The 54,665-nt window shown below is 64.5% G+C and carries 59 protein-coding genes, 1 pseudogene and 1 riboswitch (1 of these 61 running past the window's edge); of the genes and pseudogenes, 38 read left to right on the top strand and 22 right to left on the bottom strand.

What is annotated here, in order from left to right:
* Together QBK88_RS13130 and argF are read right to left on the bottom strand one after the other, a co-directional pair.
* Window positions 1-246: the 5' portion of an ABC transporter ATP-binding protein gene (locus tag QBK88_RS13130; RefSeq protein ID WP_277962337.1), read on the bottom strand. The gene continues 798 nt to the left of window position 1, outside the view; 246 of the gene's 1,044 nt are visible here — the first part of the coding sequence; it begins with the start codon at window positions 244-246; the stop codon falls past the left edge of the window.
* A complete protein-coding gene (gene argF / locus QBK88_RS13125; protein ID WP_277962336.1) occupies window positions 243-1,163 on the bottom strand; it encodes an ornithine carbamoyltransferase in 921 nt (306 codons plus the stop codon). Before argF ends, QBK88_RS13130 begins: the two co-directional genes overlap by 4 nt.
* Before the next feature lie 377 nt (window positions 1,164-1,540).
* Between argF and QBK88_RS13120 the strand changes: the two genes are divergently transcribed.
* The 3 genes from QBK88_RS13120 to grxD all read left to right on the top strand — a co-directional run bounded on the left by QBK88_RS13120 (window position 1,541) and on the right by grxD (window position 4,503).
* Window positions 1,541-1,834 (top strand): hypothetical protein, encoded by a 294-nt coding sequence (locus QBK88_RS13120; RefSeq protein ID WP_277962335.1) that lies wholly within the window; start codon window positions 1,541-1,543, stop codon window positions 1,832-1,834.
* Window positions 1,835-1,941: 107 nt separating this feature from the next.
* The gene (locus QBK88_RS13115) at window positions 1,942-4,050 is read left to right on the top strand and encodes a molybdopterin oxidoreductase family protein (RefSeq protein WP_277962334.1); all 2,109 of its coding nucleotides are present in this window, start codon (window positions 1,942-1,944) and stop codon (window positions 4,048-4,050) included.
* 114 nt (window positions 4,051-4,164) lie between these two features.
* A complete protein-coding gene (gene grxD / locus QBK88_RS13110) occupies window positions 4,165-4,503 on the top strand; it encodes a Grx4 family monothiol glutaredoxin (protein WP_268144700.1) in 339 nt (112 codons plus the stop codon).
* A 95-nt stretch (window positions 4,504-4,598) separates the two neighbouring features.
* On the opposite strand, the gene QBK88_RS13105 is transcribed toward grxD, so the two are convergent.
* Genes QBK88_RS13105 through purM form a run of 3 tightly spaced genes read right to left on the bottom strand, consistent with a single transcriptional unit; the run spans window position 4,599 to window position 7,044 of the window.
* Window positions 4,599-5,309: a DUF3108 domain-containing protein gene (locus QBK88_RS13105; protein ID WP_268144698.1), complete on the bottom strand. Its 711-nt coding sequence runs from the start codon at window positions 5,307-5,309 to the stop codon at window positions 4,599-4,601.
* 8 nt (window positions 5,310-5,317) lie between these two features.
* Window positions 5,318-5,986: a phosphoribosylglycinamide formyltransferase gene (gene purN, locus QBK88_RS13100; protein WP_268144697.1), complete on the bottom strand. Its 669-nt coding sequence runs from the start codon at window positions 5,984-5,986 to the stop codon at window positions 5,318-5,320.
* A complete protein-coding gene (purM, locus tag QBK88_RS13095; RefSeq protein ID WP_277962333.1) occupies window positions 5,986-7,044 on the bottom strand; it encodes a phosphoribosylformylglycinamidine cyclo-ligase in 1,059 nt (352 codons plus the stop codon). Before purM ends, purN begins: the two co-directional genes overlap by 1 nt.
* Before the next feature lie 311 nt (window positions 7,045-7,355).
* On the opposite strand from purM, the gene QBK88_RS13090 reads away from it, so the two are divergent.
* From QBK88_RS13090 to QBK88_RS13065, 6 genes are all read left to right on the top strand, one after another.
* Window positions 7,356-8,408, top strand: coding sequence for a DUF2066 domain-containing protein (locus tag QBK88_RS13090; RefSeq protein WP_277962332.1), 1,053 nt, complete (start codon window positions 7,356-7,358; stop codon window positions 8,406-8,408).
* Window positions 8,409-8,513: 105 nt separating this feature from the next.
* Entirely contained in the window at window positions 8,514-9,587 is a 1,074-nt protein-coding gene (locus QBK88_RS13085; RefSeq protein WP_277962331.1) for an AI-2E family transporter, read from the top strand.
* 148 nt (window positions 9,588-9,735) lie between these two features.
* A complete protein-coding gene (gene hda / locus QBK88_RS13080) occupies window positions 9,736-10,440 on the top strand; it encodes a DnaA regulatory inactivator Hda (protein ID WP_008374391.1) in 705 nt (234 codons plus the stop codon).
* Window positions 10,434-11,207 carry an NAD-dependent deacylase gene (locus QBK88_RS13075; protein WP_277962330.1) on the top strand — a complete coding sequence of 258 codons (774 nt, stop codon included), beginning with the start codon at window positions 10,434-10,436 and terminating at the stop codon, window positions 11,205-11,207. Before hda ends, QBK88_RS13075 begins: the two co-directional genes overlap by 7 nt.
* A 67-nt stretch (window positions 11,208-11,274) precedes the next feature.
* Window positions 11,275-11,910, top strand: coding sequence for a C40 family peptidase (locus QBK88_RS13070; RefSeq protein WP_268144687.1), 636 nt, complete (start codon window positions 11,275-11,277; stop codon window positions 11,908-11,910).
* Window positions 11,911-12,022: 112 nt separating this feature from the next.
* The gene (locus QBK88_RS13065; RefSeq protein WP_268144685.1) at window positions 12,023-12,562 is read left to right on the top strand and encodes a C40 family peptidase; all 540 of its coding nucleotides are present in this window, start codon (window positions 12,023-12,025) and stop codon (window positions 12,560-12,562) included.
* Between the two features lie 75 nt (window positions 12,563-12,637).
* Here the strand turns inward: QBK88_RS13065 and QBK88_RS13060 are convergent, their stop codons facing one another.
* Window positions 12,638-13,954, bottom strand: coding sequence for a PQQ-dependent sugar dehydrogenase (locus tag QBK88_RS13060; protein WP_277962329.1), 1,317 nt, complete (start codon window positions 13,952-13,954; stop codon window positions 12,638-12,640).
* 143 nt (window positions 13,955-14,097) lie between these two features.
* Window positions 14,098-14,326, top strand: a riboswitch (cobalamin riboswitch).
* Window positions 14,327-14,457: 131 nt separating this feature from the next.
* Between QBK88_RS13060 and cobO the strand changes: the two genes are divergently transcribed.
* The 10 genes from cobO to QBK88_RS13010 are packed head-to-tail and all read left to right on the top strand — an operon-like array spanning window position 14,458 to window position 23,259.
* Window positions 14,458-15,069, top strand: a complete 612-nt coding sequence (gene cobO / locus QBK88_RS13055; protein ID WP_277962328.1) for a cob(I)yrinic acid a,c-diamide adenosyltransferase — start codon at window positions 14,458-14,460, stop codon at window positions 15,067-15,069.
* Complete coding sequence (locus tag QBK88_RS13050; protein ID WP_277962327.1) at window positions 15,066-16,379, top strand: cobyrinate a,c-diamide synthase; 1,314 nt, start codon at window positions 15,066-15,068, stop codon at window positions 16,377-16,379. Before cobO ends, QBK88_RS13050 begins: the two co-directional genes overlap by 4 nt.
* A complete protein-coding gene (bluB, locus tag QBK88_RS13045; protein WP_277962326.1) occupies window positions 16,379-17,029 on the top strand; it encodes a 5,6-dimethylbenzimidazole synthase in 651 nt (216 codons plus the stop codon). Before QBK88_RS13050 ends, bluB begins: the two co-directional genes overlap by 1 nt.
* Complete coding sequence (gene cbiB, locus QBK88_RS13040) at window positions 17,026-17,934, top strand: adenosylcobinamide-phosphate synthase CbiB (protein WP_277962325.1); 909 nt, start codon at window positions 17,026-17,028, stop codon at window positions 17,932-17,934. The genes bluB and cbiB overlap by 4 nt, the downstream gene beginning before the upstream one ends.
* Entirely contained in the window at window positions 17,927-18,919 is a 993-nt protein-coding gene (cobD, locus tag QBK88_RS13035) for a threonine-phosphate decarboxylase CobD (RefSeq protein ID WP_277962324.1), read from the top strand. The genes cbiB and cobD overlap by 8 nt, the downstream gene beginning before the upstream one ends.
* Window positions 18,916-20,394, top strand: a complete 1,479-nt coding sequence (locus QBK88_RS13030) for a cobyric acid synthase (RefSeq protein ID WP_277962323.1) — start codon at window positions 18,916-18,918, stop codon at window positions 20,392-20,394. Before cobD ends, QBK88_RS13030 begins: the two co-directional genes overlap by 4 nt.
* Entirely contained in the window at window positions 20,382-20,903 is a 522-nt protein-coding gene (cobU, locus tag QBK88_RS13025; RefSeq protein WP_277962322.1) for a bifunctional adenosylcobinamide kinase/adenosylcobinamide-phosphate guanylyltransferase, read from the top strand. Before QBK88_RS13030 ends, cobU begins: the two co-directional genes overlap by 13 nt.
* Window positions 20,900-21,955, top strand: a complete 1,056-nt coding sequence (gene cobT, locus QBK88_RS13020) for a nicotinate-nucleotide--dimethylbenzimidazole phosphoribosyltransferase (RefSeq protein WP_277962321.1) — start codon at window positions 20,900-20,902, stop codon at window positions 21,953-21,955. The genes cobU and cobT overlap by 4 nt, the downstream gene beginning before the upstream one ends.
* Window positions 21,952-22,527: an alpha-ribazole phosphatase family protein gene (gene cobC, locus QBK88_RS13015; protein ID WP_277962320.1), complete on the top strand. Its 576-nt coding sequence runs from the start codon at window positions 21,952-21,954 to the stop codon at window positions 22,525-22,527. The genes cobT and cobC overlap by 4 nt, the downstream gene beginning before the upstream one ends.
* 3 nt (window positions 22,528-22,530) lie before the next feature.
* Window positions 22,531-23,259, top strand: coding sequence for an adenosylcobinamide-GDP ribazoletransferase (locus QBK88_RS13010; RefSeq protein ID WP_277962319.1), 729 nt, complete (start codon window positions 22,531-22,533; stop codon window positions 23,257-23,259).
* Here QBK88_RS13010 and QBK88_RS13005 read toward each other — a convergent pair.
* Entirely contained in the window at window positions 23,243-24,106 is an 864-nt protein-coding gene (locus QBK88_RS13005; protein ID WP_277962318.1) for a DMT family transporter, read from the bottom strand. The genes QBK88_RS13010 and QBK88_RS13005 overlap by 17 nt on opposite strands.
* 153 nt (window positions 24,107-24,259) lie before the next feature.
* On the opposite strand from QBK88_RS13005, the gene QBK88_RS13000 reads away from it, so the two are divergent.
* Window positions 24,260-25,066 carry a UDP-2,3-diacylglucosamine diphosphatase gene (locus QBK88_RS13000; RefSeq protein WP_268144664.1) on the top strand — a complete coding sequence of 269 codons (807 nt, stop codon included), beginning with the start codon at window positions 24,260-24,262 and terminating at the stop codon, window positions 25,064-25,066.
* 67 nt (window positions 25,067-25,133) lie between these two features.
* Here the strand turns inward: QBK88_RS13000 and QBK88_RS12995 are convergent, their stop codons facing one another.
* A complete protein-coding gene (locus QBK88_RS12995; protein WP_268144663.1) occupies window positions 25,134-25,445 on the bottom strand; it encodes a DUF962 domain-containing protein in 312 nt (103 codons plus the stop codon).
* 145 nt (window positions 25,446-25,590) lie between these two features.
* Between QBK88_RS12995 and QBK88_RS12990 the strand changes: the two genes are divergently transcribed.
* Entirely contained in the window at window positions 25,591-26,655 is a 1,065-nt protein-coding gene (locus QBK88_RS12990; RefSeq protein WP_277962317.1) for an AraC family transcriptional regulator, read from the top strand.
* On the opposite strand, the gene QBK88_RS12985 is transcribed toward QBK88_RS12990, so the two are convergent.
* Window positions 26,612-28,066 carry a TrkH family potassium uptake protein gene (locus QBK88_RS12985; protein WP_268151693.1) on the bottom strand — a complete coding sequence of 485 codons (1,455 nt, stop codon included), beginning with the start codon at window positions 28,064-28,066 and terminating at the stop codon, window positions 26,612-26,614. The two genes, QBK88_RS12990 and QBK88_RS12985, sit on opposite strands and share 44 nt — an antisense overlap.
* Window positions 28,067-28,191: 125 nt before the next feature.
* Between QBK88_RS12985 and QBK88_RS12980 the strand changes: the two genes are divergently transcribed.
* Complete coding sequence (locus QBK88_RS12980) at window positions 28,192-28,749, top strand: nitroreductase family protein (protein ID WP_277962316.1); 558 nt, start codon at window positions 28,192-28,194, stop codon at window positions 28,747-28,749.
* A gap of 85 nt (window positions 28,750-28,834) precedes the next feature.
* Here the strand turns inward: QBK88_RS12980 and QBK88_RS12975 are convergent, their stop codons facing one another.
* From QBK88_RS12975 to QBK88_RS12950, 6 genes are all read right to left on the bottom strand, one after another.
* Window positions 28,835-30,175 carry a sensor histidine kinase gene (locus QBK88_RS12975; RefSeq protein WP_268144658.1) on the bottom strand — a complete coding sequence of 447 codons (1,341 nt, stop codon included), beginning with the start codon at window positions 30,173-30,175 and terminating at the stop codon, window positions 28,835-28,837.
* A gap of 68 nt (window positions 30,176-30,243) precedes the next feature.
* Complete coding sequence (locus QBK88_RS12970; RefSeq protein ID WP_268144656.1) at window positions 30,244-30,699, bottom strand: Spy/CpxP family protein refolding chaperone; 456 nt, start codon at window positions 30,697-30,699, stop codon at window positions 30,244-30,246.
* 194 nt (window positions 30,700-30,893) lie between these two features.
* Window positions 30,894-31,571: a response regulator transcription factor gene (locus QBK88_RS12965; RefSeq protein ID WP_158156418.1), complete on the bottom strand. Its 678-nt coding sequence runs from the start codon at window positions 31,569-31,571 to the stop codon at window positions 30,894-30,896.
* Between the two features lie 7 nt (window positions 31,572-31,578).
* On the bottom strand, window positions 31,579-31,926 hold the full coding sequence (locus QBK88_RS12960; protein ID WP_268144654.1) for a translation initiation factor 2: 348 nt from the start codon (window positions 31,924-31,926) through the stop codon (window positions 31,579-31,581).
* Window positions 31,927-32,096: 170 nt separating this feature from the next.
* Window positions 32,097-32,396, bottom strand: coding sequence for a YciI family protein (locus QBK88_RS12955; RefSeq protein ID WP_158156422.1), 300 nt, complete (start codon window positions 32,394-32,396; stop codon window positions 32,097-32,099).
* 1 nt (window position 32,397) lies between these two features.
* Entirely contained in the window at window positions 32,398-32,994 is a 597-nt protein-coding gene (locus tag QBK88_RS12950; protein ID WP_268144652.1) for a septation protein A, read from the bottom strand.
* Between the two features lie 67 nt (window positions 32,995-33,061).
* Here QBK88_RS12950 and QBK88_RS12945 point away from each other — a divergent pair, with 67 nt between their 5' ends.
* From QBK88_RS12945 to arfB, 8 genes and pseudogenes are all read left to right on the top strand, one after another.
* On the top strand, window positions 33,062-33,922 hold the full coding sequence (locus QBK88_RS12945; protein WP_268144650.1) for a PHP domain-containing protein: 861 nt from the start codon (window positions 33,062-33,064) through the stop codon (window positions 33,920-33,922).
* Between the two features lie 16 nt (window positions 33,923-33,938).
* Window positions 33,939-34,568 carry an L-threonylcarbamoyladenylate synthase gene (locus QBK88_RS12940; RefSeq protein WP_268144648.1) on the top strand — a complete coding sequence of 210 codons (630 nt, stop codon included), beginning with the start codon at window positions 33,939-33,941 and terminating at the stop codon, window positions 34,566-34,568.
* Window positions 34,569-34,693: 125 nt separating this feature from the next.
* Entirely contained in the window at window positions 34,694-35,392 is a 699-nt protein-coding gene (locus QBK88_RS12935) for a segregation and condensation protein A (RefSeq protein ID WP_277962408.1), read from the top strand.
* A 32-nt stretch (window positions 35,393-35,424) separates the two neighbouring features.
* Window positions 35,425-36,183, top strand: a pseudogene (gene scpB, locus QBK88_RS12930) (SMC-Scp complex subunit ScpB); the annotation flags it as partial.
* A gap of 27 nt (window positions 36,184-36,210) precedes the next feature.
* Complete coding sequence (locus QBK88_RS12925) at window positions 36,211-36,399, top strand: DUF1289 domain-containing protein (RefSeq protein ID WP_268144647.1); 189 nt, start codon at window positions 36,211-36,213, stop codon at window positions 36,397-36,399.
* A 111-nt stretch (window positions 36,400-36,510) separates the two neighbouring features.
* Entirely contained in the window at window positions 36,511-37,701 is a 1,191-nt protein-coding gene (gene rluB / locus QBK88_RS12920) for a 23S rRNA pseudouridine(2605) synthase RluB (protein WP_277962315.1), read from the top strand.
* A 403-nt stretch (window positions 37,702-38,104) separates the two neighbouring features.
* Window positions 38,105-39,505, top strand: a complete 1,401-nt coding sequence (locus tag QBK88_RS12915; protein ID WP_277962314.1) for an amino acid permease — start codon at window positions 38,105-38,107, stop codon at window positions 39,503-39,505.
* A 138-nt stretch (window positions 39,506-39,643) separates the two neighbouring features.
* Window positions 39,644-40,057 carry an alternative ribosome rescue aminoacyl-tRNA hydrolase ArfB gene (gene arfB / locus QBK88_RS12910; RefSeq protein ID WP_268144644.1) on the top strand — a complete coding sequence of 138 codons (414 nt, stop codon included), beginning with the start codon at window positions 39,644-39,646 and terminating at the stop codon, window positions 40,055-40,057.
* On the opposite strand, the gene QBK88_RS12905 is transcribed toward arfB, so the two are convergent.
* The 6 genes from QBK88_RS12905 to phhA all read right to left on the bottom strand — a co-directional run bounded on the left by QBK88_RS12905 (window position 40,054) and on the right by phhA (window position 44,274).
* Entirely contained in the window at window positions 40,054-41,256 is a 1,203-nt protein-coding gene (locus QBK88_RS12905; protein ID WP_268144643.1) for an MFS transporter, read from the bottom strand. The two genes, arfB and QBK88_RS12905, sit on opposite strands and share 4 nt — an antisense overlap.
* A gap of 90 nt (window positions 41,257-41,346) precedes the next feature.
* Complete coding sequence (locus QBK88_RS12900; protein WP_268144641.1) at window positions 41,347-41,523, bottom strand: hypothetical protein; 177 nt, start codon at window positions 41,521-41,523, stop codon at window positions 41,347-41,349.
* A gap of 78 nt (window positions 41,524-41,601) precedes the next feature.
* Entirely contained in the window at window positions 41,602-41,730 is a 129-nt protein-coding gene (locus QBK88_RS12895; protein ID WP_267903682.1) for a hypothetical protein, read from the bottom strand.
* A gap of 184 nt (window positions 41,731-41,914) precedes the next feature.
* Window positions 41,915-43,105: an amino acid aminotransferase gene (locus QBK88_RS12890; RefSeq protein WP_277962313.1), complete on the bottom strand. Its 1,191-nt coding sequence runs from the start codon at window positions 43,103-43,105 to the stop codon at window positions 41,915-41,917.
* Window positions 43,105-43,461 carry a 4a-hydroxytetrahydrobiopterin dehydratase gene (locus tag QBK88_RS12885; protein WP_277962312.1) on the bottom strand — a complete coding sequence of 119 codons (357 nt, stop codon included), beginning with the start codon at window positions 43,459-43,461 and terminating at the stop codon, window positions 43,105-43,107. The genes QBK88_RS12890 and QBK88_RS12885 overlap by 1 nt, the downstream gene beginning before the upstream one ends.
* 27 nt (window positions 43,462-43,488) lie before the next feature.
* Entirely contained in the window at window positions 43,489-44,274 is a 786-nt protein-coding gene (gene phhA, locus QBK88_RS12880; protein WP_277962311.1) for a phenylalanine 4-monooxygenase, read from the bottom strand.
* A 235-nt stretch (window positions 44,275-44,509) separates the two neighbouring features.
* Between phhA and QBK88_RS12875 the strand changes: the two genes are divergently transcribed.
* Window positions 44,510-46,072, top strand: coding sequence for a sigma-54-dependent transcriptional regulator (locus tag QBK88_RS12875; protein ID WP_277962310.1), 1,563 nt, complete (start codon window positions 44,510-44,512; stop codon window positions 46,070-46,072).
* A 96-nt stretch (window positions 46,073-46,168) separates the two neighbouring features.
* Here the strand turns inward: QBK88_RS12875 and QBK88_RS12870 are convergent, their stop codons facing one another.
* Window positions 46,169-46,429: a DUF2790 domain-containing protein gene (locus QBK88_RS12870; RefSeq protein ID WP_277962309.1), complete on the bottom strand. Its 261-nt coding sequence runs from the start codon at window positions 46,427-46,429 to the stop codon at window positions 46,169-46,171.
* Window positions 46,430-46,814: 385 nt separating this feature from the next.
* On the opposite strand from QBK88_RS12870, the gene acs reads away from it, so the two are divergent.
* The 7 genes from acs to argR all read left to right on the top strand — a co-directional run bounded on the left by acs (window position 46,815) and on the right by argR (window position 54,535).
* Window positions 46,815-48,770, top strand: coding sequence for an acetate--CoA ligase (acs, locus tag QBK88_RS12865; RefSeq protein WP_176570106.1), 1,956 nt, complete (start codon window positions 46,815-46,817; stop codon window positions 48,768-48,770).
* 488 nt (window positions 48,771-49,258) lie between these two features.
* Window positions 49,259-50,035 (top strand): ABC transporter substrate-binding protein, encoded by a 777-nt coding sequence (locus tag QBK88_RS12860; protein WP_268144626.1) that lies wholly within the window; start codon window positions 49,259-49,261, stop codon window positions 50,033-50,035.
* An 89-nt stretch (window positions 50,036-50,124) separates the two neighbouring features.
* Complete coding sequence (locus QBK88_RS12855) at window positions 50,125-50,814, top strand: ABC transporter permease (protein WP_158156456.1); 690 nt, start codon at window positions 50,125-50,127, stop codon at window positions 50,812-50,814.
* Window positions 50,811-51,509, top strand: a complete 699-nt coding sequence (locus tag QBK88_RS12850; protein ID WP_277962308.1) for an ABC transporter permease — start codon at window positions 50,811-50,813, stop codon at window positions 51,507-51,509. Before QBK88_RS12855 ends, QBK88_RS12850 begins: the two co-directional genes overlap by 4 nt.
* A 4-nt stretch (window positions 51,510-51,513) precedes the next feature.
* Window positions 51,514-52,626 carry a M14 family metallopeptidase gene (locus tag QBK88_RS12845; protein WP_277962307.1) on the top strand — a complete coding sequence of 371 codons (1,113 nt, stop codon included), beginning with the start codon at window positions 51,514-51,516 and terminating at the stop codon, window positions 52,624-52,626.
* A gap of 19 nt (window positions 52,627-52,645) precedes the next feature.
* Complete coding sequence (locus QBK88_RS12840; RefSeq protein ID WP_277962306.1) at window positions 52,646-53,410, top strand: ATP-binding cassette domain-containing protein; 765 nt, start codon at window positions 52,646-52,648, stop codon at window positions 53,408-53,410.
* 141 nt (window positions 53,411-53,551) lie between these two features.
* Complete coding sequence (argR, locus tag QBK88_RS12835; protein ID WP_277962305.1) at window positions 53,552-54,535, top strand: transcriptional regulator ArgR; 984 nt, start codon at window positions 53,552-53,554, stop codon at window positions 54,533-54,535.
* Window positions 54,536-54,665: the final 130 nt, after the last annotated feature.

Here is a 54,665-nt window from a genome sequence, read left to right as displayed (position 1 = left end):
ACGTTTTTCCGGTGCCAAGGTATAGCCAGCGCGGGAAATGACTTCTGCACCCAGTACCACCTGCCCGTCGTGCACGGGTTCGAAGCCGGCGATGGCACGCAGGGTAGTGGTCTTGCCACACCCCGACGCGCCAAGCAGGCAGCCGATCTCGCCCGCGTGCAGGGCCAGGTCCAGGCCCTGTACCACGGCCTGGCCCTGGTAACCACAGGCCAGTTGGTCGAGAGCCAGCAGCGGTTGCGGGGTCATGCCGGCCGGTAGGCCGGGGCTACCAGGAATTCCAGCAGCGCCTTTTGCGCGTGCAGGCGGTTCTCGGCCTGGTCCCAGGCCACGGCGCGCGGGTCGTCCAGCAAGTCCAGGCTGATCTCCTCGCCGCGGTGCGCAGGCAGGCAGTGCATGAACAGCACATCGTCAGCTGCCAGGTCGAGCAGTTCACGGTTCACCTGGTACGGCGCGAAGGTTTGCAGGCGCCGAGCGGTCTCGTCTTCCTGGCCCATGGAGGTCCAGACATCGGTGCTCACCAGGTGTGCGCCGGCCACCGCTGCTTTCGGGTCGCGTACCACCTCCACGCGGTCGCCGGCCTGCGCCAGGAACTGCGGGTTGGGCTCGAAGCCTTCGGGGCAGGCCACGCGCAGCTGGAAGTCGAACTGAATGGCCGCTTCGATGTAGCTGTTGCACATGTTGTTGCCGTCACCGATCCAGGCCACGGTCTTGCCCTGAATGCTGCCGCGGTGCTCCAGGAACGTCTGCATGTCGGCCAGCAGCTGGCAGGGGTGCAGGTCGTCGGACAGGCCATTGATCACTGGCACGCGCGAGTTGGCGGCGAATTCGGTCAGGGTGCTGTGGGCATAGGTACGGATCATCACCGCGTCGAGCATGCTCGACATGACGATGGCGCAGTCGCCGATCGGCTCGCCACGGCCCAGTTGGGTGTCGCGCGGGGACAGGAAGATGGCCTGGCCGCCGAGCTGGATCATGCCCGCTTCGAAAGACAGGCGGGTACGGGTCGACGATTTCTCGAAGATCATGCCCAGTACCCGATTCTTCAGCGGCTCGAACAGCACGCCGCGGTTACGCAGGTCCTTGACCTCGGTGCCTCGACGGATGACGCTGAGAAGCTCTTCGGGCGTGCAATCCATCAGGGAGAGAAAGTGCCTTGCGCTCATCATTGACTACCTTTTTGCAACGTACCGCAGCACCCATGCTTTTAGCGTTCGAAAAAACGGATGAGGCCTGCGGCGAAAGCCGCACGCGGCGACGAATTTAGGGGAAGGCGCGATCTTATAATTAAATGTCGCGTATTACCAACATGTGTTTCATATTCCGATCATGGGGAGTGTTTCAGCGCGTGTCGCCAGCCGCGATGCTTCCGGGGGCGTCTCACTTTTTACACTGCTGTCGCGCGGCTTGGCAATCGAGCCCGGAATTGTCTAGCGTTAACCCTGTCTCACAGGTTGCAAAGCGTTGGCTGCTGATGCGCTCATTCCGTACACTGCGGGCTTGGGTACTAGACTGTATCTCGACAGATACGCGGAGAGGGTGAATGGATTCCAAAGAACAACAATTGCTCGAGTTGCTGGGCCTCACGGCACGCACGCTCACCCACCTGACGGCGTCGATGACCTCGATGTCGTTCGAGTTGCTGCGCAGCGAAGACGAGGTGGCTGCCGCGGCCGGGCGGCGCATGATCGACCGCATGGCCACCATCAGCGCGGGCCTGGATGAGCACTGGAAGTTGATCGGCGAACTGACGGGCGTGCCCATTGGTCAGGAAGAAGTCGAGACCGTGGTGGAAATCCAGCTGCAGGCACCCCCGCCCGGCCTTACCCACAACTGAGCATCATCGGCTGCCCTGATGGCAGCCGATTCAAGGCACCAAGGCTGCTGGTGCACGCGGTACGATCGTTCCATAGTCAGGTTCCGCTGCCCGGACCGAGACAGGCCATGATCAAGACCCTGCACCACCGCGCGTGTCACCTCTGCGAAGCCATTTGCGGCCTCGCTATCGAGACCCAGGCCGACGAGGCCGGGCACCCGACCATTACCTCGATCAAGGGCGACCCCCTCGATACGTTCAGCCGCGGCCATATCTGCCCCAAGGCCGTGGCCCTGCAGGATATCCAGAACGACCCGGACCGGCTGCGCCAGCCCATGCGCCGCGTGGGCAGCGACTGGCAGGCCATCGGCTGGCAAGAGGCCTTTGACGAGGTGGCGCAGCGCCTGTGGGATATCCAGCAGCGCCATGGCCAGAATGCCGTGGCGATCTACCAGGGCAACCCCAGCGTTCACAACTATGGGCTGATGACCCACGGCAACTACTTCCTCGGCCTGCTCAAGACCCGCAACCGTTTTTCGGCGACGTCGGTGGACCAGTTGCCCCACCACCTTTCAAGCTACCTGATGTATGGCCATGGCTTGCTGCTTCCCATCCCCGACATCGACCACACCGACTTCATGCTGATACTGGGCGGCAACCCCTTGGCCTCCAATGGCAGCATCATGACCGTGCCAGACGTGGAGAAACGCCTGAAGGCCATTCAGGCGCGTGGTGGCAAGGTCGTGGTGGTGGACCCGCGCCGCAGCGAAACCGCGGCCATGGCCGACCAGCACCTGTTCATTCGCCCTGGCGGTGATGCGGCGTTGCTGCTGGGCGTGCTCAATACGCTGTTCGAAGAAGGGCTGGGGCGTGACACCGGGCTGCCCGTGGACGGCCTGGCTGAGGTGCGCCGCGCCGTCGCAGGGTTCAATGCCGAGGCCATGAGCTCGCGTTGTGGTGTGGCGGGCCCCGTCATTCGCCAGTTGGCCCGGGACTTTGCCGCTGCCGACAAGGCCGTCTGCTACGGCCGGATGGGGGTGTCCACTCAGGCATTCGGTACCCTGTGCCACTGGCTGGTGCAATTGATCAACCTGGTCACCGGCAACCTTGACCGGGTGGGCGGGGCGCTGTGTACCACCCCGGCGGTGGACCTGGTGGCCAGCACTGCCGGTGGCCACTTCAACGCCTGGCAAAGCCGCGTTTCGGGCTTGCCGGAATACGGCGGCGAGTTGCCGGTATCGGCCCTGGCCGAGGAAATGCTGGTGGGCGGCGAAGGCCAAGTGCGCGCACTGATCACGGTAGCGGGCAACCCGGTGCTGTCCACACCCAATGGCCGGCAGTTGGAACAGGCCCTGGATGGCCTGGAGTTCATGCTCAGCATCGACCTGTACATCAACGAAACCACGCGCTATGCCGACCTGATCCTGCCGTCGACTTCGGCGCTGGAAAACGACCACTACGACACCACCTTCAACCTGTTCGCGGTGCGCAATGTCAGCCGTTTCAACCGCGCTATCCTGCCAAAACCCGAGGGGGCGCTGCATGACTGGGAGATCTTCGTGGGCCTGGCCGAGGCGTTCGCCGCCCTGTCCGGCAAGGCGCTCAAACCGACGCTGCCGCCTGCGCAATTGATCGAGCGCGGGTTGCGCGCCGGGCCCTGGGGGGATGGCAGCGAGGTGGGGTTGTCGCTGGCAACGCTGGCCGAACACCCTCATGGTCTTGATCTGGGACCTTTGCAGCCTAACCTGGCGGCCCGGCTCAAGACCCCTGGCCAGCGCATTCAGGCGGCGCCGCCGTTGCTGATGGCCGACCTGCAGCGCTTTGCCGAGCAGGCGCCACCCGCCATCGATGAGTTGGTGATGGTGGGGCGCCGGCATGTACGCAGCAACAATTCGTGGATGCACAACTACCACCGCCTGGTGAAAGGCAAGCCACGCCACCAGTTGCTGATGCACCCCGACGACCTGGCCAGCCGCGGCTTGCTGGACGGCCAGCAGGTACGTGTCACCTCGCGGGTGGGCAGTATCGAGGTGCAGGTGCTGGGCAGCAGCGAAATGATGCCAGGGGTGGTGAGCCTGCCCCATGGCTTCGGCCACGGCCGCCATGGGGTACGGCTGGGTATCGCGCAGGCTCAGGCGGGGGCCAGCGCCAATGACCTCACGGACGAGCGGTTGATGGATCGGCTGTCGGGCAATGCCGCGCTCAACGGCGTGCCGGTGCGCGTCGTCGCGGCCTGAGTCGGGTGCGGGAGCCGCGCTGGCCGCGACAGAGGCCGAGCGCAGCGCTCGGGTTTCCGTTACAATGCGTCACCGTGTCGACCTATGAGTCGGAAAGCTAAGCCGAGGTGCTCCATGGATATCATCGAAACGATTAAAGAGCAGATTGCCAACAACACCATTCTGCTTTACATGAAAGGTTCGCCGAACGCCCCGCAGTGCGGCTTCTCGTCGAAGGCGTCGCAATGCGTGATGCAGTGCGGCGAGAAATTCGCGTATGTGGATATCCTGCAGAACCCGGAAATCCGCGCCAACCTGCCGAAATACGCCAACTGGCCGACTTTCCCACAGCTGTGGGTGGGCGGTGAGCTGGTCGGCGGCAGCGATATCGTGGCTGAAATGTTCGCCAACGGTGAACTGCAGACGCTGATCAAGGCGGCTGCCGAGAAGGCCAAGGCCGGCGAAAACGCCTGATTGCCCTGCGCCCCAGCAAAAAGCCCCGCTGTCGTGAGACAGCGGGGCTTTTTGCTGGAAGTGTGGACGCTGGCAAGCCAGCGCCCGCGGGAGGGTCAGTTGCCTTTCACGGCGCGGCCGTCAACAGTGCCGTCCTGCAGCATGATGTTGTATTCCTTGCCGTCGGTCTCGACCTGTTGCAGGCGAACCAGCAGGTAGTCCCAGTCCTTGGCGAACCACAGCACGGTGGTGCGCTTGTTCTGCGTGGGGTCGCGCACGCGCTCGACCTTGATGGCGTCGACCTGGCCGGCCTTGGTGTCGACCTTCTCGGTACCCAGGACGCGGAAATCGTAGGTGTCGACGTCGTCGCCGTCCACCACCTGGTAGCTCATGCTCTTCTTGCCAGCGGCAACGTCACGTTGCAACACCAGCTGGTAGGTCGACTTGTCGACCATGCCACGGTTGAGCGGGACTTTCACCGCGTCGCCACGGTCGGTGCCGGTCACCACTTTCTGCGACCAGTCGAAGTCCAGGTCGGTCTTCTTTGGCTTGCCCAGGCCGCCACGTTCGAAGTGGTAGGTCTTGGGCAGCAGGGTGTCCTTGTCGACGGTGAGGGTGCTTTCCTCGGTGAGGCTGGCAATCATCATCGACGCCTTGAAGCTCAGGGTCCAGGTGTCATTGGCACCCTTTTCCAGGCTGCGCGAAGCAGTGCCGCTCATGGGCAACTGTTTCCAGTCGGCGGTGTAGCTGGCGGTGAAAGGCTTGAGTTCGGCGGCGTGGACCGGCAAAGCCAGCAACGCAGCGCAGAACAGCAGGGCACGACGCATAAAATCTCCTAGGGTCGAATCAAGTGACCGCTGGCCCCGAGGGCCTGGCCGTCCAATAATGCACCGCTGGCGTCCAGACGCAAGCGGCCTTCGGCGAACCAGCGCACGGCCAATGGGTAGATCTGGTGTTCCCGGGCATGAACCCGCTGCGCCAGCGTGGCCGGCGTATCGTCCGACTGTACCGGGATTACTGCCTGTACGACCAGTGGTCCGCCATCGAGTTCCTCGGTGACGAAGTGCACACTGCAGCCGTGCTCGGTGTCACCCGCCTCGATGGCGCGCTGGTGAGTGTGCAGGCCTTTGTACCTGGGCAGCAGGGAAGGGTGGATGTTCAGCAGGCGCCCCTGGTAGTGGCGCACGAAGCTGCCGCTGAGGATGCGCATGAAGCCGGCCAGCACCACCAGGTCGGGGGCGTAGCCATCGATCAGTTCGACCAGCGCGGCATCGAAGGCTTCGCGGCCTTCGAATGCCTGGTGGTCCAGCACGGCGGCAGGGATGCCGGCGTGGCGGGCGCGTTCCAGGCCGTAGGCGTCGGCGCGGTTGGAGATCACCGCGCAGATGCGCGCCGGGTTTGCCCCGGCGTCCTGGTTCACGCTGTCGATCAGGGCCTGCAGGTTGCTGCCGGTGCCGGAAAGCAGCACCACTACGTTACAGCGTGCGGGCGTCTGGTCGTGCATCAGTGTGCCTTGAGGTTCTTCAGCTCTACCTGGGCGGCGCCTTCGGCGGCCACGCCGATCTGGCCAATGACCCATGGCTGCTCGCCAGCGTCACGCAGGGTCTCGAGGGCCACTTCAACGTGTTCCTGGGCCACGCAGATGACCATGCCCACGCCGCAGTTCAGCACGCGGTGCATTTCGTGCTCGTCCACGTTGCCTTTTTCCTGCAGCCAGTCGAAGACCGCCGGGCGCTGCCAGCTGGCCACGTCGACCACGGCCTGGGCGCCTTTTGGCAGAACGCGCGGAATGTTGTCCAGCAGGCCGCCACCGGTGATGTGGGCCATGGCCTTGACGGCGCCGGTGTCCTTGATCAGCTTGAGCAGCGGCTTGACGTAGATGCGGGTCGGGGCCATCAGCAGGTCGGTCAGCGGCAGGCCGTCGAGCTGAGTGTTCTCGATGTCGGCGCCGGAGACTTCGATGATCTTGCGGATCAGCGAGTAGCCGTTGGAGTGCGGGCCGGACGACGGCAGGGCGAGCAGGGCGTCGCCAGCGGCTACCTTGGAGCCGTCGATGATCTCGGCCTTCTCGACCACACCCACGCAGAAGCCGGCCAGGTCGTAGTCTTCGCCCTCGTACATGCCTGGCATTTCAGCGGTTTCACCACCTACCAGCGAGCAACCCGACAGTTCGCAGCCGGCGCCGATGCCGGTGACCACCTGGGCAGCGGTGTCGACGTTGAGCTTGCCAGTGGCGTAGTAGTCCAGGAAGAACAGCGGCTCGGCGCCGCAGACCACCAGGTCGTTCACGCACATGGCCACCAGGTCGATGCCGATGCTGTCGTGCTTGTTCAGGTTCAGGGCCAGGCGCAGCTTGGTGCCCACGCCGTCGGTGCCCGACACCAGGACAGGCTGCTTGTAGCCGGCCGGGATTTCACAGAGGGCGCCAAAACCGCCCAGGCCGCCCATGACTTCAGGACGCGCAGTACGCTTGGCGACGCTCTTGATGCGTTCGACCAATGCTTCACCGGCGTCGATGTCTACACCGGCGTCCTTGTAGCTCAGGGAGGGTTGCTTGCTCATGATCCAGGCCTTTAGAGGGAGGGATTCGAAAAATCGACCAGGCGCGATGGGCTGCCCGGAAATACCGTTGCCGGGTATTTCCAATCGGCCAACCGTCGTTGGTCTGCGAAGGCGCGCGATTTTATCAGGCTTGCCCCTGTGCGGCCATCCTCAGGCCGACGGGCAGGGCCAAAATTAATGCAGGCACCGCTCTTGCGCGCCCGACAGGCTATAGTAGGCCCATTACGAAAACTTCAATGGGCGGCGTGAATGTTTTGGCCGAAACTGTGGTCACAAGCCTCAGTCCGCTTATTGTTCGTCGGGAATCCTTCATGCGTTTGTCTCATTACCTGTTAGTCGGTTGCCTGTCAGCCGTTGCCCTGGCCGCTCATGCCGAAACCATCAACAACCTGTACCAGGTTCGCGAGGCCGTGAACGGGCAGACGCCAGAAGAGCGCGATGCCGCCACCCAGCGCGCCCTCGACACCCTGGTGCTGCGCCTGACCGGTGACCCCAAGGCCCTGAGCGCCGGTGGCCTGGCCGCCGTGCGCAAGGACCCGCAACAGATCATCAGCCAGTACGGCTTCGAAGCCGGCCCGCCGGAAAGCCTGCGGGTGGACTTCGACCCGGCCAGCACCGACAAGATGCTGCGCCAGGCTGGCCTGTCCAGCTGGGGCAACAACCGCCCGGCCCTGTTGGCGTGGTGGCTGAACGAAGGCACCGACGGCGCCAACCTGGTCGGCGACGGCCAGCCCACCGCCGAGCCGGTGCGCCGCGCCGCCCAACACCGTGGCCTGCCGGTGCGCCTGCCCCTGGCGGACCTGGGTGAGCAGGCCCTCGGTACCGCCAAAACCCTGGACGGCAGCGACCCCGCCGCGCTACGTGCCGCCTCCGAGCGCTACGGCGCCGACGGCCTGCTGGCGGTGCACGCCAGGCAGGACGGCGGCAAGTGGAGCGCCCAATGGCACCTGTACCTGGGTGACCGCCCGGAGCAGGGCAAGGTCGAGGGCGCCGACCAGGCCGCCGTGGCCGATGCTGTGCTGCTGGCCGTCAGCGAGCGCCTGGCGCCACGCTATGTGGTCAAGTCCACCGGGGCCACCGGCGACATGACGTTGCAGGTCGAAGGCATGACCCTGGAGCATTACGCCGCCCTCGGCCGCCTGCTTGAGCCCTTCGGCGGCCAGCTGAAATCCGTCGATGGCGACAAGGTGATCTACAAGGTGTCCGGCAGCAGCGATCAGCTGCGCGCACAACTGGCCCTGGGCAAACTCAGCGAACTGCCGCCCGAGCCTGCACCGGTCGTTGCGACCCAGCCGGTCGTACCTGGCGCCGCGCCGGCCGCACCACCGCCTCAACCCTCCAGCGGCCTGCGGTTCCACTGGTAGGCCTGAAGGTAGCTCCAGGTTTCAAGCTGCAAGCTGCAAGTAAAAGCCGAAGACCTGACACATCGCTTGAAGCTTGCAGTTGCCCCTCTATATATAGGTGTTTCGATGACTGACATGCGTCGCTGGGTCTGGGCGGGGGCTTTGCTCCTGCTCTGTCTGTTCGTGTATTTCCTGCACCCCATCCTTTCACCGTTCCTGGTAGCGATGGTGCTGGCCTACATGGCCGACCCGCTGGTGGACCGCCTGGAGAAGCTCGGGCTGTCGCGCACCTGGGGTGTGGTCGTGGTCTTCGCGCTGTTCACCCTGGTGTTCATGATCGCCCTGCTGGTCCTGGTGCCCCTGCTGGCCAAGCAGTTCGTGCGCCTTTATGAATTGGCCCCGCAAGTGCTGGACTGGCTGCAGCACGTGGCCATGCCGTGGGTGCAGGCCAAGCTGGGGCTGGCTGACGGTTTCTGGAAGTTCGACAAGATCAAGGCTGCCATCAGCGAGCACATGGGGCAAACCACCGACATCGTCAGCATGGTGCTGAGCCAGGCCACGGCGTCGAGCCTGGCGCTGATCGGCTGGCTGACCAACCTGGCGTTGATCCCGGTGGTGGGGTTCTACCTGCTGCGCGACTGGGACATCATGATGGCCAAGATCCGCAGCCTGTTGCCACGCCACCGTGAGGGCAAGATCGTCGCCCTGGCCGGGGAGTGCCATGAAGTGCTGGGAGCATTCGTGCGCGGGCAGTTGTTGGTGATGCTGGCGCTGGGCGTCATCTATGCCGCCGGCCTGATGCTGGTGGGCGTGGAACTGGGGCTGTTGATCGGCCTGATGGCCGGGTTGGCCGCCATCGTGCCGTATATGGGTTTCATCACCGGCATCAGTGCAGCGATGATCACCGGGCTGTTCCAGTTCGGCGCCGACCCCTATCCGTTGATGGGCATCGCCGCAGTGTTCCTGGTGGGCCAGATGCTGGAAGGCATGGTGCTGACGCCGTTGCTGGTCGGCGACAAGATCGGCATGCACCCGGTGGCGGTCATTTTCGCCATTCTCGCCGGGGGCGAGCTGTTCGGCTTCGCCGGCGTGCTGCTGGCCCTGCCGGTGGCGGCGGTGATCATGGTGCTGCTGCGCCATGCCCATGATCTGTATAAGGAATCGGACATCTACGGCGGGCAGGAAGACCCTGACCTGTAAAGCCCAGGATCAGCCGCCGGGTGCAAAAATGATCGCAAACCTTTGATTTTGCTTGTGGTCTGTTGCATTGTGCGCCCGGCGTCACGGGTATAAACTTTGCTAACTTCACACAGAGGCCCCTTGCGGTTCGCCAGAACCGTCAGCCAGCATGAAACCGATTCAGCTGCCCCTAGGTGTGCGTCTGCGTGATGACGCTACCTTCATCAATTACTATCCAGGCGCCAATGCCGCTGCACTCGGCTATGTCGAGCGCCTGTGCGAAGCCGACGCTGGCTGGACCGAAAGCCTGATCTACCTGTGGGGCAAGCAGGGCGTGGGTCGTACCCACCTGCTGCAAGCTGCTTGCCTGCGCTTCGAGCAGATGGGGGAGCCGGCGGTTTATTTGCCTCTGGCGCAGTTGCTTGACCGTGGCGTGGAGATCCTCGATTACCTGGAGCAGTACGAACTGGTGTGCCTGGACGACCTGCAGGTCATCGCCGGCAAGCCGGAGTGGGAAGAGGCCATGTTCCACCTGTTCAACCGCTTGCGCGACAGCGGCCGGCGGCTGCTGATCGCCGCCTCCCACTCGCCTCGCGAGCTGGCGGTAAAGCTTCCGGACCTGAAGTCGCGCCTGACCATGGCGCTGATCTTCCAGATGCGCCCCCTGTCCGACGAAGACAAACTGCGCGCCTTGCAACTGCGGGCTTCGCGCCGTGGCTTGCACCTGACCGATGAGGTCGGGCACTTCATTCTCACCCGTGGCACCCGCAGCATGAGCGCCCTGTTCGACCTGCTGGAGCGCCTGGACCAGGCCTCGCTGCAGGCCCAGCGCAAGCTGACCATTCCGTTTCTCAAGGAAACCCTGGGTTGGTAGACCCGCGGCTGCTGGCCCGCGCCGGCGCCGCGCTGCGTGAAGCCGAGCGCATCCTGGTGATCACCGGGGCGGGGTTGTCGGCCGATTCGGGGTTGCCGACCTATCGTGGGCTGGGTGGTCTCTACAACGGTGTCACCGCCGAAGGCATGCCGATCGAGAAGGCGCTGTCCGGGCCCATGCTGGAGCGTGACCCGGCATTGTGCTGGAAATACCTGGCGCAACTGGGACGTGCCTGCCTGGATGCCAAACCCAACGCTGCCCATGAGGCCATCGCGCGGTTGCAGCAAGCCAAGCCCGAGTGCTGGCTTTTGACCCAAAATATCGATGGTTATCACCGTCTGGCCGGAAGTCCCGACGAACGGCTAATAGAAATTCACGGGCAATTGGCGCCACTGTTTTGTCGAGCCTGTGGCGCTGTCAGCGATGATTTGGCTGGCGTGCTTGGTCAACCCCTGCCTCCGCGCTGCAAGGGCTGTAACGGCGTTTTACGGCCGCCTGTGGTGCTGTTTGAGGAAATGTTGCCCCAGGGAGCGATTGAGGCGCTGTATCAGCAGATGGGGAAGGGTTTCGACGCAGTGCTGGTGATTGGCACCACCGCCAGCTTTCCCTACATTCACGCCCCCATCGCTGAAACCCGCGCCGCTGGCGGGTTTGCCATTGAGATCAACCCCTTGCGAAGCGGGCTATCTGCCAGCATGGACGTGTTTTTCGAGAGCAGGGCGTTAGAAGTCATGCCGAAACTGATGAGTCACATTTTTTTCGATTGAATTTGCAAATGGAATTGATAGAAGGCATAGTCGCGTCTTCTTAACTATCACAGACACGGTCGTGCCCATGCTAAAGCGCTTCGCACCCCTCGTGCCCCTCGCACTCGTGACCCTGCTTTTTGGCTGCGCGGCGCATTCGCCGGTATCGCAGCAACAGGCTCTCAACCCGGTGACTCCCCAGTCCCAGGCCCAAGCGAAAGCTGTAACCCTGAATTTCCATGAAGAAGAGCTGGACACCGAAAAGGAACTGGCCGACTTCTCCGACAGCAGCAAGCCGTACCAGATGCCCATGCTGGCTGACAGCATCCTGGAGCGTGGCAAGTCGCTGATCGGCACCCGCTATCGCACCGGCGGTTCCACTGAGTCGGGCTTCGACTGCAGCGGTTTCATTGGTTACCTGTTCCGCGAAGAGGCCGGCATGACCCTGCCGCGTTCCACGCGTGACATGATCAACGTGAACGCCCCGCTGGTAGCCCGCAACAACCTCAAGCCCGGTGACCTGCTGTTCTTCAGCACCCGCGGCCGTGGCCGTGTGAGCCACGCCGGGATTTACCTGGGCGACGACCAGTTCATTCACTCCAGCAGCCACCGCAGCGGTGGGGTGCGCATCGACAGCCTGGATGACGCCTACTGGAGAAAAACCTTTATCGAAGCCAAGCGTGCCTTGGCCATGGCGCCGACCACGACTATCTCGCGCAAGTAAGCAGTCTGGGCGGTATTCGCGGCGGCGACCCACTGAAAAGTGTGTCGCCGTTGCGCGTTTTCGGGTTTACAAACTAGTCTTCAACGGCAGTTGAATCAGGATGGTTCTGTTTATGTCGCTTACGGCCCGTTTCGCGCCATTATTGATTGCAGGCCTGCTCAGTGCCTGCGCCAGTCACACGCCGCCACCTGCGCCCGCGCCGGTGTACGCGCCTTTTGTGGCAGCCCCTCAGCAACCCCTGTCACCCGAAGCCGATGATGTGCTGATGCGGGCCATTGGCCTGGTAGGCACACCCTATCGCTGGGGCGGCAACACCCCCGATTCCGGTTTCGACTGCAGTGGCCTGATCGCTTACGTCTATCGCGATGCGGCGGGCATCAGCCTGCCGCGCTCGACCCGCGAGATGATCACCATGCGCGCACCGGATGTCAGCAAGGACGCCTTGCAGTCCGGGGACCTGATCTTCTTCGCTACCGAGGGTGGCTCCCATGTGAGCCATGCCGGTATCTATGTAGGGGAAGGGCGCTTCGTCCATGCGCCGGCCACCGGTGGCACGGTGAAGCTCGATTACCTCAACAAGCCCTATTGGCAGCGCGCCTACCTGAATGCCAAGCGGGTATTGCAGCCCTCAAGCCTGGCGCACAACCCTTGAGCCCGGTGTGCAATCACCCGGCAGGCCCTGGCGAACCAGCGCCTGCGGGGGCATCGGCCTTGAATGTTCGGGGGGCTACTTCGCTGCGGTCACCCGCCACACCTTGTTGCCCACATCATCGGCCACCAGCACACCCCCCTTGTGATCCTCGGTGATGCCTACCGGGCGGCCCATGGCTTCTTCCTTGTCGTTCAGAAACCCGGTCAGCACGTCCACCGGCGGCCCGCTGGGCCGGCCATCGGCGAACGGCACGAAGATCACCTTGTAGCCACTGTGCGGCTTGCGGTTCCACGAACCGTGCTGGCTCACGTAGGCGCCGTGGTTGAACGGGGCCGACAAGCCACCGCTGGTGCTGGCGAAGGTAAACCCGATAGAGGCGGTGTGCGGGCCCACGGCGTAGTCCGGGGCAATGGCCTTGGCCACTAGATCCGGGTTCTGTGGGCTGACGCGGCTGTCCACGTGCTGGCCGTAGTAGCTGAATGGCCAGCCGTAGAAACCGCCGTCCTTTACCGAGGTGATGTAGTCCGGCACCAGGTCGCTGCCGATCTCGTCGCGTTCGTTCACCGATGTCCACAGCTGCCCGGTCTGGGGTTCGAAGCCCATGCCATTGGGGTTGCGCAGGCCAGAGGCGTAAATGCGGTGCTCACCGGTGGCGCGGTCCACTTCCCAGATCGCGGCGCGGCCTTCTTCCTTGTCCAGGCCGTTCTCGCCCACGTTGCTGTTGGAGCCCACGGTCACGTACAGTTTGTTGCCGGAGGGGCTGGCGATGACGTTCTTGGTCCAGTGGTGGTTGAGCGTGCCACCCGGCAGGTCGGTTACCTTGGTGCCCGGGCCGCTGATGCTGGTGGCCCCGGTGTCGTAGTGGAAGCGCAGCAGGGCATCGGTATCGGCGACGTAGAGGTCGCTACCCACCAGCGTCATGCCGAACGGCGAGTTGAGGTTGGCGATGAATACCGTGCGGGTCTCCGCCACGCCGTCGCCGTCCTTGTCGCGCAGCAGCGTGATGCGGTTGGCGCTGGGTACCCCGGCGCCAGCCTTGCCCATGACCTTGTTCATCACCCAGCCCCTGACGCCCTTGCTGTCATCGGGCTTGGGTGGCGCATTGGTCTCGGCCACCAGCACATCGCCGTTGGGCAGCACGTAGAGCCAGCGCGGGTGGTCCAGACCCTCGGCGAACGCGGCCACCTGGGTGCCGCGGGCGGGCTGGGGTTTTTCGTTGGCCGGCCAGCCAACGGCGTCGGCGATGTTCACCGTGGGGATCAGGGTCTTGTTGGGTTCCGGCAAGCGCGGGTGCGGGCCGGTACCGTCCGAAACCTTGAGGGTGGAGGACTCGCCACAGGCCAGCAGGGCGCTGGAGGCGAAGATGAGCAGGGCCAGGCGGGTCTTGTGCATTGTCGTTGTCTCGCTAAGGCGCATTTGTCTGCAGTAGAGGCCGGGGGCGGCACGGTGGTTCCGGGGTATTTGTGCAAACCCAGGCCGCGCGCCGGCAAGTCACTTCGGCAGCTTTGATTGACGCTCCACCCCCAACCCTCTAACCTTCGCGACGTGTTTCAGGTGCCCGGCGGCCAAACGGCCGGCAGGGTGAAACAGGGAAGCCGGTGGGGCGCCTTCGGGTGCGTGAACCCGGCGCTGCCCCCGCAACGGTAAATGAGTCAAGGCTGCGCACGGCGCCACTGAACCCCGGCGGTTCGGGAAGGCGCGTGGCCGGGGTGTTCTTGCCCCCCGCTCATGAGCCCGGAGACCGGCCTGCAACCCTTCTCGGCAAAGCTGCGGCCTTGCCAGTCCATTTTGTTCTGTCGCGCGGGTGAGAGCGGCATTGACGAGTCTCGCTGCGCCCGGCTGGGCGGCGGCTTTTCGTCGATGCTACCTGCGCGCAGGTGTAGCGGAGAGCTGCCATGAGTGAATCCCTGGAACGTGAAGAGCGCCATCTGGCGCGCATGCTGCGCAAGAAGGCGGTCATCGACGAGCGTATTGCCAATGCCCCCAATGAATGCGGGTTGCTGCTGGTATTGGGCGGCAATGGCAAGGGCAAGAGCAGTTCGGCTTTCGGCATGCTCGCCCGCGCCATGGGCCACGGCATGCAGTGTGGCGTGGTGCAGTTCATCAAGGGCCGCAATGCCACCGGTGAGGAGCTGTTTTTCCGCCGTTTCCCCGAGCAGGTGCGCTACCACGTGATGGGCGAAGGCTTCACCTGGGAAACCCAGGATCGCCAGCGTGACATCGCCGCCGCGCAAGCCGCCTGGGCGGTGTCCCGCCAGTTGCTGCGCGACGAGAGCATTGGCCTGGTGATCCTCGACGAACTGAACATCGCCCTCAAGCACGGCTACCTGGACCTGGAGCAGGTACTCGCCGACCTGCAGGCGCGCCCGCCCATGCAGCACGTGGTGGTGACCGGCCGCGGTGCCAAGGACGAGCTGGTGGAATTGGCTGATACCGTGACCGAGATGGGCATGGTCAAGCACGCTTTCCAGGCCGGCATCCGTGCCCAGAAGGGCATCGAACTATGACCCAGCCGCGTCATTGCCCGGCGGTACTGATCGCCGCGCCGGCGTCAGGCCAGGGCAAGACCACCGTCACCGCCGCCTTGGCGCGCCTGCATCGCAACCAGGGCCGCAAGGTGCGGGTATTCAAGTGCGGGCCGGATTTCCTCGACCCGATGATCCTGGAGCGTGCCAGCGGCGCCCCGGTGTACCAGCTCGACCTGTGGATGGTGGGCGCCGACGAGAGCCGTCGCCTGCTGTGGGAAGCGGCGGCCGAAGCTGACCTGATCCTGATCGAAGGGGTGATGGGGCTGTTCGATGGCACCCCTTCCAGCGCCGACCTGGCGCGCCATTTCGGTGTGCCTGTGTTGGGCGTGATCGACGGCACCGCCATGGCCCAGACCTTCGGCGCCCTGGCCCTGGGCCTGGCGCGTTACCAGCCCGACCTGCCATTCGCCGGGGTACTGGCCAACCGCGTCGGCACCTTGCGCCACGCGCAGTTGCTCGAAGGCAGCCTGACCGAAGGCCTGCGCTGGTACGGCGCCCTGTCGCGGGAAACCGGTATTGAACTGCCCAGCCGCCACCTGGGCCTGGTGCAAGCCAGCGAGCTCAACGACCTGGACCTGCGCCTGGACGCTGCCGCCGCGGCCCTGGCCGACAGCTGCGAGGTGGCGCTGCCGCCACCGGTGGCCTTCGCCGCGCCGACCCCGGTGCCTTGCGAGCCGCTGCTAGCGGGTGTGCGCATTGCCGTGGCCCGTGACGAAGCCTTTGCCTTTACCTATGGCGCCAGCCTGGACCTGCTGCGGGCCATGGGCGCGCAGTTGAGTTTCTTCTCGCCCCTTCACGATGGGCGCTTGCCTGCGTGTGACAGCCTCTACCTGCCGGGTGGCTACCCGGAACTGCACCACCCGACGCTGGCGGCCAACACTTCGATGCTGAGCGATATCCGTGAACACCATGCCGCGGGCAAACCGCTGCTGGCCGAATGTGGCGGCATGCTGTACCTGCTCGACGCCCTCACCGATGTCGACGGCGTGCGCGCCGACTTGCTGGGGCTGCTGCCGGGCGAAGCCGTGATGCAAAAGCGCCTGGCGGCCCTGGCCCTGCAAGCGGTGGAGTTGCCGGAGGGCACCCTGCGTGGTCACACCTACCATCATTCGCTGACCCGTACCGAATTGACGCCCATCGCCCGTGGCTTGAGCCCCAACGGCGGCCGTGGCGCCGAGGCGGTCTACCGCCTGGGGCGCTTGACGGCTTCTTATGTGCACTTCTATTTTCCTTCGAACCCGGCGGCCATCGCTGCCCTGTTCCGCCCCACAGGGGCCATGCCTGCCTGATGAATGACAACGCCTACACCCCCGCCGAGCGCGCGGCGGTCTACCGAGCCATCGGTGAACGCCGCGACATGCGCCATTTCGCCGGCGGTACCATTGCCCCCGAACTGCTGACCCGCCTGCTGCATGCGGCACACCAGGCCCCAAGCGTCGGCCTGATGCAGCCCTGGCGCTTTATCCGTATCAGCCAGCGTGAGTTGCGCGGCCAGATCCAGGGCGTGGTGGAAGCCGAGCGCGTGCGCACCGCCGAGGCACTGGGCGAACGCTCCGATGAGTTCATGAAACTCAAGGTCGAAGGTATCAGCGATTGCGCCGAAGTGCTGGTGGCGGCGTTGATGGACGGCCGTGAGCGGCACATTTTCGGCCGCCGTACGCTGCCGGAGATGGACCTGGCGTCGTTGTCCTGCGCCATCCAGAACCTGTGGCTGGCGGCCCGTGCCGAGGGGCTGGGCATGGGCTGGGTGTCGCTGTTCGACCCACAGGCACTGGCCGCGCTGCTGGGCCTGCCCGAAGGCGCCAAGCCCATGGCGGTGCTGTGCCTGGGGCCGGTGACCGAGTTCTACCCGTCGCCCATGCTGGTGATGGAAGGCTGGGCCGAGGAAAAACCCCTGAGCGAGATGCTCTACGAAAACCATTGGGGAGTGAAACCATGAGTGTGGCCCTGGTCACCGTCGCCGGCGTGGCGCTGGACGCCTTGCTCGGCGAACCCAAGCGCCGCCACCCGCTGGTGGCGTTCGGGCGCCTGGCCGACCGCCTGGAGCGCCGTTTCAACAGCGGTGGCCGCGGCTGGCGCAGCCATGGTGTGACGGCCTGGTTCCTGGCGGTCATCCCGCTGACCCTGGCGGCGACGCTGCTGTCCTGGCTGCCTTATATGGGTACCCTGGTGGAAATACTCGCGCTGTATTGCGCCCTTGGCCTGCGCAGCCTCGGCGAGCACGTCGAGCCGGTGGCCCAGGCCCTGCGCAGCGACGATCTGGACGCCGCGCGCACCCGCGTGGGCTACCTGGTCAGCCGCCAGACCAGTGAACTGGACGCCACCGCAGTGGCCCGCGCCGCCACCGAGTCGGTACTGGAAAACGGCAGCGATGCGGTATTCGCCGCGCTGTTCTGGTTCGCCGTGGCCGGGGCGCCAGGTGTGGTGCTGTACCGCCTGAGCAACACCCTGGACGCCATGTGGGGCTACCGGAACGAGCGCTTCGAGCGTTTTGGCTGGGCAGCAGCGCGTATCGACGACGTCCTCAACTATGTGCCTGCACGGTTGGTGGCCCTGACCTATGCCTTGCTGGGCAAGACCCGCCTGGCCCTGCGCTGCTGGCGGCAGCAGGCGCCGAAATGGGACAGCCCCAACGCTGGCCCGGTCATGGCCGCTGGTGCCGGTGCCCTGGGCGTCGAGTTGGGTGGCCCGGCCATTTACCACGGCGAGCTGCACGAGCGCGCGACCCTGGGCGAAGGTCCGGCCGCTGATGCTTCGGCCATCGACCGTGGCTGGCAACTGGTGCAGCGCGGCGTATGGCTGTGGCTGCTGATTCTGTGCATCGGGGGGCAATATTATGCTTGAGCATGGCGGCGGGCTGCGCAAGGCAGCGCAGTACTATGGCATTCCCGAGCGCGAGTGGTTGGACCTGTCCACAGGCCTCGCGCCCTGGCCCTGGGCGATCCCGGCCATACCCGAACGCGCCTGGGCCCGCCTGCCGGAAACCGACGATGGCCTGGAAGCGGCCGCCTGCGCCTATTACGGCGTGAACCAGGTATTGCCGGTACCGGGTTCCCAGTGTGCCATCCAGTTGCTGCCGCGCCTGCGCCGTGGCGGCAAGATCGGCGTGCTGTCGCCGTGCTACGCCGAACACGCCGAGGCCTGGCGGCGTGCCGGCCACCTGGTGCGCGAAGTCAGCGAGAGCGAGGTGGACTTCTTCCTCGACAGCCTCGATGTGCTGGTGGTGGTCAACCCCAACAACCCCACCGGTCGCCTGTTGCCTGCCGAGCGCCTGCTGGACTGGCATGCGCGCCTGGCCCAGCGCGGGGGCTGGCTGGTGGTGGACGAAGCCTTCGTCGACGTCACGCCCGAGGCCAGCCTGGCGGCCCATGTGGAGCGCCCCGGGCTGATCGTGTTGCGCTCTTTCGGCAAATTTTTCGGCCTGGCCGGGGTGCGCCTGGGCTTCGTCCTGGCCCAGGCCAGGTTCCTGCAACTGCTGGGCGAGCAGGTGGGGCCCTGGGCGGTCAGTGGTCCCACGCGCATCCTTGGCCAGGCTTGCCTGAGCGATACCGCCGGGCACCAGCAGCGCATCGAGCGTAGCCGCCTGGCCGGTGTGCGCCTGGCCAACCTGCTGGGGCGCCACGACCTGGCGCCCCACGGCGGCTGCGCACTGTTCCAGTGGCTGGTCACCGACAAGGCCGAAGTGCTCAAGGACTTCCTGGCCCTGCGCGGCATCCTGATTCGTCTATTCGTGGCCACCAGCAGCGTGCGTTTCGGCCTGCCGGCCGAGGAAGCCGACTGGGTGCGGCTGGAACAGGGCCTGCGGGCGTTCAACGAGGCGTATTCATGACAACCCTGATGGTGCAGGGCACCACCTCCGACGCCGGCAAGAGCACCCTGGTGACGGCCCTGTGCCGCTGGCTGACCCGCCAGGGCGTGGCCGTGGTGCCATTCAAGCCGCAGAACATGGCGCTCAACAGTGCCGTGACCGCCGATGGCGGCGAGATCGGTCGCGCCCAGGCCGTGCAGGCCCAGGCGGCGTACCTGCAACCGCATACCGACATGAACCCGGTGCTGCTCAAGCCCAACAGCGACACCGGCGCCCAAGTGATCATCCACGGCCGCGCGGTCACTACCATGAACGCCGTGGCGTACCACGACTACAAGGCCATCGCCATGCAGGCGGTGCTGGCTTCCCATCAGCGCCTGGCCGCGCAATACGACGTGGTCATGGTGGAAGGCGCCGGATCACCGGCCGAGATCAACCTGCGGGCGGGTGACATTGCCAACATGGGCTTCGCCGAGAAAGTCGACTGCCCGGTGCTGCTGATCGCCGACATCAACCGCGGCGGGGTATTCGCCCATCTGGTCGGTACCCTGGAGTTGCTGTCGCCCAGCGAACAGGCGCGGGTGCAGGGCTTCATCATCAACCGGTTCCGCGGTGACCTGGCCTTGCTGCAACCCGGCCTGGACTGGCTGGAGGCGCGCACCGGCAAGCCGGTGATCGGCGTGCTGCCCTATGTGCTCGACCTGCACCTGGAGGCCGAGGACGGCCTGGACCGCCGCCAGGCCGACAAGGCCGCCCAGGTGCTCAAGGTGATCGTGCCGGTGCTGCCGCGCATCAGCAACCACACCGATTTCGACCCGCTGCGCCTGCACCCCCAGGTCGACCTGCAGTTCATCGGCCCTGGCGACAGCATTCCGCCGGCCGACCTGATCATCCTGCCCGGCTCCAAGAGCGTGCGCAGTGACCTGGCTTACCTGCGCGCCGAAGGCTGGGACGGCGCCATCGCTCGCCACCTGCGCTACGGCGGCAAGCTGCTGGGCATCTGCGGTGGCCTGCAGATGCTCGGCCAGCAGGTGCATGACCCGCTGGGCCTGGAAGGCCCGGCCGGGTCCAGCGCCGGGCTCGGCTTGCTGGGGTTTGAAACCACCCTGGAAAGCGAGAAGCAACTGCGCAACGTGCGCGGGCGCCTGAGCCTGGAGGACGCCGACGTGGCCGGCTATGAAATTCATGCCGGGGTCACCCGCGGCCCGGCTCTGAGCCAGCCACTGGTGCACCTGGACGATGGCCGCAGCGACGGTGCCATCAGTGACGACGGCCACGTGATGGGCACCTACCTGCACGGGCTGTTCGAATACCCGGCCTCCAGCAGCGCACTGCTGCGCTGGGCTGGCCTTGAGAACGTGCAGGACGTGGATTACCACGCCCTGCGCGAAGTGGACATCGAGCGCCTGGCCGACCTGGTGGAAAACCACCTGGATACCCAGCGTCTGCGGGCCTTGTGCGGCCTGCAAGAGAGTACAGCCCCATGCAGCAACTGATTCTCGGCGGCGCCCGCTCGGGCAAGAGCCGCCTGGCCGAACAGCGGGCTGCCGACAGCGGCCTGGCCGTGACCTACATCGCCACCAGCCAGCCATTGGACGGGGAAATGAATGCCCGAGTGCAACTGCACCGCGAGCGTCGCCCGGCCCATTGGGCGCTGGTGGAAGAACCCCTGGAACTGGCGCGGGTGCTGCGCGAGCACGCCAGCCCCGAGCGCTGTCTGTTGGTGGACTGCCTGACCCTGTGGCTGACCAACCTGCTGATGGTCGAAGACCCCCACCGCCTGGCCGCCGAGCGCGATGCGCTGTTGCAGTGCCTGGCCGGCCTGCCCGGTGAAATCATCTTTGTCAGCAACGAGACCGGCCTGGGCGTCGTGCCCCTGGGCGAATTGACCCGTCGCTATGTCGACGAGGCCGGCTGGTTGCATCAGGCCCTGGCCGAACGCTGCCAGCGTGTGACGCTGACCGTGGCCGGGCTGCCCCTTACCTTGAAAGGAACCGACGCATGAGCAATGCCTGGTGGCTGCAACCTTGCCAGCCCATCGATACCCTGACGCTGCAACAGGCCCAGGAGCGCCAGCGCCAGCTGACCAAGCCAGCCGGTTCCCTGGGCCCGCTGGAAGACGTGGCCGTGCAACTGGCGGGCCTTCAGCAGCGCCTGAAGCCGGCGGTGGACAAGGTCTGGATCAGTATCTTCGCCGGTGACCACGGCATCGTCGCCGAGGGGGTGTCGCCTTACCCTCAGGAAGTCACCTGGCAAATGCTGCTCAACTTCGTCAACGGCGGCGCGGCCATCAGCGTCCTGGCCCGGCAGTTGAACGCGCAGCTTGAAGTGGTCGACCTGGGCACCGCGTCCTCGGTGGACAACCTGCCTGGCGTGCGCCACGAACGCGTGGGCCCTGGCACTCGCAACTTCGCCGTTGAACCGGCCATGTCCCGCGAGCAGGGCGAACAGGCGCTGCAAGTGGGGCGTGACAGCGTGCAGCGCGCCCTGGCGGCAGGCACCCAGCTGTTCATTGGTGGCGAAATGGGCATCGGCAATACCAGCTCGGCGGCCGCCTTGGCCTGCGCCTTGCTCGACTGCCCCATCACTGACCTGGCCGGCCCGGGTACTGGCCTGGATGCCGCAGGCGTCAGCCACAAGGCCCAGGTTATCCAGCGCGCGCTGGACACCCACGCCGGTCTGCCCAGCGAGCCACTGGAGCGCCTGTTCTGCTTCGGCGGTTTCGAGGTGGTGGCCTTGGTGGGCGCCTACCTGGCGTGCGCCCAGGCTGGCATCGCCGTGCTGGTGGACGGTTATATCTGCACCGTCGCGGCCTTGGTGGCCACGCGCCTGAACCCTTCGTGCCGGCCGTGGTTGCTGTTCGGCCACCGGGGTGCCGAGCCGGGCCACCGCCACGTGCTCGCCGCCCTGGACGCCCGGCCGTTGCTGGACCTGGGCCTGCGCCTGGGCGAGGCCAGCGGTGCCGCCCTGGCCGTGCCGCTGTTGCGCCTGGCCTGCGACCTGCACGGGCAGATGGCGACCTTCGCCGAAGCCGCGGTGGCGGACCGCAGCGAATGAGCCTGACGCTGGACCTGCTGCGCCATGGCGAAACCGAACTGGGCGGCGGCCTGCGCGGCAGCCTCGATGATGCCCTGACCGCTCGCGGCTGGCAGCAGATGCAGGATGCCGTGGCCGAGCGCGGGCCGTGGGACCGCATCATCAGTTCGCCGCTGCAGCGCTGCCGGCTGTTCGCCGAAGCACTGGCGGCCCGCCGGCAACTGCCCCTGAGCCTTGAACCCGGTCTGCAGGAACTGCACTTCGGTGACTGGGAGGGGCGCAGCGCCGCCGAGCTGATGAAGACCGATGAGCGCGGCCTGGGGTTGTTCTGGTCCGACCCTTACGGTTTCACCCCGCCCAACGGTGAACCGGTGCTGGATTTCAGTACGCGGGTGCTGGGTGCGGTAGCGCGGCTGCACCAGGCCTGGCCCGGCCAGCGCCTGCTGGTGGTGAGCCATGGCGGCGTCATGCGCTTGTTGCTGGCCCGCGCCCGGGGCCTGCCGCGGGAACAACTGCTGTCGGTGGAGGCAGGCAATGGCAGCCTGTTTACCCTGACGCGCCTGGCCGATGGCCAACTGCACGAAGAGGGCTGATGCATGTTGCCGTTCTGGATTGCCCTGCAGTTCCTCAGCAGCCTGCCGGTACGCCTGGCAGGCATGCCGCCGCCCCAGGCCATGGGCCGCTCGTTGTTGTGCTACCCCTTGGTCGGCCTGCTGTTCGGCGGGCTGTTGTGGGCGCTGAACCTGGTGCTGGCCGGAACGCCAGCGCTGCTGCATGCGGCTTTGTTGCTGGCCGCGTGGGTGCTGCTCAGTGGTGGCCTGCACCTGGACGGCCTGGCCGATAGCGCCGATGCCTGGCTGGGCGGCTTCGGCGACCGCGCTCGCACCCTGGAGATCATGAAGGACCCGCGTAGCGGCCCGATCGCTGTGGTGACGCTGGTGCTGGTGTTGTTGCTCAAATTCTGCGCCCTGCTGGCGGTGGTCGACGGTGGCCATGCCCAGGTGCTGCTGATCGCGCCGCTGCTGGGGCGGGCGTCGCTTTTGGGCCTGTTTCTCACTACCCCCTACGTACGCGCGGGAGGCCTGGGCCAGGCGTTGGCCGATCACTTGCCGCGGGCCGCTGGGCGGGGCGTGCTGTTGGTGAGTGTCGCCGCCTGCTGGCTGCTGGCGGGTTTCAAGGGCTTGGCCATGGTCGCGGTGGCGGTGCTGATCGGTGCCTGGTTGCGCCGGCAGATGTGTCGGCGCCTGGGGGGCACGACCGGCGACACCGCCGGGGCGTTGCTGGAACTGCTGGAAATGGCCGTTCTGGTCAGTTGGGCCCTTTAGGGTTGGGTGCCCTGCTGGACAGTACGATTGCCGCGAAGATCAATACGCCGCCTGCCAGCATGCGCGCCGTTGGCGTTTCGCTGAAGAACACCCAGGCAAAGGCAATGCCGTAGACCGGTTCCAGGGCGAACACCACCGCCGCGGTGCGCGCCTTGATCACCGCCAGGCTGGCGACGAAAAGGCTGTGGGCAAGGCCGGTACAGAATACCCCCAGCAGGCCGATCCATAGCCAGTCCATGGCGCCCAAGGTGGCCAATTGCGGCACGGCCAGGGGCGCCAGGCACACCGCCACCACCGCGTTCTGGCACAGCGCTGCCTGAACCGGCGGAACACGGTCGCCACTGGCGCGGTTCACCAGCGACAGCACCGCGAATGTCAGCCCTGAGAGCATGGCCCACAACAGGCCAGTGGTGGCCTGGCTGGCGAGGTCGAACGCCGGCGTCACCAGGATCAGGCCGACGCTTACCATCAGCACCAGCATGACTTCCCTGAGGTGGATACGCTCACGAAACACCAGGCCTTCCAGCAGCACGGTGAATGCCGGGAAGCTGGCGAACCCCAGTGTCGCCACCGCCACCCCGGCGACCTTCACCGCGATAAAGAATGTGACCCAGTGGCCGGTCAACAGCACCCCGGCGGCCAGCAGCCGCCCCCAGTCACCCCGCCTCAGCGGTTGCCAGCCACGCCGCGTGAGCCGGGCAAACGCCGCCAGGGCCAACACCGCGAATGCCGCGCGGCCCATCACGATGACCACGGCGCTGGCGTTGGCCAGCTTGCCGAACACCCCGGCCAGGCCGAAGAACAACGCGCCGATATGCAGGGCGCCAAGCGCGGTACGGGGAGTCATGGGCATCCTTGCTGTGGTGGGGGTAGGCCAGCCCTGTTTGGTCGCTTTGGATCGGTAAGACACCGATTGGCTTGTCACACCATTGTTGCATGCCTGTCATGGTCATTTCACGGCGCAGTCGCAAGCTTGTGCAAATCCCGACGGAGCTTGCCCATGACCAGCGCCCAGTTTCCCAAGTCCAGCGGCAAGCAGCGTGTTCGCACGTTGTGGATATCCGATGTACACCTGGGCACCCGCGACTGCCAGGCCGAGCACCTGTCGCGTTTTCTAAAGGCGTACCATGCCGACCGCATCTACCTGGTGGGCGACATCATCGACGGCTGGAAGATGCGCAGTGGCATGTATTGGCCCCAGGCGCACACCAATGTGATTCGCCGCCTGTTGACCATGGCCAAGCGCGGTACTGAAGTGATCTACGTCACGGGCAACCACGACGAGTTCCTGCGCCGCTATTCGAAACTGATGCTGGGCAATATCCAGTTGGTCGACCAAGCCGAACACCTGACCGCCGATGGTCGCCGGCTGCTGGTCATCCATGGAGACCAGTTCGATGTCATCACCCGTTACCACCGGTGGCTGGCATTCCTGGGGGACTCGGCCTACGAGTTCACGCTTACCCTGAACCGCTGGCTGAACCATTGGCGGGCGCGTTATGGCTACGGGTACTGGTCGCTGTCGGCGTACCTCAAGCACAAGGTCAAGACCGCGGTCAGTTTCATCAGCGACTTCGAGGAAGCCATTGCCCACGAGTGCGTCAAGCGTGGTTTCCACGGTGTGGTATGCGGGCACATCCACCATGCCGAGATCCGCAAGGTGGGGGAGGTCGAGTACCTCAATTGCGGGGACTGGGTAGAGTCCTGCACGGCACTGATCGAACACTGGGACGGCCAGATCGAACTCTACCGCCTGGCCGACGCCCAGGCCCGCCAGCAGGCTCAGCCACAACCCACTGTGGCGTGAACGCTTCTGGGGGAGCTATCTCGGTCGCACAGGGGGGCCAATTCCAGCCCCAGTGCGGCGTAACGGGTCAGAACCCCACCTTGCCCACCAGCATGTCCCGGTACATCACGAAATCCCCCGCCAGGCTGTACAGCGGGTAGCGGAACGTGGCCGGGCGGTTTTTCTCGAAGAAGAAGTGCCCGGCCCAGGCGAAGCCGTAGCCGGCGATGGGCAACGCGATCAGCAGCGCCCAATTGCCGCTGCCGACGATCCACGCCACCAGGGCGATGACCAGGCTGGTGCCCACGAAGTGCAGGCGGCGGCACGTGCTGTTGCTGTGCTCGGCGAGGTAATAGGGGTAGAAATCGCTGAAACGGTCGAACTGTTGGGTAGTATTCACGACGACGGCCTCGCCTGACGATCAATGGGGCTACGTGGGACCTTATTTGAGTCTAGAGTGAACGACAAGGCGAGCCACTGACTATTGGCGCCACTTTTGTATCTTTTGACACAATCGCCGTGGTGCGGAATGGGGCAGTACAGGCATGAGTGAAAGGACCACGTCGGCCAGTTGGGCCATGGGCATCGTCAAGGCGCTGGAGCTGGAAGGGCTGGACTGCCCCGCGTTGTTTCGCCAGCTGGGGCTGGACTTCCGCGCCCTGGACGACCCCGATGCGCGCTTCACCCAGGACTCCATGACCCGCTTGTGGACCCTGGCGGTGGAACTGTCCGGCAACCCGGCCATCGGCCTGAACATGGCGCGGGTGGTACGACCGGCATCCTTTCATGTCGTGGGCTATGCCTTGATGTCCAGCCGCACCCTGGCCGAGGGTTTCGAGCGCCTGGTGCGCTACCAGCGCATCATCGCCGAAAGCGCCGACGTCTCCTTCAAGTTGCTGCCCGAGGGCTACGGCCTTATCGTCACGGTGCACGGCGATCACCTGGTCCCCACGCGCCAGAGTGCCGAGGCCTCGCTGGCCTGTGCGCTGTCACTGTGCAGCTGGCTTACCGGGCGTACCCTGCAACCGCGCAAGGTGTTGTTGCAGGGGCCCGAACCGGTGGACCTGGAGCCCTACCAACGGGCCTTCCACGCGCCCATGGCGTTCAGTGCCGTTCATGACGCGCTGATTTTCGAACGGGCCGACATGGAAGTGCCGCTGCCCACGGCCAACGAAGCCATGGCGGCGCTGCATGACCGCTTTGCCGGGGACTACCTGGCGCGCTTCACGGAAGGCCGGGTAACGCACCAGGCACGGCAGGTGCTGTGCCGGCTACTGCCCCAGGGCGAACCCAAGCGCGAAGCGGTGGCCCATGTGCTGCACCTCTCCCAGCGCACGCTGCAGCGGCGGTTGCGTGAAGAGAACACCAGCTTTCAGGCGTTGCTCGACGATACCCGCCGCGAGCTGGCGGAGCAGTACATGGCCCAGGCCCAGATGACGCTGCTGGAAGCGGCCTACCTGCTGGGCTTTGCCGACCCCAGCAACTTTTTTCGCGCCTTCCGCCGCTGGTTCGACACCACGCCCGGCGAATACCGGGCCCGCTTGCTGGGCATCGAAGCCGCGGTGGTCAATGACGCCAGAACGCTGGCATGCACAGCACCAGCACCGTGATGATCTCGAGGCGGCCCAGCAGCATGCCGCCGGACAGAATCCATTTTGCTGCCGACGGCAGGCTAGCGAAGTTGCCGGCCGGGCCGATGGTTTCTCCAAGCCCCGGGCCCACCCCCGAAACGGTGCTGGCGGCGCCGGTCAGCGCAGTCATCCAGTCCAGGCCCAGCAGCGACAACGCCAGGGCGATGCCGCTGATGGTGATGGCGAAGAAGAACGAAAACGTCAGGATCGAGCGAACGATGTCTTCATCCAGCCGGTGGCCGTTGTACTTCTGGCGGATCACCGCCCGAGGGTGAATCAACTGGTTGAGGTTGGCCTTGAGCAGGATATAGGCCACCTGGAAGCGAAAGATCTTCACCCCGCCCGCCGTCGAGCCCGAGCAACCGCCAATGAACCCCAGGTAGAAAAACAGCATCAGGGCGAAATTGCCCCACAGGCTGTAGTCACCCAGGGCGAACCCCGTGGTGGTGACCACCGAGGTCACGTTGAGCGCCACATGGCGCAGCGCGTCCCACCAGGGCAGTTGGGTCGTCCACCAGTACCAGGTGGTCATCACCAGCCAGGTCACCAGCAACAGGCCCAGAAAGCCCTGCACCTGTTCGTCCTTGAGCAACGCCCGGCGGTTGCCGCGCAGGGTGGCCACGTACAAGGTGAACGGCAGGCTGCCCAGAATCATCACCACCACCGCCACCCAGTGCACCGCCGGTTGCGACCACTTGGCCAGGGACTGGTCGGAAGTCGAGAAACCGCCGGTCGAAATCGCCGACATGGCGTGGTTGATGGCATCGAACAGGCTCATGCCCGCTGCCCAGAAGGCCAGGCTGCCCAGGGCGGTGATGCCGATGTACACCAGCACGATCGATTTGGCCACCATGTGCGAGCGCGGCATGACCTTTTCCGAGCGGTCGGAGGATTCGGTCTGGAACAGGCGCATGCCGCCCACGCGCAACAGCGGCAGGATGGCCACCGCCATGCCGATGAAGCCGATGCCGCCCAGCCAGTGCAGCAGCGAGCGCCACATCAGGATGCCGGGGCTCATGGTGTCCAGGCCGCTGAGTACCGTGGAGCCGGTGGCGGTGATGCCGGACATGCTTTCGAAGAAGGCATCGGTGTAGCTGATGTGCTCGGTGAGCACAAAGGGCAGGGCGGCGAACACGCACACCACCAGCCAGCTGCTGACGGTCAGCAGGTACATGTCCCGGGGGCGCAGGTGCACATGCTCGGGGCGCCCCGGGATGATCAGCGCCAGGCCGGCGACAAAGGTGATCAGGCTGGACCACAGGAATGATGGCAGGTCGCTGGTGTGCTGGAAAATCAGCAGCGTCGCCATGGGCACGGCCATGCTGATGGCCAGCGTGATCAGGAAGATGCCGATGATGAAACCAATGATTCGCAGGGTCGGCAACGCCATGGAGTCCGCTCGGGGCTTGAAAATGAAGGGCGCCATTCTACCTGTGGGTCCGGGCATGTAAACCCGACAGGGGTTTGCTCATTGTGTCTAGAATAGCGTTACTCAACTGTTCAGGGAGGTGGCCGATGGAGGCCCTCGACGTATTGCTCAACCGTGTTTCCGTGCCACGCCTGGTAGAACCGGCGCCCACGGCGCAGCAGCGCGAAGTGCTGTTTCAGGCCGCCCTGCGCGCGCCGGACCATGGCCAGTTGCGGCCGTGGCGGTTCCTGACGGTGGAAGGCGCGGCGCGTGAGCAGCTGGGCGAAATCCTTGCCGAAGCCGCGCGATTGAAGGGCGATGCCAGCGAGGCGGCACTGGAAAAAGCCCGCGGCATGCCGTTGCGTGCGCCGCTGGTGGTCGTGGTGGTGGCGCGCCTTCAGGATCACTTCAAGGTGCCGAAAAGCGAGCAGTTGCTGGCTGCCGGCTGCGCGGCGCAGAACATTCTGCTGGCCGCTTATGCCCAGGGCGTCGGCGCGGTCTGGCGTACCGGTGAGCTGGCCTATGCGCCTCATGTGACCAAGGGGCTGGGGCTGGCGCAGGGCGAGGAAGTCATTGCCTTCCTGTACCTGGGTACCCCGCTGAACCCGCCGCGCGAAGCGCCCAAGGTCAGCACCGCCGACTACGTCAGCGCCTGGTCGGTTTGATTCCGCGCTCCACGTAATGCGCCGCGCAACCGCGGGCGCCGCCTTTACCCGCGAGGCACATCGCGTGTGGCGCCGACGCGGTACTTCAAGCCTGGGTCACCGGCGTCAACGGCAGGTCAAGGATGGCCAGGAAACCGCCCTCCGGGTGGTTGGCCAGGGTCAGGGTACCGCCATGGCGCTCCACCGCGCGGCGGGCGATGGCAAGGCCCAGGCCGTGGCCGGCTGCGGTCTGGCCGGGAGCGCGGTAGAACGGTTCGCCCAGTTGCGCCAGGTGCTCGTCACCCACGCCGGGGCCATGGTCGCGCACGCTGATTTCCACTCGCTCGTTTTTCAACTGGGCGCCCAGTTCGATCGGCTGGCCTTCAGGGTTGAACCGCAAGGCGTTGCGCACCAGGTTGTCCACAGCCCGCTCGATCATGGTCGGCCAGCCAGTCAGGGTCAGGCCCTGTTCACACTGAATCTTGATCTGCTGCTCGGCGGCGCTGAGGCGGGCATCGTTGCGCACGCTCTTGAGCACCGTGGCCAGTTCCACCGGTTCGGCCGTGGCATGCTCGGCGTCCAGGCGGGCCAAGGTGAGAATTTCACTGATCAGCGCCTCCAGGCGGTCGCACTCGCGGGTCAGGCGTGGCCACAGGCGCTCGCGCTGTTCCGGTTCGGCGCGTTCGGCCAGGGCCAGGGCAATGCGCAGGCGCGCCAGGGGTGAACGCAGCTCGTGGGACACGTCTCGCAGCAACTGCCGCTGGCTGCCTATCAGGCTTTGCAAGCGTGCGCCCATGCGGTTGAAGTCGGTGGCCAGCACGCCGAACTCGTCACGGCGGTCGGCCAGCCGCGCCAGGCTGTTCTGCTGGTAGGTAGTCTGCCCCAGGTCATGTACCGCGCCGCGCAAGCGGCTCAGCGGGCGGGTGATGGACAGGGTCACCAGCAGGCTGAACAAGGTCAGCACCACCAGGGCGATACCCAGGGCACTCAACGGCCACACCAGGCTCTCACGGCGCCAGGCATCCAGTTCCGGGTGGGCGATACGGTAAATAAGCAGGTAGGTATCACCGGTCTTGGGGCTGGTGTACTCGGCGGTCAGGCGCCGCCATGGCAGTGGGCGGTCATCATTGCCATCGTTCTGGCGTGCTTCGAACGCGGCCGCGCGGCGGGGGAAGGTGCCAGGCACCACGGCTTCGCCCGCCTCGTTGAGCACCTGGACGTCAATGTGGTAACGCCACTTGCGCTGCTCCAGCAGTTGCTGGGCCGCGTCCTGGCCATCCTTCTCGTAGGTCGTGACCCAGGTCTCGGCCAGGTTTTTCAGGCCCGGGTGACGGCTGAGAATCCAGGTGTCCTGGTTCAGTATGTGGCCGAGCAGAATCGACAGGCCGGCGACGAGGGTGATGGCCAGCCAGAAGCTTGCCAGGATGCGCCAGAACAATGATCGCAAGGGAGTACCTCAAATGCAGAAGCCCGACACGCGTGAACGTGTCGGGCGGGGTCAACGATGAGCGAAGCTTACTGGGCTTTTTGTGCCTTTTGCGCTTTCCAGGCCTGGAATTCCTTCCATTCGGCGCGGCGCTCGTCCTGCTTCTTCTTCATTTCGTCGAACTGTTTCTGCTGAGTCGGGTTCAGCACGGCGCGGATGTCGGCGCGAGCCTTGTCATGCTTGGCCTGGATCTCGTCCTTCATCGCCTTCTGGTCGGCGGCTGGCAGTTTTTCCAGGTAGCGATGCAGCACTTCACGGTCGATGTGGCGTTCCTGGCCCATCAGTTGGCCGATCTTCTCGCGCTGTTCCGGGGTCAGGTCCAGTTTGGCGAAGCCGTCACGCGGGCCGCGCTCGTGGTGCATGCCTGGGCCGCCGAAGTCAGGGCCTGGGCCGAAACCGGGGCCGCCAGGGCCGCCTTCAGGCGCCGCCATGGCAACGGTGGGCAGGGCGGCGGCGAACATCAGAGCCATCAGGGTCTTGCGCATGGTGAATCTCCTTGTCTCGTTGCCGGTGTTAACCGGATGAGCTCAGTTTAAGGAGATCAAGGTCAGGTGCGGTCAGGGGAGCGTAAAGCTTGAGTAAAGAGAGGCAGTGGCAGCTGCAAGCCGCGAGCCTTCCGCGCCCGCTTCTGACGTGCAGCTTGCCGCTCCCCCCTGAAAGCCCCGGCCCACGGGCGGGCCTACTCGGCGTAGTAGTAGCCGCGGCTGCGCAGGGCGACGATGCGCGGGCGGCCGTCGGCGTGGGGGCCGATTTTCTTGCGCAGGTTGCTGACGTGCATGTCCAGGCTGCGGTCATACAGGGTCAGTTTGCGGCCCAGGGCAATCTGTGCCAGTTCCTGTTTGTCCAGCGGCTCGCCCGGCTGGCGCAGCAGCGCTTCGAGCAGGCGGCTTTCGGACACGGTCAGGGTGATGTCGTGCTCGTCGATGGTCACCACGCCCCGCGCCTGGCTGAAGCACAGGTCGCCCAGTTCCAGCTGCCCGCTGGTCGCGGTCGGGTGGCTGCGGCGCAGCACCGCCCGCAGGCGAGCCGTCAGTTCGCGCGGGTCGCAGGGTTTGGCCAGGTAGTCATCGGCGCCCAGCTCCAGGCCCAGGATGCGGTCCAGGGGTTCACCCCGGGCCGACAGCATCAGCACCGGCAGGTCGGCATGCTCGTTGCGCAGTTGCTTGAGCAGCTCCAGGCCGCTGCCGTCGGGCAGCATCACGTCCAGCACCACGGCGGCAGGGGACAGTTCGGCCAGGGCCTTGCGCGCGCTGGCGCCATCGTGGCAGGCACGCACCACGAAACCTTCCTGGCCCAGCCAACTGCTCAGGAGCTCGCACAGCTCCACGTCATCATCAATCAGTAACAGATCGCTCATGAAACTCTCAATTCAACCATTGCCGACGTTGTCTACGCCCGCCGCTGATAAAGATACCGCACAGGGCGGCCAACAAGGCTACACCCGCGCCCGTGACAAACCATTGCTGTTGTTCGGTCAACAGCCGTACGCCAGGGGCGGCCTTGGCCTGGGCTTCCTGCAATTGCAGTTTGAGCCGCTGGTTTTCCTGACTCAGCGCCGCCCGCAGGCGTTCGCCTTCGTTCAGCCGTTGCTGCAGCTCGTCGAGCTGCGGTCTGTTGGTCAGGGACAAGGGCGTCGAACCATCGTCGGCTTGGGCATCGCTGGCGCCCAGCAGCAGCACGAGCAACAGCGAAAACAGCAGACTCTGGCGCATAGTGACTCCTTATTCTGTCGATTGTTCGGCAGGTTGTCGGCAGCCACGGGCGAATGATGAGGCAATGGGGCGATGCAAAGGGCGAAATGTGCGTTCTGCAGGCACTGGCCTGCCGGCGAGCTTTTTCGGACACAGCTCGCTGGCAAGCCAGCGCCTGCAGACCCAGGCCGTTACGGCAGGGTTTGCTTGAACGGTTTGACCAGCACGTCAGCGTAGACACCGGCTTCCACGAACGGGTCGGCACCGGCCCACTCCTGCGCGGCGGCCAGGGATTCGAACTCGGCGACGATCAGGCTCCCGGAGAAGCCGGCGGCGCCCGGGTCGTTGCTGTCTACCGCCGGGTGCGGGCCGGCCAGGACCAGACGGCCGTCGTCCTTGAGTTTTTCCAGGCGCGCCAGGTGAGCCGGGCGAACGCTCAGGCGTTTTTCCAGCGAGTCAGGCGTGTCGGTGGCAATGATTGCGTAGAGCATGTCAGTCCTCGGTCTTCGGGGTAGTGGTATCTGCGTCATGCATGTGGCGGGACAGGTAGATACCCTGGCCCACCAGGAACAGCAGGGTCATGCCCAGGCTGCCGAACACCTTGAAATCCACCCAGATGCTCTGGAAGGTGAAGGCCACGAACAGGTTGGCGGCACCGCTGAACAGAAAAAACACGATCCAGGCGACGTTCAGGCGCGCCCATACCCCATCGGGCAGGGTCAGGGCGTGGCCCATCAGGCGCTTGATCAGCAAGCGGTCACCGATGAAGTGGCTACCGGCGAACGCCAGGGCGAACAGCCAGTTGACCACCGGCGCCTTCCATTTCAGAAACGTCTCGCTGTGAAAGGCCAGGGTCAGGCTGCCGAACACCAGGCACGCAGCGAGGGTCAGCCACTGGCTCTTCTCCAGCTTGCGCTGGGTGATGAACAGAATGCCGTAGACGATGATGGAACTGGCGATCAGCACGCCGGTGGCGCTGAAGATGCCGCCCAGGGTCACCTGCTGGCCGGCGACTTCGACGGTGCGCGGGTCAAGCTTGTAGACGATGAAAAACAGGAACAGCGGGATGAAATCGATGAATTGTTTCACAGTGGCAGCCAGAAGCAGGATGTGACGGCATAATAACAAACATCAAAGACAGCGAAAGCGCCACCTCATGAATGTTGACCTGCACTGCCACAGCACCGCCTCCGACGGCTCCCTCTCGCCGACGGACCTGGCTGCGCGCGCCCATGCCAATGGTGTGCGGGTATTGGCCCTGACCGACCACGACACCCTCGAAGGCCTGCCCGAGGCCCGGGAAGCCACGCGGGCCCTGGGCATGCAGTGGGTCAGTGGCGTGGAAATGTCCTGCACCTGGGGCGGCGCCACCATTCATGTGCTGGGCTATGGTTTCCCCTTGGACGCGCCGCCGTTGGTCGCCGCGGTCGAGGCGTTGCACCATGGCCGATGGCTACGGGCCGAGGAAATCAGCCGACGACTGGCGCTCAAGGGCATGCCCGGTGCCCTGGAAGGCGCCCGCGCCATCCAGCAGGAGCTGGGTGACAGCGGCAACGCCCCGGCGCGGCCGCATTTCGCCGAGTACCTGGTGCGCCAGAACCACGTGCGCGACCGCGCCGAGGCCTTTCGCAAGTGGCTGGGGGCCGGCAAGCTGGGCGACGTCAAGCAGCACTGGCCGACCCTGGAAGACACCGTCGCCACCCTGCGCGCCGCCGGGGCGTGGGTCAGCCTGGCGCACCCGTTGCAATATGATTTCACCCGCAGCAAGCGCCGCAAGCTGATTGCCGACTATATTCAAGCCGGGGGCCAGGCCCTGGAGGTGGTCAACGGCATGCAACCGGCCGAGCAGGTCGGCACCTTGTCGATCCTGGCGCGCGAATTCGGTCTGCTGGCCAGTGCCGGCAGTGATTTCCATGGTCCAGGGGCCTGGTCCGAGATCGGTATCTACCGACCGGTGCCGGAGGATCTGCCACTTCTGTCGGGCCGGTTCACACATGAGCAGCCACTCGTCGTCTGACCAACAGGTAGAGAACGTGAGTCAATTTTTCCAGATTCATCCGGACAATCCCCAGGCGCGCCTGATCAAGCAGGCCGTGGAGATCATCCGCAAGGGCGGGGTAGTGATCTATCCCACCGATTCGTCCTACGCCATCGGCTGCCAGATCGGTGACAAGGGCGCCATCGAGCGCGTGCGCCGCCTGCGCAAGCTCGATGACAAGCACAATTTCACCCTGATCTGCCGCGACCTGTCGCAACTGGGGCTGTTCGCCAAGATCGACACCGGTGCGTTCCGCCTGCTCAAGGCGCATATCCCGGGACCGTACACCTTCATCCTCAACGCCACCCGCGAGGTGCCGCGACTGTTGCTGCACGACAAGCGCCGCACCATTGGCCTGCGGGTACCCGACCATCCCATTTCCCATGCGCTGCTGGAAGAACTGGGCGAGCCGTTGATGAGCGTCAGCCTGATCATGCCCGGCGAAACCTTGCCCATGACCGACCCCTACGAAATGCGCCAACTGCTGGAGCATCAGGTGGACCTGATCATCGACGGCGGGTTCGGTGGCGTTTCGGCTTCCACGGTGATCAACCTGGCCGAGGGCGAGCCCCAGGTGGTGCGCGTGGGGTGCGGTGACCCCGCGCCGTTCATGGCCGAGGCGTGACCGGCGTGACCGTGGCCGAACCCACCCCCGAGGTCGAACAACCCCGCGCCCCCGAACAGCTGGCGCTGGTGTATGGCCAGTCCTACACGGAAATGCCGGTGGACCTGTACATTCCGCCGGACGCCCTGGAAGTCTTCCTGGAAGCCTTCGAAGGGCCGCTGGACCTGTTGCTGTACCTGATCCGCAAGCAGAACATCGACATCCTCGACATTCCCGTGGCGGAAATCACGCGCCAGTACATGGGCTACGTCGAACTGATGAAAAGCGTGCGCCTGGAGTTGGCCGCCGAGTACCTGGTGATGGCGGCCATGCTCGCCGAGATCAAGTCGCGGATGCTGTTGCCGCGTTCGGCCGAAGCCGAGGAAGAAGAGGACGACCCGCGCGCCGAACTGATTCGCCGGCTGCAGGAGTACGAACGTTTCAAGGCCGCCGCCGAAGGCCTGGATGGCCTCAAACGCCTGGGCCGCGATATCTACGTGCCGCAACTGGACGCGCCCCAGGCCAAGGTGCGCAAGTTGATGCCCGACGTGGCGCTGGAAGAAGTGCTGATGGCGATGGCCGAGGTGATGCGCCGTGGCGACCTGTTCGAAAGCCACCAGGTCAGCCGCGAGGCGCTGTCTACTCGCGAGCGCATGAGCGAGGTGCTGGAGCGCCTCAAGGGCGGCGGCTTCGTGCCGTTCGTCGAACTGTTTACCGCCGAGGAGGGCAAGCTGGGGGTGGTCGTCACCTTCATGGCCATCCTGGAGCTGGTGAAAGAATCCCTGGTCGAGCTGGTGCAGAATGAGCCTTTCGCGGCCATTCATGTGCGGGCCCGCGCCGAATAGCGTTGTGCCCCGCCGCCCTGATGAGTCGATAGATGAACCTGACCGAACCCCGCGACCTGGCCTCCTTGCTCGAAGCCTTCCTGCTCGCCTCGGGCAAGCCCCAGTCCCTGGAGCGCCTGTACGAGCTGTTCGAAGAAGCTGAGCGGCCGGAGCCTGCGGTCTTCAAGAAAGCCCTGGAACTGCTGCGCAAATCCTGCGACAGCCGTTCGTTCGAGCTGGTGGAGGTGGCGTCCGGCTACCGCTTGCAGATCCGCGAGAAATTCGCGCCCTGGGTGGGCAGGCTGTGGGAGGAGCGCCCCCAGCGTTACTCGCGCGCCTTGCTGGAAACCCTGGCGTTGATCGCCTACCGCCAGCCCATCACCCGTGGCGAGATTGAAGACGTGCGCGGGGTGGCGGTGAACAGCAACATCACCAAGACCCTGCTGGAGCGCGAGTGGATTCGCGTGGTCGGCTACCGTGAAGTGCCGGGCCGGCCAGCGATGTTCGCCACCACCAAGGCTTTCCTCGATCATTTCAACCTGAAGAACCTGGACAGCCTGCCACCGCTGGCCGAACTGCGCGAGATCGAGCCAGAGCCGGTGGTCGAGGACCTGGACGACGCGCCGGTGCCCGCGCACCTGCAGGCCCTGGCCGATGCCAGCGCCCCGGCGGGCGAAGACGAGGCACCGAAGGAGGAAACCAGCTTCCATACGCTGCTGGCCGAACTGGACACCATGGAACAAGGTCTCAAGACAGACTTCGACGATCTGCTCCTCGACACGCCGCTGGACGAGGACGGGGAGGACGAAGCCCCCGACCGCCACCACGAGTGAAGCCCCATGAGCAGCAAGGATCCCTGTATCGGTGTCTGCAAGTTCGATGACGACGTGTGCGTGGGCTGCGGGCGCAGCAAGCGCGAGATCAAGGGCTGGAAGAAAATGGACAAGGGCGAGCGGCGCCAGGTGCTGGCCGAATCGCACCTGCGCCTGCTGGCGCTGGCGGCCACCGGCCGACGGAAAACGAAGTGACCGGGAAAATATCTACTAGTCTCAGGTGCGCAACCGCGCGCATGCGCGTATGATTCGCGACCCTTCGGGCGACATGTACGCCCCACATCACACACCGGGAGGTGCTAAACGATGACTGAACACGACAAGCCAGAGGTCCAGGAAATGGGCCCCGCCGGCGAAAAATTGCAGAAAGTACTGGCCCGTATCGGCGTGGGCTCGCGCCGCGACGTGGAAGCCTGGATCGGCGAAGGCCGCATCAAGGTCAATGGCGTCAACGCCACCCTGGGCCAGCGCGTCGACCTGCATGACGCCATCAGCGTCGACGGCAAGGTGATCAAGCGCGAGGAAGCCTCGGAAACCGTGCGCCGCGTGATCATCTACAACAAGCCTGACGGCGAGATCTGCACCCGCGACGACCCGGAAGGCCGCCCAACCGTGTTCGACCGCCTGCCGCGCCCGCGCGAAGGCCGCTGGATCAATATCGGCCGCCTGGACATCAACACGACCGGGTTGCTGATGTTCACCACCGACGGCGAGCTGGCCAACCGCCTGATGCACCCATCCTACGAGATGGACCGAGAATACGCGGTGCGCGTGCGCGGTGAAGTCGATGACGACATGCTGCTGCGCCTCAAGAACGGCGTGATCCTGGAAGACGGCCCGGCGCGTTTCACCGATATCCAGATGGCCCCGGGCGGTGAAGGCTTCAACCATTGGTACCACTGCGTGGTGATGGAAGGCCGCAACCGTGAAGTCCGTCGCCTGTGGGAGTCCCAGGGGCTGGTGGTCAGCCGCCTGAAGCGTGTGCGTTTCGGCCCGGTGTTCCTCAACTCCGACCTGCCCATGGGCCGCTGGCGCGAACTGAGCCAGCACGAAGTGGACGTGCTCAGCGCCGAAGTAGGCCTGACATCGGTGGCCATGCCGACCCTGAACGCCAAGAGCAAGGACAAGATGGAGCGCCTGCAGCGCAAGTCGTCGCGCCCCTTGGGCCGTGGCGAGCGCGTGCGCACGCTGCGCCCGGCGCACGACGGTGCCCCGGCCGCCGCCGAGCGGCCCGCCCGTGCCCCGCGCGTGGAAGAAGGCGAGCGCCCGGCGCGCAAGCCTCGTGGCGATGCCCCGGCCCCGCGCCGCGGTGAAGCCCCTGCGCGCAAGGACGGCCGTGGTTCTGCCGTGGCCGAGCGCCCGAGCGACATGAACAAGCGTCCAGCCAAGCCAGGTGCCCAGCGCCCCGGCCTGAAACTATCGGACGACAGCAAGCGCCGTGGCCCTGCCGCGGACAAGCGTGCGCCGGTGACCCGTCGCAAACCCAAGCCTGAGTAACCAGCACGCTTGAAATGCAAACGCCAGCCTTCGGGCTGGCGTTTTGCATTCTGCTGCGTGGAAAACTGTCGTTGCAGGGTGTAAATATATCTTTACGACTGGCGCGACGGTCAGAAGCTCGCTGGCAAGCCAGCTTCCGCAGGTTTTGCGGGGTATTGGCAAGAGTGCGTTCGTAGCGAGCCTCTTGGTGTAAAGAAATATTGCCAGTCGTGCACTAAATTGTAACATTCATCGGCTTTTTGCCCTCTTGTCACCGGTTCCCCCTCGCGCTCCCATGCACGGCGTGTACAATGCGCGCCCTTTACTGTGGCACCTTGCCGTTATCGCGCGCATTTCTGCCGTTCCGCCAAAAGTGGAGCGGGCCCGTTTCGTCACAGATAAAAACAACCAGGTGACCAACTACATGAGTGCACAGAACTCATCCGGCCAGCTAAAGCGCGGCCTGAAAAATCGACACATCCAATTGATCGCCCTGGGCGGCGCCATCGGCACAGGGCTGTTCCTGGGCTCGGCCGGCGTGCTCAAGTCCGCCGGGCCATCGATGATTCTCGGCTATGCCATCTGCGGTTTCATTGCCTTCATGATCATGCGCCAGTTGGGTGAAATGATCGTGGAGGAGCCGGTGGCGGGCTCGTTCAGCCACTTTGCCCACCAGTACTGGGGCGGCTTCGCCGGTTTCCTCTCGGGCTGGAACTGCTGGGTGCTGTACATCCTGGTGGGCATGTCCGAACTCACCGCCGTGGGCAAGTATGTCCATTACTGGTGGCCCGACGTGCCCACCTGGGTCTCGGCGGCCGTCTTCTTCGTGATGATCAACGCCATCAACCTGGCTAACGTGAAAGTGTTCGGCGAGGCCGAGTTCTGGTTCGCCATCATCAAGGTGCTGGCCATCGTCGGCATGATAGCCCTGGGCAGCTACCTGCTGGTCAGCGGCCATGGCGGCCCGCAGGCGTCGGTCAGCAACCTGTGGGACCATGGCGGTTTCTTCCCCAATGGGGTCAAGGGCCTGGTCATGGCGCTGGCGATCATCATGTTCTCCTTCGGCGGCCTGGAAATGCTCGGCTTCACCGCTGCCGAAGCCGACCAGCCCAAGACCGTGATCCCCAAGGCGATCAATCAGGTGATCTACCGCATCCTGATTTTCTACATCGGTGCCCTGGTAGTGCTGCTGTCGCTGACCCCGTGGGATGGCCTGCTGCAGACCCTCGACAGTGCCGGTGATGCGTACAGCGGCAGCCCGTTCGTGCAAGTGTTCTCGATGCTGGGCAGCAACACCGCGGCGCACATTCTCAACTTCGTGGTGCTGACCGCGGCGCTGTCGGTGTACAACAGCGGTACCTACTGCAACAGCCGCATGCTGCTGGGCATGGCCGAACAGGGCGACGCCCCTGCAGCCCTGGCCAAGGTAGACAAGCGCGGCGTGCCGGTGCGGGCCATCCTGGTGTCGGCGGCGGTGACGCTGGTGGCGGTGGTGCTGAACTACCTGATGCCCCATGACGCGCTGGAATTGCTGATGTCGCTGGTGGTGGCCACCCTGGTCATCAATTGGGCGATGATCAGCTTCTCGCACCTCAAGTTCCGCCAGCACCAGGTGCGCAATGGCCGCGTGTCGTCGTTCCGGTCGCTGTGGTACCCGTGGGGCAATTACATCTGCCTGGCGTTCGTGGTGTTCATCCTGGGCATCATGCTGATGATCCCGGGCATCAACGTCTCGGTGTACGCCATTCCGGTATGGGTGGTGGGCATGTACCTGGCTTACCTGGCCCGTCACCGCCGCGCGGCCCTGACCCTGCAAAAGGGTTGATTGGCGCCCTCGCCGCGTAGCAGCGGACCTGGCCGCGTCGGGAGTGACGCAGCCGGGTCCTCTGCTGCGGGGCGCTGTTTTGACGGCGCCTTGCGTCAGCTGCTACCGTCCTCGCTTTTCCTCTCTTGAATTATCCCCATGCTGGAAATCTCCAATAACGTCCACTTGCCCGATGCCGAAATCGAGCTGAGCGCCATTCGCGCCCAGGGCGCCGGCGGGCAGAACGTCAACAAGGTATCCAGCGCAATGCACCTGCGCTTCGATATCAATGCCTCGTCATTGCCACCGTTCTACAAGGAACGCCTGCTGGCCCTGCGTGACAGCCGTATTACCAGTGACGGCGTGATCGTGATCAAGGCCCAGCAATATCGCACCCAGGAGCAGAACCGCGCCGACGCCCTGGAGCGCCTGCGGGAACTGATCGTCAATGCCGCGAAGGTGGAGAAGAAGCGTCGGCCCACCAAGCCGACCCTGGGGTCCAGGACTCGTCGGCTGGAAGGCAAGACCAAGCGCGGTGCCATCAAGGCAGGCCGCGGCAAGGTCGACTTTTAAAGCGCCGTGTCGGGGTGACGGGGCTGGTTGAGGGTCTGGCGGTACAGGTACAGGCTCAGCGACAGGCCCAGAAACGAGGCGATGGCGGCGAACAGAAAGATCGAGCTGAAACCGAAACCTGCCGCGATGGCCCCGGCCAATGGCCCGGTGATACCCAGCGACAGGTCAACGAACAGCGAGTAGGCCCCCACCGCCGCGCCACGGCTTGAGGCCGGCACCAGGTTCACCGCCTCTACCCCCAGGGCCGGGAACACCAGCGAGAAGCCAAAGCCGCTCAGGGCTGCACCCGCCAAGGCCAGTTCGGCGCTGGGCGCCAGCCACAGCAGCAACAGGCCCAGGGATTCCACCGTCATGCAGCCAATGGCCACGCGAAAGCCGCCGATACGGTTGATCAGGTTACCGAATATCAGCCGTGCACCAATGAAGCTGGCGCCGAACAGGCTCAGGGACAACGCCGCGTTACCCCAGTTGTGGCTGGCGTAATAGAGGGTGATGAACGTGGCGATGGTGCCGAAGCCGATGCCCCCCAGTGCCAGGCCGGTGCCGTGGGGCAGTACCTTGCCCAGCACGTGCATGAAGGGCATGCGCTCGCCCGCGACGATGGGTGCCGGGGTCTTGTTCCAGGCCAGGGCCAGGCCCAGCGCCGCCAGCAACAGAATACTCACGCCCATGGACCACAGGCCCAGGTGCTGCACCAGCAATACCCCGGCGGGGGCGCCGATGGCCAGGGCGCCGTAGCTGGCGATGCCGTTCCAGGAAATGACCTTGGCGGTGTGCTGCGAGCCCACCCGGCCAATGCCCCAGCCAATGGACCCCGACCCCACCAGGCTCTCGGCGCTGCCCAGTACCAGGCGGCCGACAAACAGGCTGGCCAGGCTCACCGCCGGCAGGTTGTGGGTAAAGGCTGCCGCCAGCATGAACACACCGCTCAGGCCGCAGCCGAACAGGCCGTAGATCACTGCTTTCTTGCTGCCGTGGTTATCGATGATGCGGCTGGCATACGGACGGCTGAGCAGGGTGGCCAGGTACTGCACGCTGATCACCAGGCCCGCGATCACCGCATTGAAGCCCAGGCCGTTATGCACGAAACCGGGCAGCACGGCCAGGGGAATGCCGATGTTGAGGTAGCCGATGAAGGTAAACAGGACGATGGAGACGACTTGCAACGTGACCGCCAGCGGTCGCGGGTTCGTGGGCATTGGGTATTCCAGGAGGGGTAGGTGCGCAAGGGCAGCTTAAGGTTTCAGGCTGCAAGCTTCAAGTTGCACGCTTGAAGCGCGGTGGTGCGCTCAGGGCTTCGCCAGCAACCGAGTGGCAACCAGGGCGGCCAGGGCGTTCTCCTGGGTGCCGAAGCGTTGCAGCAGGGCGGACTGTTTTTCCGGGGGGAGGCGGTTCCAGATGTCGATCATCTGTTGCGCAGTGTCGATCACCTGCGCGGCCTGTTCATCGTTGAAGCTGTCTTGCATGGGTTACGTCCTCGAACGCTTGTGGCGGTGAAGTCACGCGGCCGTGCCGCCGTAGGATTCACCGCCAGCTTACAGCGCTTACTCGTCGCGGTCAGCGCCCGAGGCTTCTTCGGCCTCGTTTTCCGGGCCTTGGCTGGCCGATTGCGGGGGTTGAGGCTGCTCGGGCTGGTGCAGGCTCGGGAAGGGCAGGTTAGGGATTTCGTGCATCGTCATCGCTCCTCGAAAGTACAGGTTGAGGGTGGCGCTGGATAGCGCGTGCTGTTGAAAGCCGGCACAGAATACATGACTGGATGTGACAAGCTGAGTGCTAATGCGGCCATTGGTCGCTCCATGACGACATTTTCATCCAGGTTCATGAGCATTCGGGGTGAGCGCATCGCTGCCCGGCACTTCAGCAGACCTTGGCGATGGCCTTGGCCAGTTCGTCCAGGCGGCTGGCGTCGATGCCAGCGACGTTGGCCCGGCCTGAGCGCACCATGTACACGCTGTGCTCGTCGCGCAGGCGGCCCACCTGGTCCGGGCTCAGCCCCGTGTAGGAAAACATCCCGCGCTGCTCGCCAATATGCGCGAAGCGCGCGGCCAGGCCGTACGGTTCCAGCGCTTCCACCAGGCCGGCGCGCAACTGGGCGATGCGCGAGCGCATGTGCTCGACCTCGTCGGCCCACAAGCTCTTGAGGTCCGGGGTGCCGAGAATGGTGGCCACCACGGCTGCGCCATGGTCCGGCGGCGTGGACCACAGGTTGCGTGCCAGGCCAGCCAGTTGGCTGCGCACGTCCAGCAGCTTCTCATGGTCGTCGGTGCAGGCAATCAGTGCGCCGGTGCGTTCGCGGTACAGGCCGAAATTCTTCGAGCACGAGCTGGTGATCAGCAATTCCGGCAGTTCGCGGGCGAACAGCCGCACGCCCCAGGCGTCTTCCTCCAGGCCATCGCCGAAGCCCTGGTAGGCAAAGTCGATCAATGGCAGCAAGTCTCGGCGCTTGACCACATCCAGCACGCGTTGCCAGTCCTCGTGGTGCAGGTCGAAGCCTGTGGGGTTGTGGCAGCAAGCATGCAGCAGCAGTACATCGCCCTGAGGAATGTTTTCCAGGGCCTGCAGCATGGCCTCGACGTCCAGGCGGTTATCGCCGCCCACGTAGGGATAGTGCCCGACCTTGAGCCCTACCTCGGCAAAGATGCTCTCGTGGATAGGCCAGGTCGGGTCACTCAGCCAGATACCGCGGCCCGGCAGGCAGTGGCGAATGAACTCGCCGGCCAGGCGCAGCGCGCCGGTACCGCCTGGAGTCTGGGTGGCGCCGGCGCACAGGTGTTTGAGCAGCGGCGAATCCTGGCCCAGCACCAGCTCGCTGAGCAATTGGCCGAAGCGCGCGTCACCGTGGCCGCTGACATAGGTCTTGCTGGCCTGGTGATCCAGCAGGTAGCGTTCGGCCTGCTTGACCGCTGCCAGCACCGGGGTCAGGCCGCTGGCATCCTTGTACACGCCCACCCCCAGGTCGAACTTGGCGGGGTTGGGGTCCTTGGCGTAGGCGTCCATCAGGCTGAGGATCGAATCGCCGGGTATCCGCTGGATCGCGCTGAAGTGCATTATTTGCGCCCCTCGGCCCCCTGGCTGACGTCGTCGGTACGGGCGGCCATGATGAAATCATTACGGTGCAGGCCCTTGATCGAATGGCTCCACCAGGTCACGGTGACTTTGCCCCATTCGGTCAACAGACCCGGGTGGTGGCCCTCGGCCTCGGCGATCTCGCCAACGGCGTTGGTGAAGGCCAGAGCATATTTGAAATTCTTGAACAGGTAGGCTTTTTCCAGCTGCATGACGCCGTCGCGCACTTCGATGTTCCAGTCCGGGATCTGCTTGAGCAGCACCGGCAGTTCTTCATCGCTGACCTGGGGGGCATCGGCGCGGCAGGCTTCGCAATGGGCCTGGTTCAGTGAGTTCATGGTGCGTGTCCTTGTAGTAAAGAGGGGTCAGGCCGCCTTGGGCGGAAATTTCGGTGCGTGCAGGCCCAGCTCCATGGCGTTTCGCACCAGGGCCATGATGTCCTGGTGGGCCAGGTCGAACAGGCGCTTGAGGTCCGGGAGCACGAAATACAGCGGTTGCAGAATGTCGATGCGGTAGGGTGTGCGCATGCATTCCAGCGGGTCGAAGGCCTGGTGCTCGGGGCTGTCCGACAGGCTGTAGAGGGTTTCCTTCGGCGAGGACAGAATGCCGCCGCCGTAGATGCGCCGGCCTTGGGGCGTGTCCACCAGGCCGAACTCGATGGTCATCCAGTATAGGCGGGCCAGGTACACGCGTTCCTGTTTGTTGGCCGCCAGCCCGAGTTTGCCGTAGGTGTGGGTGAATTCGGCGAACCAGGGGTTGGTCAGCAGGGGGCAGTGGCCGAATATTTCGTGAAAGATGTCGGGCTCTTGCAGGTAGTCCAGTTCTTCTGGCGTGCGAATGAAGGTCGCCACGGGAAAGCGCTTGCTGGCCAACAGTTCGAAGAAGGTCTGGAAGGGGATCAGTGCCGGGACCCGGGCCACTTGCCAGCCGGTGGTGCGGCCCAGTACCTGGTTGATGTCGGCCAGTTGCGGAATGCGGTGGTGGGGCAGGGCCAGTTGTTCGATGCCGTCCATGTACGGCTGGCAGGCACGTCCTTCCAGCAGCTTGAGCTGGCGGCTGACCAGGGTGTGCCACACCTCGTGCTCACTGTCGGGGTAGTCGATGAAACCCTGGGCATCGGGTTCGCGGGCCACGTAGTGGGTCTGCGTCATACAGCTCTCCAGTGGATCTTTTATTGTTATGGGTGCCTTATTGATAGGGGATGGCGGGGGAATTTGCATCAGGGAAGACAGCGCACAGGAGGGGGCCGGCGCCGGATCGCTGTAAAATAATGCTTACAAATGGCGATTCTTCCACGGTCGGCGGCTGGAAAACGCGTGTGTCTGTCAGATAATCTTTACGCGTATTTTGCGATTCCTCCAGATAACTCACAGCCCGAGCCTGCCCATGCGCATCAAAGTCCACTGCCAGAACCGTATCGGTATCCTGCGCGACATCCTCAACCTGCTGGTGGAGTACGGCATCAACGTGGCCCGTGGCGAGGTGGGCGGCGAGCACGGCAACGCGATCTACCTGCACTGCCCGAACCTGATCAACCTGCAATTCCAGGCGTTGCGGCCCAAGTTCGAAGTCATTGCCGGTGTGTTCGGCGTCAAGCGCGTAGGGTTGATGCCCAGCGAGCGCCGGCACATGGAGCTCAATGCGTTATTGGGGGCGCTCGAGTTCCCGGTACTGTCCATCGACATGGCCGGTTCCATCGTCGCCGCCAACCGCGCGGCTGCGCAATTGCTGGGCGTGCGGGTAGATGAAGTGCCGGGGATGCCGCTGTCCAACTACGCCGAGGACTTCGACCTGCCGCAACTGGTGCGGGACAACAAGTCGCGTATCAACGGCCTGCGGGTCAAGGTGCGTGGCGATATCTTCCTCGCCGACATCGCCCCGTTGCAGTCCGAGCATGATGACAGCGAGGCGCTGGCGGGCGCCGTGCTGACCTTGCACCGCGCCGACCGTATTGGCGAGCGTATCTACCATGTGCGCAAGCAGGAGCTGCGGGGCTTCGACAGTATCTTCCAGAGCTCCCGGGTGATGGCGGCGGTGGTGCGCGAGGCGCGGCGCATGGCGCCGCTGGACGCTCCGTTGCTGATCGAGGGCGAGACGGGCACCGGCAAGGAGTTGCTGGCCCGTGCCTGCCACCTGGCCAGCCCGCGGGGGCAGGCACCCTTGATGGCGCTCAATTGCGCCGGCCTGCCGGAGTCCATGGCCGAGACCGAGCTGTTCGGCTATGGCCCGGGGGCCTTCGAAGGCGCCAGGGCCGAAGGCAAGCTGGGGCTGCTGGAGCTGACTGCGGGCGGCACGTTGTTCCTCGATGGTGTCGGGGAGATGAGCCCGCGCCTGCAGGCCAAACTGTTGCGGTTTCTGCAAGACGGTTGTTTTCGCCGGGTAGGCAGCGATGAGGAGGTGTACCTGGACGTGCGGGTGATCTGCGCCACCCAGGTGGACTTGTCGCAGTTGTGCGCCCGTGGCGAGTTTCGCCAGGACCTGTATCACCGTCTGAACGTACTCTCCCTGCATATTCCACCTTTGCGCGAGTGCATGGACGGCCTCGACCCGCTGGTAGGCCACTTCCTTGACCAGGCCAGCCGCCAGATCGGCTGCCCGCTGCCGCGCCTGGCGCCCGCCGCGATGGACAAGCTGGCGCGTTATCGCTGGCCAGGCAATGTGCGGCAACTGGAAAACGTATTGTTTCAAGCGGTGTCTTTATGCGAGGGCGGGGTGGTCAAGCCAGAGCATGTTCGCCTGCCTGATTATGGCGTGCGCGAACCTTTTGGCGAATTTTCGCTAGAGGGAAGTTTGCAGGATATTGTCGGGCGGTTCGAAAAGGCCGTATTGCAACGGTTATATGTCGAGCATCCCAGCAGTCGCTTATTGGCAAAGCGTCTGGGTGTGTCGCACACCACTGTCGCCAACAAGTTGCGTGAACATGAAGTGGGCAAGGAACCCCTGGAATAATTCGGAATTTTAGTTGCCGGTTGTTACTTGAATGGAATCTCCGAATCGACGGCGAGCCTCTTGTAAAGTTGCAAGAGGCGCCGCAAGCATTCTCGATCAGCCGTTGGAACAGCCGTTGCCCATCACGCGGTATTCGAGAATGTGTTTCTGGCCAGTGGAGTCCAGGTAGGTCATGCGGGCTGGCACTACTTCACAGACAGCGGGGATTTCGCTGGTGTTGAGCACCTTGGCAATGTCCAGGTGTTGCGAGTAAGTATAGTGTTCCACGGGAACTTCGGTGTTGGCAGTGCTTGAAACTTCATCGGCCATGGCCGCCAGTGAGAAAGTACTCAGGGCCAAGACAATCAACGCTTTCATTTTAAAGTTTACCTTTTGCGGTCGTCAGGGGGCACGCAGTCCTTGTGAGACTGCGTGTGTTGCTCGGGAAAGTAAGTATCGGATTAACGTGCCTTCGTGGGGGCGGTTGCCAGTGTTAATCACAGTGCCGGTTGGCGAGGTGAATTCTAGGGCGCTGGGTCCAGGGTAAACAGCCAGAGTTTTGATAAACAGTTTTATCCAATTCTGTAACAATGCCCCGTCTCGGGCAGGCGCTGCGAGCTCGCAAGTGGGGGGCAACACGGATACGCTTGCAGCGTGCGGCTAATAGCTGCTTCACGTGCTACCAACGTCGTATGGCCTCTGTCAGCAGATGGCCTTACAAACAGGTCATACAAAAACAACTACAGCTCCCGAGGTAAGAAAGATGAGTGCGGCGTCCCTGTATCCCGTTCGTCCCGAGGTGGCAGCCACCACGCTGACCGATGAAGCGACCTACAAGGCCATGTACCAGCAGTCGGTCGTCAACCCGGACGGCTTCTGGCGCGAGCAGGCGCAGCGCCTGGACTGGATCAAGCCTTTCACCAAGGTCAAGCAGACCTCTTTCGATGACCACCACGTGGACATCAAGTGGTTCGCCGACGGCACTCTGAACGTCTCCTACAACTGCCTGGACCGGCACCTGGCCGAGCGTGGCGACCAGATCGCGATCATCTGGGAAGGCGACGACCCCTCCGAGCATCGCAACATCACCTACCGCGAACTGCATGAAGAAGTCTGCAAGTTCGCCAACGCCCTGCGCGGCCAGGACGTGCACCGCGGTGACGTGGTCACTATCTACATGCCGATGATTCCCGAAGCCGTGGTCGCCATGTTGGCCTGTACTCGCATTGGTGCTATCCACTCGGTGGTATTTGGCGGCTTTTCGCCGGAAGCGTTGGCGGGGCGTATCATCGACTGCAGCTCCAAGGTGGTGATCACCGCCGATGAAGGCCTGCGCGGCGGCAAGAAAACCGCGCTGAAGGCCAACGTCGACCGCGCCCTGACCAACCCTGAAACCAGCAGCGTGCAGAAGGTCATCGTCTGCAAGCGCACCGGTGGCGAGATCGAGTGGAACCGCCATCGCGATATCTGGTACCACACCCTGCTGGACGTGGCGTCCAGCACCTGCGCGCCCAAGGAGATGGGGGCCGAGGAAGCGCTGTTCATCCTCTATACCTCCGGTTCCACCGGCAAGCCCAAGGGCGTGCTGCACACCACGGGCGGTTACCTGGTGTACGCGGCCCTGACCCATGAGCGCGTGTTCGACTACCGCCCGGGCGAAGTCTACTGGTGCACCGCCGACGTGGGCTGGGTCACCGGCCACAGCTACATCGTCTACGGTCCGCTGGCCAACGGTGCCACCACCCTGCTGTTCGAGGGCGTGCCGAACTACCCGGACATTACCCGTGTGTCGAAGATCATCGACAAGCACAAGGTCAATATCCTCTATACCGCGCCTACCGCCATCCGCGCGATGATGGCCGAGGGCACTGCCGCGGTGGAAGGGGCCGACGGCTCCAGTCTGCGCCTGCTGGGCTCGGTGGGCGAGCCGATCAACCCCGAGGCCTGGGGCTGGTATTACGACACCGTGGGCAAGCAGCGCTGCCCCATCGTCGACACCTGGTGGCAGACCGAAACCGGCGGCGTGCTGATCAGCCCACTGCCGGGCGCCACCGCGCTCAAGCCGGGTTCGGCCAGCAAGCCTTTCTTTGGCGTGGTGCCGGGGCTGGTGGACAACCTGGGCAACTTGATCGACGGTGCCGCCGAGGGCAACCTGGTGATTCTCGACTCCTGGCCGGGTCAGTCGCGCAGCTTGTACGGCGACCACGACCGTTTCGTCGATACCTATTTCAAGACTTTCCGAGGCATGTACTTCACCGGTGACGGCGCCCGTCGCGACGAGGACGGCTACTACTGGATCACTGGCCGTGTGGATGACGTGCTCAACGTGTCCGGGCACCGCATGGGCACCGCCGAGATCGAAAGCGCCATGGTCGCCCATCCCAAGGTCGCCGAGGCGGCGGTGGTGGGCGTGCCGCACGATATCAAGGGGCAGGGCATCTACGTGTATGTCACGCTCAATGGTGGGGTGGAAGCCAGCGAAACCCTGCGCCAGGAGCTGAAAAACTGGGTGCGCAAGGAAATCGGCCCCATTGCCTCGCCGGATGTCATCCAGTGGGCGCCGGGGCTGCCCAAGACCCGTTCGGGCAAGATCATGCGACGTATCCTGCGCAAGATCGCTACTGGTGAATACGACGCCCTGGGTGATATCTCCACCCTGGCTGACCCGGGGGTGGTGCAGCACTTGATCGATACGCACAAGGGCATGAAGGCGGCGTGAGACTGCTGGCTTAGACAAGGCCCCGCTTCGGCGGGGTTTTGTTTTGGTGGGGCGGGCACACACCATCCCGGGGATATATCGATGTTACCGTCCGTCACCTCTGGCCGCCCCAAAAGGAGGCGAAACGCCACAAACCGGTGCGAAAAAGCTCCATGAAAAAACAAACACCCACGCCAGGGTTGCCGGATTACAAGGCTTTGCCAATAATAGGCGCGCAATTTGCTTGATAGATCGGTTCCCTGTCATTTGCCTTTGCATAAACGCTGAAGGCTGTCAATAATCTCGGGTCGTGTTCTCTGTGCATCTGTAACTAGTTGTCGCATTGAAGAAATATCGGCTTCGGGGCTGTCGCTAAAATGCCGGTCACTCGCCCGCCGCTCGACGAGCCATGCTCCCGTGCCGTGCGCCGCTATCTAGGTTGTACCCATTCGCATATTGGGCTCCTGCTCACTCTGCCATTTATTGCCCTTTACCGATGGAGTCCTGAGATGAAGAAACTCGTACTTCTTGGCGCCCTGGCGCTGTCCGTGCTGTCGCTGTCGTCGTTCGCCGACGAGAAGCCTTTCAAGATCGGTATCGAAGCGGCGTACCCGCCATTCGCTTCCAAGGCCGCCGATGGCAGCATCGTCGGTTTCGACTACGACATCGGCAACGCCCTGTGCGAAGAGATGAAGGTCAAGTGCCAGTGGGTCGAGCAGGAATTCGATGGCCTGATCCCGGCGCTGAAGGTGCGCAAGATCGACGCCATCCTGTCGTCCATGTCCATCACCGAAGACCGCAAGAAGTCGGTTGACTTCACCAACCGCTACTACCTGACTCCGGCCCGTCTGGTCATGAAGGACGGCACCACCATCAGCGACAGCCTGGACGAGCTCAAAGGCAAGAAGATCGGCGTGCAGCGCGGGTCGATCCACGAGCGTTTCGCCCGTGAAGTGCTGGCGCCCAAAGGTGTGGAAGTGGTGCCTTACGGTTCCCAGAACGAAATCTACCTGGACGTGACCGCTGGCCGCCTGGACGGCACCCTGGCCGACGCCACCCTGCTGCAGGACGGCTTCCTGAACACCGACGCCGGCAAGGGCTATGCGTTCGCCGGGCCATCGTTCACCGACGTCAAGTACTTCGGTGACGGCGTTGGCATCGCCGTGCGCAAGGGTGACAAGGCCGACCTGGACAAGCTCAACGCTGCCATCGCCGCCATTCGCGCCAACGGCAAGTACAAGCAGATCCAGGACAAGTACTTCAACTTCGACATCTACGGCCAGTAAACGGTTGTAAGCGTCACCCGACAGATGGTGCAAGCCGCAGGCGCTGAGGCTTGCACCATTTTTTCATTTCCACGGTCGAGGAAATTTTCATGTTAGAAGGCTACGGGGCGGTCATCCTCGATGGCACCTGGCTGACCTTGCAGTTGGCCCTGTCGTCGATGGCGCTGGCCATTGCCCTGGGATTGATCGTCGTCGCACTCAGGCTGTCGCCCGTGCGGTGGCTGGCCTGGCTGGGGGCGACCTATTCGACGGTCATCCGCGGCATTCCCGACCTCGTGCTGATCCTGCTGATCTTCTTCGGCGGGCAGGACCTGCTCAACCGTGTCGCGCCCTTGCTGGGCTTCGATGACTATATCGACCTCAACCCCCTGGCGGCCGGTATCGGCACCCTGGGCTTCATTTTCGGGGCGTACCTGTCGGAAACCTTCCGCGGTGCGTTCATGGCCATCCCCAAGGGGCAGGCCGAGGCGGGGCTTGCCTATGGCATGAACAGCCGCCAGGTGTTCTTCCGCGTGCTGGTGCCGCAGATGATCCGCCTGGCCATTCCCGGCTTCACCAACAACTGGCTGGTACTGGTCAAGGCCACTGCCCTGGTGTCGGTGGTGGGCCTGCAGGACATGATGTTCAAGGCCAAGGCCGCGGCGGACGCCACGCGCCAGCCGTTCACCTTCTTCCTGGCCGTGGCGGCGCTGTACCTGATCATCACCAGCGTGTCGCTGCTGGCCTTGCGGTTCCTTGAAAAACGCTACTCGGCTGGCGTAAGGGTGGCTGAACTATGATCTTTGACTACAACGTGGTCTGGGACAACCTGCCGCTGTACTTCAGTGGTGTGCTGGAAACCGTCAAGCTGTTGCTGCTGTCGCTGTTCTTCGGCCTGCTGGCGGCCTTGCCCCTGGGCCTGATGCGTGTGTCCAAGCGGCCGCTGGTGAACCTGCCGGCCTGGCTGTACACCTACGTGATCCGCGGCACGCCGATGCTGGTGCAGTTGTTCCTGATCTACTATGGCCTGGCCCAGTTTGCTGTGGTGCGCGAGAGCTTCCTGTGGCCCTGGCTGTCCAGCGCTACCTTCTGCGCCTGCCTGGCCTTTGCCATCAACACCAGCGCCTACACCGCCGAAATCGTCGCGGGCAGCCTCAAGGCCACGCCCAACGGCGAGATCGAGGCCGCGCGGGCCATGGGCATGTCGCGCGTCAAGATGTACCGTCGCATCCTGCTGCCGTCGGCCCTGCGCCGCGCGCTGCCGCAGTACAGCAACGAAGTGATCATGATGCTGCAGACCACCAGCCTGGCCTCCATCGTCACCCTGATCGACATCACCGGCGCCGCGCGCACGGTGAACGCGCAGTACTACCTGCCGTTCGAAGCCTATATCACCGCAGGGGTTTTCTACCTGTGCCTGACCTTTATCCTGGTTCGCCTGTTCAAGCTGGCCGAGCGCCGCTGGCTGGGCTACCTGGCACCACGCAAGGGCTGAAGACATGCAACGCATCGATCATCCATTGCCCTGGAGCACCCTGGGCAGCGAGCGCCACCTGAGCGTGTTTCGCTTTGGCAGCGGCGAGCGCAAGGCCTATATCCAGGCCAGCCTGCACGCTGACGAATTGCCGGGCATGCGCACCGCCTGGGAGCTGAAGAAGCGCCTGCTGGCGCTGGAAGCGGCCGGTGCCCTCAAGGGCGTCATCGAGCTGGTGCCGGTGGCCAACCCCATCGGCCTGGGCCAGTTGCTGCAGGGCGCCCATCAGGGCCGTTTCGAGTTCGGCAGCAGCAAGAACTTCAACCGTGACTTTCACGAGCTGAGCGAGCCGGTGGCCGAGGCCCTGGCCGGCCAGTTGGGTGATGATCCCCACGCCAATGTCCGCCTGATCCGCCGGGCCATGGGCGATGCCCTGGCCGCCCTGCCGCCGGCGTCGAGCCAGTTGCAGGGGCTGCAACGCCTGTTGCTGAGCCACGCCTGCGACGCCGACGTGGTGCTGGACCTGCATTGCGACGCCGACGCGGCGCTGCACATGTACGCCTTGCCCCAGCACTGGCCGCAGTGGCGCTCCCTGGCCGCGCACCTGAACGTGCGGGTCGGCCTGCTGGCCGAGGACTCGGGTGGCAGTTCGTTCGACGAAGCCTGCTCGTTGCCGTGGTTACGTCTGTCGCGCCAGTTCCCCGACGCACAGGTGCCGCTGGCATGCCTGGCCACCACCGTGGAGCTGGGCGGCCAGGCCGACACCAGCCGCGATGACGCCGAGCGCCATGCCGAAGGCATTCTGGCGTTCCTCGCCGAGCAGGGCCTGATCAGCGGTGAGTGGCCGGCCGCGGCTGGCGAGCCTTGCGAAGGCATGCCCTTCGAAGGCACCCAATTGCTGTTCGCCCCGCACCCTGGAGTGGTCAGTTTTCTCCGTGCCCCGGGTGACTGGGTGGAGGCGGGCGACCCGCTGTTCGAAGTGATCGACCCGTTGGGTGATCAACATACTGTCGTGTGTGCCGGTACTGCCGGCGTGCTGTTCGCCATCGAACGACTGCGTTATGCCCAGCCGGGTTTCTGGCTGGCCAAGGTCGCCGGGCGCCAACCCCTTCGTCGCGGGCGCCTGCTCAACGACTGACTGTTTTGCGAGAACCACTATGTACAAACTTGAAGTCCAGGATCTGCACAAACGCTACGGCAGCCATGAAGTGCTCAAGGGCGTTTCGCTGGCCGCCAAGGCTGGCGACGTGATCAGCATCATCGGCTCCAGCGGCTCGGGCAAGAGCACGTTCCTGCGCTGCATCAACCTGCTGGAGCAGCCCCACGCCGGCAAGATCCTGCTCAACAACGAAGAGCTGCAACTGGTGGCCAGCAAGGACGGTGCCCTCAAGGCCGCCGACCCCAGGCAACTGCAGCGCATGCGCTCGCGCCTGTCCATGGTGTTCCAGCACTTCAACCTGTGGGCGCACATGACGGCCCTGGAAAACATCATCGAAGCGCCCGTGCACGTCTTGGGCGTGTCGAAGAAAGAAGCGCTGGAAAAGGCCGAGCACTACCTGAACAAGGTGGGTGTGGCGCACCGCAAGGACGCCTACCCGGGGCATATGTCCGGTGGCGAGCAGCAGCGCGTGGCCATCGCCCGTGCCCTGGCCATGGAACCTGAGGTGATGCTGTTCGACGAACCTACGTCGGCGCTGGACCCGGAACTGGTGGGCGACGTGCTCAAGGTCATGCAGGACCTGGCCCAGGAAGGCCGCACCATGGTGGTGGTCACCCACGAAATGGGCTTTGCCCGCGAGGTGTCCAACCAGTTGGTGTTCCTGCACAAGGGGTTGGTGGAAGAGTCGGGCAACCCGCGCGACGTGCTGGCCAATCCCAAGTCCGAGCGGTTGCAGCAGTTCCTCTCCGGCAGCCTGAAATAGTCGTCATTTGAAACAGAAGATGACTGCCACTTTGCTGTAGAAAGGGGCATGCTGCGCGTCTTGCCAGCCTGTCCCTTCCACCCGCCTGCGAGCCCATTGGGCGCCGGGCATTGAACCTGACCTGGTTTCGGACCGCACCTCATGACAGCCCAACGTATCGGTTTTCTCATCTGGCCCAGCACCAAAGCCCTGACCCTGGCGCTGGCTGAAGAGGCGCTGGATGTCGCCCAGAAGGTGCACCCCGAGGTGAGCTACGAGCTGGTGTTTCTGCATGCCGAACCTGCCGGGGAGGCAGGCGCTTGGCAATTGCCGGGCGGGCCGTGGGCGGGCCGGCTAGAGGGCTGTCACAAACTGTTCCTGCTGGCCGACGAACCCCCCGCCGCCCTGGCCCCCGCGCTGGCAACGGCGCTCAAGCAGGTGGTGCGTGCCGGGTGCGTCATCGGCGGGCTGTCGGCCGGGGTCTACCCCATGGCCCAGGTCGGCCTGCTGGACGGTTACCGCGCCGCCGTGCACTGGCGCTGGCAGGACGACTTCGCCGAGCGCTTTCCCAAGGTCATCGCCACCAGCCACCTGTTCGACTGGGACCGGGACCGCATGACGGCCTGTGGTGGCCTGTCGGTACTGGACCTGCTGCTGGCGGTACTGGCGCGTGACCATGGTGCCGAGCTGGCGGGAGCCGTGTCCGAGGAACTGGTGGTGGAGCGCATCCGCGAAGGCGGCGAGCGCCAGCGCATTCCACTGCAGAACCGCCTGGGTTCCAGCCATCCGAAGCTGACCCAGGCGGTGCTGTTGATGGAAGCCAACATCGAGGAGCCGCTGACCACTGACGAAATTGCCCAGCACGTGTGCGTATCACGCCGGCAGCTGGAGCGGATCTTCAAGCAGTACCTCAACCGCGTGCCGAGCCAGTACTACCTGGAACTGCGCTTGAACAAGGCGCGGCAGATGTTGATGCAGACCAGCAAGTCGATCATTCAGATCGGCTTGTCGTGCGGGTTCTCCTCGGGGCCGCATTTTTCCAGCGCCTACCGGAATTTCTTCGGTGCTACGCCGCGCGAGGACCGCAACCAGCGGCGTAGCAGCAGTCCGTTCGAGTTGTCTTCGGTGCCGGCGGAGCGCGGGTAGCGGATCGTCAGATCACCTCGACCGCCTGGGTGACCCACCGAAGATCTCTGGTGAACAAACGAGGCGACCCCGGTGATGCCACTGGCATGACTGGCCCGAAACAGAGGTAGGAGCAGAGCTTGCTCGCGAA

The organism is Pseudomonas sp. RIT-To-2, from assembly GCF_029623465.1.
Lineage (GTDB): Bacteria > Pseudomonadota > Gammaproteobacteria > Pseudomonadales > Pseudomonadaceae > Aquipseudomonas > Aquipseudomonas silvicola.
The sequence above is the reverse complement of the archived record's forward strand: the minus strand, read 5'-3'. Positions and strand labels throughout refer to the sequence as shown.

Coding starts and splice junctions, on each gene's coding strand:
- argF (WP_277962336.1), bottom strand. CDS start 1,163: ATGAGCGCAAGGCACTTTCTCTCCCTGATGGATTGCACGCCCGAAGAG.
- QBK88_RS13120 (WP_277962335.1), top strand. CDS start 1,541: ATGGATTCCAAAGAACAACAATTGCTCGAGTTGCTGGGCCTCACGGCA.
- QBK88_RS13115 (WP_277962334.1), top strand. CDS start 1,942: ATGATCAAGACCCTGCACCACCGCGCGTGTCACCTCTGCGAAGCCATT.
- grxD (WP_268144700.1), top strand. CDS start 4,165: ATGGATATCATCGAAACGATTAAAGAGCAGATTGCCAACAACACCATT.
- QBK88_RS13105 (WP_268144698.1), bottom strand. CDS start 5,309: ATGCGTCGTGCCCTGCTGTTCTGCGCTGCGTTGCTGGCTTTGCCGGTC.
- purN (WP_268144697.1), bottom strand. CDS start 5,986: ATGCACGACCAGACGCCCGCACGCTGTAACGTAGTGGTGCTGCTTTCC.
- purM (WP_277962333.1), bottom strand. CDS start 7,044: ATGAGCAAGCAACCCTCCCTGAGCTACAAGGACGCCGGTGTAGACATC.
- QBK88_RS13090 (WP_277962332.1), top strand. CDS start 7,356: ATGCGTTTGTCTCATTACCTGTTAGTCGGTTGCCTGTCAGCCGTTGCC.
- QBK88_RS13085 (WP_277962331.1), top strand. CDS start 8,514: ATGACTGACATGCGTCGCTGGGTCTGGGCGGGGGCTTTGCTCCTGCTC.
- hda (WP_008374391.1), top strand. CDS start 9,736: ATGAAACCGATTCAGCTGCCCCTAGGTGTGCGTCTGCGTGATGACGCT.
- QBK88_RS13070 (WP_268144687.1), top strand. CDS start 11,275: ATGCTAAAGCGCTTCGCACCCCTCGTGCCCCTCGCACTCGTGACCCTG.
- QBK88_RS13065 (WP_268144685.1), top strand. CDS start 12,023: ATGTCGCTTACGGCCCGTTTCGCGCCATTATTGATTGCAGGCCTGCTC.
- QBK88_RS13060 (WP_277962329.1), bottom strand. CDS start 13,954: ATGCACAAGACCCGCCTGGCCCTGCTCATCTTCGCCTCCAGCGCCCTG.
- cobO (WP_277962328.1), top strand. CDS start 14,458: ATGAGTGAATCCCTGGAACGTGAAGAGCGCCATCTGGCGCGCATGCTG.
- QBK88_RS13050 (WP_277962327.1), top strand. CDS start 15,066: ATGACCCAGCCGCGTCATTGCCCGGCGGTACTGATCGCCGCGCCGGCG.
- bluB (WP_277962326.1), top strand. CDS start 16,379: ATGAATGACAACGCCTACACCCCCGCCGAGCGCGCGGCGGTCTACCGA.
- cbiB (WP_277962325.1), top strand. CDS start 17,026: ATGAGTGTGGCCCTGGTCACCGTCGCCGGCGTGGCGCTGGACGCCTTG.
- cobD (WP_277962324.1), top strand. CDS start 17,927: ATGCTTGAGCATGGCGGCGGGCTGCGCAAGGCAGCGCAGTACTATGGC.
- QBK88_RS13030 (WP_277962323.1), top strand. CDS start 18,916: ATGACAACCCTGATGGTGCAGGGCACCACCTCCGACGCCGGCAAGAGC.
- cobU (WP_277962322.1), top strand. CDS start 20,382: ATGCAGCAACTGATTCTCGGCGGCGCCCGCTCGGGCAAGAGCCGCCTG.
- cobT (WP_277962321.1), top strand. CDS start 20,900: ATGAGCAATGCCTGGTGGCTGCAACCTTGCCAGCCCATCGATACCCTG.
- cobC (WP_277962320.1), top strand. CDS start 21,952: ATGAGCCTGACGCTGGACCTGCTGCGCCATGGCGAAACCGAACTGGGC.
- QBK88_RS13010 (WP_277962319.1), top strand. CDS start 22,531: ATGTTGCCGTTCTGGATTGCCCTGCAGTTCCTCAGCAGCCTGCCGGTA.
- QBK88_RS13005 (WP_277962318.1), bottom strand. CDS start 24,106: ATGACTCCCCGTACCGCGCTTGGCGCCCTGCATATCGGCGCGTTGTTC.
- QBK88_RS13000 (WP_268144664.1), top strand. CDS start 24,260: ATGACCAGCGCCCAGTTTCCCAAGTCCAGCGGCAAGCAGCGTGTTCGC.
- QBK88_RS12990 (WP_277962317.1), top strand. CDS start 25,591: ATGAGTGAAAGGACCACGTCGGCCAGTTGGGCCATGGGCATCGTCAAG.
- QBK88_RS12985 (WP_268151693.1), bottom strand. CDS start 28,066: ATGGCGTTGCCGACCCTGCGAATCATTGGTTTCATCATCGGCATCTTC.
- QBK88_RS12980 (WP_277962316.1), top strand. CDS start 28,192: ATGGAGGCCCTCGACGTATTGCTCAACCGTGTTTCCGTGCCACGCCTG.
- QBK88_RS12970 (WP_268144656.1), bottom strand. CDS start 30,699: ATGCGCAAGACCCTGATGGCTCTGATGTTCGCCGCCGCCCTGCCCACC.
- QBK88_RS12965 (WP_158156418.1), bottom strand. CDS start 31,571: ATGAGCGATCTGTTACTGATTGATGATGACGTGGAGCTGTGCGAGCTC.
- QBK88_RS12960 (WP_268144654.1), bottom strand. CDS start 31,926: ATGCGCCAGAGTCTGCTGTTTTCGCTGTTGCTCGTGCTGCTGCTGGGC.
- QBK88_RS12955 (WP_158156422.1), bottom strand. CDS start 32,396: ATGCTCTACGCAATCATTGCCACCGACACGCCTGACTCGCTGGAAAAA.
- QBK88_RS12945 (WP_268144650.1), top strand. CDS start 33,062: ATGAATGTTGACCTGCACTGCCACAGCACCGCCTCCGACGGCTCCCTC.
- QBK88_RS12925 (WP_268144647.1), top strand. CDS start 36,211: ATGAGCAGCAAGGATCCCTGTATCGGTGTCTGCAAGTTCGATGACGAC.
- rluB (WP_277962315.1), top strand. CDS start 36,511: ATGACTGAACACGACAAGCCAGAGGTCCAGGAAATGGGCCCCGCCGGC.
- QBK88_RS12915 (WP_277962314.1), top strand. CDS start 38,105: ATGAGTGCACAGAACTCATCCGGCCAGCTAAAGCGCGGCCTGAAAAAT.
- arfB (WP_268144644.1), top strand. CDS start 39,644: ATGCTGGAAATCTCCAATAACGTCCACTTGCCCGATGCCGAAATCGAG.
- QBK88_RS12905 (WP_268144643.1), bottom strand. CDS start 41,256: ATGCCCACGAACCCGCGACCGCTGGCGGTCACGTTGCAAGTCGTCTCC.
- QBK88_RS12900 (WP_268144641.1), bottom strand. CDS start 41,523: ATGCAAGACAGCTTCAACGATGAACAGGCCGCGCAGGTGATCGACACT.
- QBK88_RS12895 (WP_267903682.1), bottom strand. CDS start 41,730: ATGCACGAAATCCCTAACCTGCCCTTCCCGAGCCTGCACCAGCCCGAG.
- QBK88_RS12890 (WP_277962313.1), bottom strand. CDS start 43,105: ATGCACTTCAGCGCGATCCAGCGGATACCCGGCGATTCGATCCTCAGC.
- QBK88_RS12885 (WP_277962312.1), bottom strand. CDS start 43,461: ATGAACTCACTGAACCAGGCCCATTGCGAAGCCTGCCGCGCCGATGCC.
- phhA (WP_277962311.1), bottom strand. CDS start 44,274: ATGACGCAGACCCACTACGTGGCCCGCGAACCCGATGCCCAGGGTTTC.
- QBK88_RS12875 (WP_277962310.1), top strand. CDS start 44,510: ATGCGCATCAAAGTCCACTGCCAGAACCGTATCGGTATCCTGCGCGAC.
- QBK88_RS12870 (WP_277962309.1), bottom strand. CDS start 46,429: ATGAAAGCGTTGATTGTCTTGGCCCTGAGTACTTTCTCACTGGCGGCC.
- acs (WP_176570106.1), top strand. CDS start 46,815: ATGAGTGCGGCGTCCCTGTATCCCGTTCGTCCCGAGGTGGCAGCCACC.
- QBK88_RS12860 (WP_268144626.1), top strand. CDS start 49,259: ATGAAGAAACTCGTACTTCTTGGCGCCCTGGCGCTGTCCGTGCTGTCG.
- QBK88_RS12855 (WP_158156456.1), top strand. CDS start 50,125: ATGTTAGAAGGCTACGGGGCGGTCATCCTCGATGGCACCTGGCTGACC.
- QBK88_RS12850 (WP_277962308.1), top strand. CDS start 50,811: ATGATCTTTGACTACAACGTGGTCTGGGACAACCTGCCGCTGTACTTC.
- QBK88_RS12845 (WP_277962307.1), top strand. CDS start 51,514: ATGCAACGCATCGATCATCCATTGCCCTGGAGCACCCTGGGCAGCGAG.
- QBK88_RS12840 (WP_277962306.1), top strand. CDS start 52,646: ATGTACAAACTTGAAGTCCAGGATCTGCACAAACGCTACGGCAGCCAT.
- argR (WP_277962305.1), top strand. CDS start 53,552: ATGACAGCCCAACGTATCGGTTTTCTCATCTGGCCCAGCACCAAAGCC.